The organism is Cycloclasticus sp. (genome assembly GCF_019090545.1).
Taxonomy (GTDB): domain Bacteria; phylum Pseudomonadota; class Gammaproteobacteria; order Methylococcales; family Cycloclasticaceae; genus Cycloclasticus; species Cycloclasticus pugetii.
On the sequence record NZ_JAHRVT010000001.1, the window covers coordinates 1 to 57671 of the forward strand.

The following is a 57671-nucleotide window of genomic DNA, read 5'->3' on the forward strand; positions in this document are numbered from 1 at the left end:
ATACTTGGATACTGCCAAGGCCAAACAGAACGACTCGGGGGACACGGTGCCGCTCGAGAAGTCTGTGATACTATTTTAAGCATTCAAGACAAACTCACGCCTTCTGTGCAACTGTTCTGTGACACCTAACACCCTAATGAAACCCCTTAAAATCCTTGCCTTGGCTCTATTTGCCGCTGGCACTTGGTGGATTGCCTTCACACAAGAGCCAGAAGCGCCTGTACAAACGGCAAAACCAGGCCATAAAATTGATTATTTTTTAAAGCATTTTGAAGCCCTCAGCATGACCTTATCGGGCGAACCAAAACAACGAATAAAAGCAGAATACATGCAACATTTTGTTGATGACGACAGCACCGAGCTTACTCGCCCTATCATGACCATGTATTCATCAGACAAACCTGATTTACACATTAATTCGGAGACTGGTTATTTATCTTCAGACGGTGAACTTGTTTTACTCAATGGTGCCGTAAACATCAGACGAGAGGCATTAAAAAATATTGCGCCACTTGAAATCGACACGCATAATCTACGCATTCAATTGCCCAACGATTTTGCAGAAACCGATGAGTTTGTGAAAATAAAATCTGGCACTAACGCCATTGAAGGCATGGGCTTACGTGCCCACTTTCGAGAACCCATTAATATTAAAATACTAGAACAAGTTCGAGGCCGCCATGAAATCAACTAAACAAACGCTTCTTTTTTTAACACTGACATTAATCTCAGTGACAACACCCTTGTGGGCGCTCAGTACAGATAAACAAAAACCGGTAGAGGTTGAGGCCGATAACTTTAATTTAGATGACGCGAAAAAAATTACCGTCTATTCTGGTAACGTTATTATCACCCAAGGCAGCATGGAAATTATAGCTGATAAAGTCACCATTCATGGCGTTCGCGGTACCACCGATAAAGTTATTGCCATTGGAAACCCAGTTAAATTCAAACAACAACCTGATGGTAACCAAGGACTTATTCGAGGTGAAGCTAATCGGTTTAACTACTTGGTAACCAAAGACACTTTGGTGCTATTAGACGATGCCACTTTATGGCAAAACGGTAACACCTTCGCCAGCGATCGAATTGAATACGACAGCAAGCGCTCTATCGTCAAAGCAGGTGATAAAAAAGCAGGCTCTAAACGTGTAAAAGTAACCTTAGAGCCTGCAAAAAAATAATGAGCACCTTAAAAACACATAATATCTGCAAACAATTCAATAATAGAAAAGTTGTTGATAACGTTAGTATTAACGTAAAAAGTGGTGAAGTTGTTGGTTTATTAGGCCCAAATGGTGCAGGCAAAACAACCTCTTTTTACATAACCGTTGGCCTCATTAAACCTGACAGTGGCGATGTCTTTCTTGATGACGAAAACATTACTCAAAGCCCTATGCATGTTCGCGCACGTCAGGGTCTTGGCTATTTACCACAAGAAGCCTCTATTTTTAGAAAATTAAGCGTAGAAGACAATATTCGCGCCGTTCTACAAACACGAAAAACACTCTCACCCGGCCAGCAAGAACTGGTTCTTGATGAGTTATTAAATGAGTTTGCAATCGATCAATTACGTACTCAAAATGCCTTAGCACTTTCTGGCGGTGAAAGACGCCGATTAGAAATAGCCCGTGCGTTAGCCACTGAACCTCGTTTTGTATTGTTAGATGAGCCTTTTGCCGGCGTTGACCCCATCTCTGTTATTGATATTCAAAAAATCATCCATCACTTAACCGAACGAGATATCGGTGTCCTCATTACCGACCATAATGTTAGGGAAACCCTAGGTACTTGTGATCGTGCATACATCCTAAATAATGGTCGTGTTATCACCGAAGGATCAGCTGAAGATATCTTAGAACACCGCGAGGTACGGGACGTTTATCTAGGGCATGAATTTCGCATGTAATTTCCAATTAAAAGTCATTCTTTTTGTTGAAATATGGGCTAAACTTACAACATGAGATGTCAGCAAGTTTTTAATTCTTTTGTACAACAGGCGGTATAAATGAAGCAGTCATTACAGCTTCGAATAGGTCAGCATTTAACAATGACCCCTCAATTGCAACAGGCTATTCGCTTGCTGCAATTATCGACAGTAGAGCTTCAACAAGAAATCCAAACCGTCCTAGATGGCAATATGATGTTGGAAGTTCCGGACGAAGAGCTTCCTGCTAATCAAGATGCTATAGACAAGAAAAATCTCCCCGCCGATGAAAAAACCAGCGAAGGTTCACAGGACCTTCTACCTGACGAGTTAGCCGTCGACACTTCATGGGATGACATTTACGACCTAACCCCCTCACCCGGACTTAATCAAGCTTCAGACAGTATCGCCCCTGACCCTGGTAGTATCAATTCTGCTAAGCAGACTTTACATGATCACCTGACGTGGCAGATGGAGTTAACCAATTTCTCAGATACTGACCGCGTCATAGCCACCACCATTATCGACAGTATCAACGACAACGGTTATCTAAATTCAAGCCCTGAGCTTATTCACCAATACCTGTCAGAGCAACTAGACAATTTAGATCTAGATGAAGTTATTGCTGTTTTACATAAAGTGCAGTCATTCGACCCCATAGGTGTTGGAGCACTTGATTTACAAGATTGCTTGCTCATTCAATTAAAGCAATTGCCAGAAAATACGCCGTTTTTGTCACTTGCTATCGAACTGGTCAGCAACTGTATGCCAGCACTTGGCTCTCAAGATAGTACAAAACTTAAACGCCAGATGGGCGTTGATGACGATACATTAGGGCAGATTATTGCTCTTATTCAGCAGCTCGATCCACGACCAGGGTCAGGTGTTGAAGAAACCAGTACCGAATACGTCACACCTGATGTTTATGTTAACAAAGTAAAAGGTCGCTGGCAGGTTTCTATCAATGGAGAGATCGCGACAAATATTCGTATTAATCCTTATTACCAAACGCTGATTAAACACGGCGATAAAAGCACCGACACTCAGGCCATGAAAAACCACTTGCAAGAAGCGCGTTGGTTTTTAAAAAGCCTACAAAGCAGAAATGAAACGTTGATGTTAGTCGCACAAGAAATTGTTAACCGGCAGCATGAATTCCTTGAGCATGGCGCTATCGCCATGAAGCCGATGGTATTACGTGACATCGCTGAAACCGTTGAAATGCATGAATCAACCATTTCACGCGTTACGACAAACAAATACATGCATACACCCAACGGTATTTTTGAACTCAAGCATTTCTTTTCAAGCCATGTTTCAACTGACACAGGTGGAGAGTGTTCCGCTACTGCGATTCGAGCCTTTATTAAAGAACTTGTTAGTAACGAAAACCCTAAAAAGCCTCTTAGCGACAATAAAATTGCCGTTATACTGGGAGAAAAAGGCATTAACGTTGCGAGAAGAACGATCGCCAAATACCGCGAATCCATCTCAATACCCCCTTCTAGTCAAAGGAAGCGAATTCTTTGATTTTTTACCACCAAAACAGGAGAGTTATATGCAATTAGATCTATCTGGACACCACGTTGAAATTACCGATGCAATTAGAGAATATACAAATACAAAATTTGGTAAAATTAAACGTCATTTTGATAAAGTTATCGATGTACATGTTGTTTTATCCGTTGAAAAACTTGAACAAAAAGCAGAAGCGACTATTCAGCTAAACGGCTCAAAAATTTTTGCTGAAGATACGCAAGAAAACATGTATGCAGCCATCGACAACTTGGTTGACAAGTTAGATAGACAAGTTATAAAACACAAAGAAAAGACTAACGCTCACCGCTAATTAATTAAGGCCGACTTCACCGTCGGCCTTTTTACTGACTTATTATGAAATTTATTATCGTTAGTGGTTTATCCGGATCAGGAAAAAGCGTCACTTTAGATACCTTGGAAGACGCCGGTTTTTACTGCACGGATAATTTACCTGTTGCCTTATTATCAGATTTTGCAACATTGCTGACAGATTCAAAAAAACCTCTCTTTAGCAAAGCCGCTGTTGGCATCGATGCACGTAATGACCCGTCGTCCTTGGAGCAGTTCAGCGGTTTTATTGAACAACTAAAAAGCAATAATATCGATTATGACATTATCTTTCTTAGAGCCAGTAAAGGCAGTTTAATTAAGCGTTTTAGTGAAACTCGACGAAAACACCCCTTATCTGACAGCAATACCTCGTTAGATGAGGCGCTAGACTTAGAACTTAACCGACTTAGCTTAATCTCAAGTCATGCAAGCATCCAAATTGATACAACGCACAGCAATGTGCATGAGTTACGCGGAATCATTCGTGAACGTGTAAGCTTTGATAACAGCACAGGTTTGTCGCTTCAAGTCATGTCCTTTGGGTACAAACACGGTGCACCCAATGACGTCGACTTTGTATTTGATGCTCGATGCCTCCCTAACCCATATTGGGAACCAAGTTTGCGTGAATTCACCGGGTTAGACAAACCTGTTATCGAGTTTCTAGATGATAAACAACTCGTTCAAGATTTTCTTCAAGATACCGCTAAATTCCTGACTCGCTGGGTGCCAGAGTTTATCAATACAAACCGTAATTATTTATCCATTGCTGTAGGCTGTACCGGTGGACAACACCGCTCTGTTTACCTCACAGAAAAGTTAGCAAAATACCTTACTTCTCAAGCACTTAACGTAATCACTCGACACCGCGAATTAACCTAAGTCTATTCGGCCTTGACAGTTCGCATAAATAACAAAGCAGTCAACAAATGATTACGCTAGAATATTAGGTGTTTACAGTACCTGATTTTTATTATTGATATGTCAGCTTCTCCACAACATGAGAACACCCATGAGCACCTACGTTTACTCGCCGGTAACCTCGACAGCGGTGCTTTATCAAAAATTGAAGCCCAACTAAACGAACTTCATCCTGCTGAAATAGCTAACCTTCTCGAATCACTACCACTACAAAACCGACGTATTGTCTGGGAGCTTACCAACCCTGAACTAGCCGGTGACATTTTAGTTGAAGTAAATGATGAAGTACGCCTAGGGCTTATCGAACATACCGATGAAGACGACTTAGTTGCAGCTGTCGGCTCACTAGATACTGATGATCTGGCTGATATTTTTGAAGACCTTCCGAAGGTTGTTTTGCATCAGGTTGTCCGTGCCATGTCAAACCAAGACCGACGACGACTACAGTCTGTCATGTCTTATGATGAGGATAGCGCGGGGGGGTTAATGAACCCTGACATGGTCACTATTCGCCCAAATGTGGATCTTGGTGTGGTTTTAAGGTACCTAAGACAACGCAGTGAATTACCGGCGAATACTGACAAATTATTTGTTGTCGATAGAGATGATCGTTATTTAGGTATTTTGAACATCTCAGATTTGCTGACAACCAATTCTAAAGAGTCGGTGAGCAACACCATGATCACTGACCAAAAAGCCTTACTGCCTACCTTATCTGCTAATGAGGTGGCCCTATTCTTCGAAGATTACAACCTCGTTTCAGCGCCTGTTGTTGATGAGGACAATCGATTACTTGGGCGCATTACCGTTGATGATGTTGTTGATGTTATTCGTGATGAAGCCGATCGCTCCTTGTTAAGCTTAGCCGGTCTAGATGAAGATGATGACATGTTTGCACCTGTCACAAGGAGCGCTAAACGTCGTGCAGTTTGGCTAGGAATTAATTTATTCACCGCTTTTCTAGCTGCTTGGGTTATCGGTATATTTGCAGCAACCATTGAACAGGTCGTTGCCCTTGCGGTTCTTATGCCAATTGTTGCCAGTATGGGTGGAATTGCCGGTAGCCAAACATTAATGCTGGTAATACGAGGCATTGCACTGAATCAAATTGGCACTACCAATGCTCGTTGGCTATTATGGAAAGAATTAGCCGTCGGCAGTTTAAATGGTATTCTATGGGCTTGCGTTGTCGCCGCAATAACTGGGTTTTGGTTTCAAAGCCAATCTCTGGGCCTTTTGATTGGTGTTGCTTTGGTTATTAACTTAATCGTTGCTGCACTGGCCGGCGCCACCATTCCGTTAACGTTAAAGAAAATGAATATAGACCCAGCTATTGCTGGGGGCGTTATTCTAACGACGGTCACTGACGTTATCGGCTTCTTTTCTTTCTTGGGCCTCGCAACCGTTTTTCTAATTTAAATCAGTCCAAACGCTGACTTACGAACCAGCAATGGTCATTTCACTAACTAAAATAGACCCTGTCCGCGTATTCCCTCTAAGGTCTACATCATTACCCACAGCAACAATAGATTGATAAATATCTTTTAAATTACCCGCTATCGTCACCTCTTCTACTGGGAACTGGATGACCCCATTTTCAACCCAAAAACCTGCGGCTCCTCTGGAGTAGTCACCGGTCATTGTATTCACTCCCTGACCTATCAATTCAGTCACTAGCAAGCCTGTATTCATTTCTTTAAGCATGCCATTAAAATCCAGCTCACCGGACTTAACGGTCAAATTATGTACGCCACCAGCATTAGCCGTGGTTTTCATCCCAAGCTTACGCGCTGAGTAACTACTTAAAACATAACCTTCGACTACGCCTGCTTTAACAATGTTCCTTGCCGATGTGGCCACACCTTCAGAATCATACGTTGCACTACCCATTGCTTGAGCTAACAAAGGCTGTTCATAAATATCAATAAATGAAGGAAAAACTTGCTGACCTAAACTGTCCAAAAGAAATGATGATTTGCGATATAAATTTCCACCTCTAATGGCTGATATAAAATGGCCGATCAGGCCACCGCTGACTTCAGCAGCAAACATAATAGGGCTTTTTCTAGTGCTAATGGCTTTAGCTCCAAGACGGTTTATGGTTCTTTTAGACGCCATTTCACCTACTTTTTTAGCATCATCCATTGCACTAGCCTGACGAGCAACGGTGTACCAATAATCGCGCTGCATAGTTCCATCACGTTCACCAATAACTGAGCAGCTCATGCTATGGCGACTAGCCGGATAACCATGATTAAACCCAAGGCTATTGGCTAGCACTCGGGTGCCCTCAAATGTTTGAATACTGGCACCCTCTGAGTTGCTAATGTCTTTATCATAAAAACGTGCGGCATCTTCACACCTTACCGCCATTTCAATGGCTTCATCCGCACTAATAGTCCATGGGTGATATAACGATAAGTCAGGAAAAGTTGTTGCCAAATACTGCTGTTCTGGCAGCCCAGAAAATGGATCTTCTTCAGCATACTTCGCAATTGCACACGCTGCAGACACCATTTCTTTAATTGCCGCAGAATCCAATTTTGTGGAACTAGCAGAGCCCTTCTTATGGCCCTTATAAACGGTAATACCAATACCCTGATCACGATGATGCTCTATCGTTTCAACTTCCCCCAAGCGTGCATTCACAGAAAGGCCTTGCCCAACACTAATAGCCGTTTCTACTTGGTCTGCACCCTGTTTTTTTGCTTCTAATAAAATATCGGCTGCAATATTTTTCAATTGCTCCGTTTTTTGTTCACTGTTAGTTGATGTATCCACTGACTTAGGCATGCGTCCCTCCTACTGTCAAGCCATCAATTTTTAGTGTTGGCTGGCCGACTCCAACCGGAACACTTTGACCTTCTTTACCGCAGGTTCCAACCCCTTGATCTAATTTGAGATCATTCCCCACCATGCTGACTTTGTTCAAGACATCTGGGCCATTACCAATTAACGTTGCGCCTTTGACAGGTTGGGTTATTTTTCCGTTTTCAATTAAGTAGGCTTCGCTGGCTGAAAACACAAACTTACCCGAGGTAATATCCACCTGCCCCCCTGCAAAATTGACTGCATACAAGCCATTTTTTACCGATGACACTATCTCAGCTGGCTCACTTTTACCCGGCAACATATAAGTATTTGTCATTCTAGGCATTGGTAAATGTGCATATGACTCACGTCGGCCGTTTCCAGTTGCTGCATGCCCCATCAGGCGCGCATTCATTTTATCGTGCATATAGCCCTTCAATACACCATTTTCAATTAATGTTGTACACGCCGTCTTAGTACCTTCATCATCCACCGACAGTGAACCACGCCGACCTTCCAACGTTCCATCATCCACCACAGTGCATAATGGCGAGGCCACCTTTTCACCAATGCGTCCACTAAACGCTGAGCTGCCTTTGCGGTTAAAATCGCCCTCTAATCCATGGCCTATTGCTTCGTGTAGGAGAATCCCCGGCCAACCAGGCCCTAATACGACTGTCATGGTACCTGCTGGAGCCTCAACTGCTTCTAAGTTAACCTGCGCTAAACGCACAGCCTCTCTTGCATAACTCATTGCTCGATCTTCTTCTAAGAAGTATTCATAACCTTGTCGCGCGCCACCACCCGAACCACCTTGTTCACGTCGCCCATTTTCTTCTATGATAACCGACACATTCATTCTTACTAAGGGTCGGATATCGCTGCTTAGACTGCCGTCATCCGTTGCCACCAGTACAACTTCGTAAACACCCACCAAACTAATAACGACTTGTTCAATACGTGCATCCAATTGACGTGTTTGCTGATCAATACGTTTTAATAAAGCCACTTTCTCTTCACGAGTCATGGTATTTAATGGGTCAATGGGTGCATACAAGCTAGGCATATCATTGAACATAGTAGCCTTTAAAATACCCGAACGTCCCCCACTCGCTATTGCTTTGACGCTGTTCGCGGCGGCTAACATATTCGGCAGTGTTAGTTCCTCACTGTAGGCAAAACCTGTTTTTTCCCCGCTCACCGCTCGAAGACCAACGCCTTGTTCTATATTGTAATTGCCATCCTTCACGATACCATCTTCAAGAACCCACGACTCACTGCGTGACGATTGAAAGTAAATATCTGCCTGATCAATGTTAGTCGACAGTAATGACCCCATCACATTGTCTATATCGTTAATTGATAAACCGACAGGTTTAAGAATCAAACTTTCTGCTTGTTGAATTAAATCGCTCATAATGTCTCGTTATTAAAGTCGTCTATGCTGAATCGCCGGTAGACTTGTTCTGACCTTGTTTAGTTCTGATTTTTTGAATGTCGCTAGGGCAATACCATTGTCGATGTCTAAGCTCGATAGCACATCACCCCAAGGACCGACAATCATACTATGTCCGAAGGTTGAACGGCCATTATTATGCTGACCACCTTGGTTAGCCGCAATCATATAACACGAATTCTCAACGGCCCTAGCCCTACATAATAATGACCAATGTGCTTGACCTGTGAGTTCAGTAAAAGCCGACGGTACGACCATAAACTCCGCCCCTTGGCGTAACAGTTCACGGTAAAGTTCGGGAAAGCGTAAATCATAACAAATAGACAACCCCATCTTACCAAACGGCGTATTAACTACCACTGGGGAATCACCTGCTAAAAAGTTCTCTGATTCACGATAACGCTTCTTGCCATCCGCTATGTCTACATCAAATAGGTGCATTTTATGATAATACGCCTGTCGCTCACCCTTAGCGTTATAGACCAAACACGTCGCATATACTTTGTCTTGTACCGGCGAGCTTATCGGTAAAGAACCCGCCACTATCCAACACGCCGTCTTTTTTGAGAGTTCACTTAAAAAACTCTGGATTGCCCCCTCCCCTAACGTTTCAGCAATCGATAGAAGTTGCCCCGAGTGCTTGGCCATTAGTGCAAAGTTTTCCGGCAACACAACCAGTTTTGCTCCCTCAGACACCGCTTGGTTCACCCAATATTCAACGGCTGTTAAATTATCTGCAAGTTGGTCAGATGATGTCATTTGAACAGCCGCCACCGTTAACTCTTTTTTCATCATGGCATTACGGCTCATTAGCCTTCTGCCCTGAAACAGGTAACTGGCCAAGTGTTGCATCAAAAACAGGCGTTAACACATTATCCATCATGCCAAATATTTTACCCCCAGGTTGACTAATTTGTTCTATCGTCGGGTCACGCCATGGCCCGGTAACACTATATTGATAGCCGGCCAATTTATTCACTGTTTTGCCAGCAATTTTTTGAGCGATAAATACCGCTGCGCCGACCAAAGGACCACCAGCGATAGCACCGGCTAAAGGTAAGCTTTCCGTTGTTTTTGGTGTCACCGTAATCAACTGATCTAATTGTTCGTTAACTAAACTAACATCCCCTTGAAAATCTAAGCGAGCCGACGGGCTTTCTAAATAAAAACGCTTTGTAGATGCCTCGCCTTTTAGCAAGTTAAAGCGCCCTTTTATTTTATCAAAACTCAAGCCTTTTTGTACCAAATCACTAAAGTCGAGCTGCAAGCGCCTTTGCAGTGTATTTAGACTCAACAAACCAAAAATCCGCCCAATGCCAGGCTCGACATCTAACAAACGCCCTTGACCTGATTTTATCTCTGCATACCCACTGAGCGTATCTTTTGAGAAATCTTGCGGCTCGCCTAACCAGTTCAAATCAAAATAAAACTCGACGGGCGCATCTTTCAGTTTCTTGGTGATGTGCATATCCGCTAACAAAGAACCTAATGACTGACTATTAAGCGTTCCTTTTAAACCCGTTATACTTTGCCCATCCAGAACTTCCCACGCGCCGCCCGCTTTAAAGTCATCACGATCTGATTTTAAAGATAATGTTTCAATCACGACTCCATTATCTTTTTGACGAAGCTGCAATGTCAGCGTTCCTAGTTTTGAGCGCCCAATAAAAAACTCTTTGCTACTCAAATCTAGATTTGGGATATCAGTAGGGCTCATTGGCGGTATTTTGCCGCTATATACCTGCCCCTCATTAGAGGGTAGTTTCAAGGTATCTAACTCTAGACTTATTGTGCTTCCATCAACAAATTTGTCCGGCACTTTATATCGACCTATAACAGTTGGGCTGTTGACCTCGCCCGACCAAGTTGAGTGCTGATGCGTGCCACTAACAAGCACATTATCAAAAATTCTATCTAGCCATTCTAGCGTTCGAATATTGAGGTTAAATTGGTTGATCATGGGCGGCTCTGATATACGACTTGTGTCAACACCAAGAGCTTGCTGCCACTGTGTAATATTTAACACCTCGATTTCCCCAGATAACTGAACTCCCTGCTTTACCGGTAGTTTCGACTCGTCTTTACCAAAATGAATATCTGCTTTTTCTAGGGCCAGTTTTTTATCCTGACTATTGGTTAATCGTATATAGGTTTTAAGGCTGTCTCCATACCAGGCTTTAATTGGTAATGAGGACTGACCCAGCTGCACTATCGCCTTAAAGGGCTTTACTTGATTTTTTTGCTTACCTACCGGCGCGGGTAAGTCCACCCCTACCCCTTTGAGAGAACTGCTTAATGTGATCGTCGATAACCTTCCAGTCGCTAACCCCTTATGCGGTAACTCAACCTTTACCTTGGCCAAACCAGCACCCTTAATATGCCTCCAAAAGTCTGACGGGTACTGTTTTGCAAGACGCGAAATAGTTAACGGGCCCTTACCTTCAATGACCGTACTATCTTTTTCCGTCTTGATCGCTAGACTAAGTTTTTCATCTAAGAAATGCCCAGTAATTGAGTCCCCACGTATGCCTTGGTCGTCATATTCAATTTCACCTTCAATAGCATTAATAACCAGCCCAACATCAGGAACCGTTAGGCGATTATCTTTTAATTGCGCTTTCGCTTTCACCTTTGTTTTAAGGTTTTTCCTAAGCGGTATATCAAGGTTTAAATCTAAAACCGAGGACCCAGACACAGTGCTGTAGTCTAATAAGCCACTCATCTGTTCATTAAGCGGTGACTGCTTAAAAAAGGTATATAAGCCTTGAATATCATTCTTAACCTTACCGCTTAGGTGTAAGTATTTATCTGTTTTAAAATCTGCGATATTAACAAGAACATGATCAATTTCATTACCCGCTATTAAGCCTTCATGCCCATCAATCTTCATCCCTTCATTTTTAAATTCAATATCCGCTGACACGCCTAACGCATCTGGCCACTTATCTGCATAATGTAAGCGGAGATTTTGTGCGCTAAATAGCACTTGAAAAACACCTTCATTTTGACGATATGGGAAACTTGATAATGGACCGCTAAGTAATAACCCACCTCCTTGAACCTCACCTTCTATAAAAGCTGCATCTAACCAATTAACAACCTGTTTGCCCATGATACCAACCGGTAAATAAAGCGCTGTATAGCGGCTATCCGCTGCACCAAAATTTGTTTGCAAGTCGATCGAAGGTTTTTCATCGCCATCAGGTAACGTAACGTTCACCCGTGTTTGTGTCGCAATATGCGGTGAATTCATCGTGATATGATCAGACTTTATTGACCAGCCATACGCGTCTTTATGCCACGTTAATTGACCATTTAGCTGATCAACCTTTATCGGTTCTCTAAACAGCGGCGTAAAGTGTATCGAGCCGTTATCCACATCAAGCTGTAACCAACCTTTATCTTGCGTTGCACAGCCTGTTCCAGAAAAATTATTAATACTTGGAAATGCTTCATACGCCTCGCTCGTCAAGCCTTGAAGCTCGCCGCAAGTAGCCCAGCTAAGCTGTGTGTCTCGGCGTTGAATAGAAACACTTGCATGATTTAATAAACCCGTTGGTTTAACCTCTTTAAGAATAGGTAAGACAGAATCGTCTGTCACATTAACAGACTGAAAAATACTGGTAATGGCCTTTAAATTAAGCCCATTTGCTGTTACATCAAAGGAATAATTATCCGCATTATCCGAGCGATATTGCACATTAAATTGGCTTTCCTTCTGCATGCTGTTCTGTGTTTTAAACACAACATCTTGGGCTTTTAATGTCCAACCATTCAAAATGGTTTCCCAAGCAAAATGACTACTAAAGTCAGACACATTGATTTCATTATCGCCCTGCCTAAGGCTGGCTCTTCGTACCAAGGCATTGCCTTTAACCTTTGACAATTTAGCGGCTTTCCACGTACTCCAAAGCTCAACATCACCTTCACCTTGGTCAATAGACAACGTTTCTACTTTTAACCGCGTCAGGTATTCAGCTATATCAATGCCTTCTGCCTTAAAGTAGCCTTTAGCATCCCAGTTTGTTGTTGATAAAACATCCCCTCTAACTTTAATAGCTAAAACAAAGGTTCCCCCTTTTTCTGTTGGCAATGCCGCAGTCACTTTGAGTGCATGTTCTGGCCCCTTGTTTTGAAAAATGATATTTGCCTTTTCAAGGGTAATGTCTGGCAAGTCTCGTAAATCGTCTTGCCATATGATCTGACTATCCATTACTTCATAACGTCTACCCTCTAATAACCAAGAAAAGTCACCTGATGAAGCATCCGTGTTTTTTGCAGTTGTCAAACCAACGAGAGAAAAACGCCCATCAGCAAGCCGCTGTATTTTAATATGACTATTAACGATGGTTATTTTATTTGGCTTGGTTTCCCCCGTCACCAAATCAAGTGGATTAAACGATAAGCGAATTTCACCCACCTTGAGTGCGTTTGTTTGTTTGTTCAGCCCATTTATTGTTATCCCTCTTAGGCTTAACTGTGGATTGAAACCAGACATTCTCGCCGACAAGCTGGTAATACCAACCTCAGCACCTATTTCTTCAGACAAGTACACTTCTAAATCATGTTTGTACTCGGGCACCTCTGTTAAAAAAAATCGTGCCGTCATTAGCAATACCGCAAGCACACCAAGACTTACGGTAAAAAACCATAATAAGGAATGTCCAAATAAACGTACTTTACTCACTATTAATACTCTAGTTTTATACTAGCACCACATCATATTGTTCTTGGGTATATTCATTTTCTGCTCTAAAACGAATGCGTATACCAACAAAAGATTCTAAGTCTGCCAATGTTGTTGATTCTTCATCGAGCATCATGTCGACAACTTCATTTGACGCCAACACCAATAGCTCCTTTGCTTCGTATTGCCGAGCATCTCGTATAATTTCACGAAAAATCTCATAACACGTCGTTTCTGGTGTTCGCACCATCCCCGTGCCTGAACACGTAGCACAAGGTTCACACAACACTTGCTCCAAACTTTCCCGCGTCCGCTTACGTGTCATTTCGACCAAACCTAACTCGGAAACATTACTAATTGTATATTTTGCATGATCCTTAATCATTGCTTTTTCTAAGGCATTCAACACCGCCGCTTTATGCTCTTCGTTATGCATATCAATGAAATCGATGATGATAATGCCACCCAAGTTTCTCAGCCGTAACTGGTGTGCAGTAACTTGAGCCGCTTCCATATTAGTTTTAAAAATAGTTTGCTCTTGATTACCTCGTCCTAAATAACTGCCAGTATTAACATCAACCGTTGTCATTGCTTCTGTTTGGTCAAGTATCAAATGCCCACCTGACTTTAACGGCACTTTTCTTTCCAATGCTGCCTTTATGTCACTTTCAATGCTGTACATATCGAATAAGGGCCGATGGCCTTTATACAATTCTAATAAGTGTTCTACTTCTGGCATAAACTTGATTGAAAAATCCAGCATTCGATCAAAGTTACTCTTCGAATCTATAACAATTTTAGTGACTGATGTTTGATACCAATCCCGTAATATCCTCAAAGCCAAAGGTAAATCTTCATAAATAAGCCCAATAGGCACTTCTTTTACTTGAAGACTGATCACTTCCCAAAGTTTGTTAAGAAACAGCATATCAGCGCGAATACTCTCTTCACTAACCCCTTCTGACGCAGTTCTTGCGATATAACCACCTGAGTAACCTTGCTCTTTAAAAATCTCCATACACGCTAGCAACCGTTCTCGCTCGGCTTCGTCTTCTAATTGTTGGGACAGCGCTAATTTTTCAGAATAAGGCAAAAAAACTTGGTAACGAGATGGAATTGAAATACTCATCGTTAAACGCGGGCCTTTTGTACCAATGGGGGCTTTCAAAACTTGTACGACAACTTTTTGACCTTGCTGCAAAAAATGCTCGATGCCTTTGTCTTCCGAAGGAGTTTCCCCCGCCACCAACACGTCAGATGCATGTAAAAAACCAGCCCGGCCGATACCAATTTCCACAAAAGCCGCTTGAATACCTGGCATAACACGACATATTTCACCACGATATAAATTTCCAACAACATCTCGTTTACGCTGGCGCTCAATAATCAGTTCTTGCAAGACACCATTTTCAAGCACCGCCACCCGTGTCTCAGGCGGCGTGATATTTATCAGAATTTCATCGCTCATTTTTTCTAAACCATTGGTTATTTAGTATTGATGAATATAGTTAGGGTATCGACCACTTTACTATGAAAAGCCTTTTTTACTGCGTTGATTTTACGCTTATTACACCGCCGCATTTATCAATTTGCTGATAAAAACAGATAACCAACTTGCAAATAAAAAATGTAAAAACTAGTCCCACACAAACATTAATAGTTTTACCGCTATGGGACGGAAAAGTTGCCGATAAACCTGAGGCTGACTAAGGCTTTTGTGTTATGCCTAATAACGACCCTCTATAAGCGCCTGTCATGGAGCCATTCAACAATAGCATCACGTTTTGCCCCTATCATTCCAGTTGAAAAAATTAAACAGTTTTACCTTGGCTTACATCAAGTCCATGTTGTTTAAGTAACTGAGCTGTTTCATAGATAGGAAGCCCCATAACACCTGAAAAACTGCCATTCAATTCGGTAATAAAAACTGCGCCTTTACCTTGTATTGCATAGGCGCCGGCTTTATCTTTTGGCTCCCCTGTTAACCAATACCATTCAAGCTGATGATCTGAGAGAGTTGAAAATGTCACCGTGCTTTCACTAACGACACACGCATTTTGTTGCCCCATAACGGCCACCGATGTTAACACTGTGTGTCGCTTACCTGACAGTTTCCTTAACATTACCAAGGCATGTTCTTTGCTATCTGGTTTACCTAAAATCTCCCCCTCGATAACAACGGTCGTATCAGACCCTAGCACCAACACCTCTTGTTCCGGATAAAAAACCTTTGCTGCTTTGGCTTTCTCTATTGCCAAACGCTGAACATAATCATATGGCAACTCACCCTTTAACGGAGTTTCATCTATATCGACAGGTTTTACATTAAACTCAACACCCAACTGACGCAGCAATTCAGCCCGCCTTGGTGATGCCGATGCTAATATTAATCGCTTCATTCTCTATGGTAGGGATGGTTATTCATCAGGCTCCAGCCTCTATATAATTGTTCAGCAAGAACAACACGCACAAGAGGATGAGGAAACGTCAAGGCGGATAAGCACCATTGTTCATTGGCTCTTTTTAAGCACTCGGCGGAAAGACCGTCTGCACCACCTATAATAAAAATTATTGACGGTTGAACACCTTGCCAAGCAGATAACTTATTTGCAAGCTCTTCTGTTGACCACTGCTTTCCTTTCACCTCAAGGGCCACGACATAATCAACATCTTTAATCATGGATAAAATCTTTTTCCCCTCCAGCTCCACCACTTTCGACACATTACTTTGCTTAGTCCTTTTTACAGGAGGAATTTCAATCATTTCAAGTGAGCATTCACGAGGCATTCGCTTTGCGTATTCCTGATAGCCATGACTCACCCAGCTGGGCATTTTTTGCCCTACTGCTAAAATTTTCAGCTTCATATACGACCTATGATTTATGAAAAAGGCGGCTCAACTGAGCCGCCTTTATACTTTCTTTTGAGCCCTTATCGTAACAAGCTCCTTAAAATACGCTGTAAGCTAACGCAGTGCTACCTAACATTTAATGGTGTTAATGTTATTTCCACTCGCCTGTTTTGTGCTCGCCCTTCTTTTGTAGAGTTACTTGCAATCGGACTTTGCTCACCATAGCCCATTACATTAAACCGTTGGCCAACCACACCTTGTGAGCGTAGGTAGCTCGCTACACTTTGTGCGCGCTGTTCAGATAAACCTTGGTTATACGCTTCATCACCTACACTATCTGTATGGCCAATGACCGTAATGGTCGTATCTGAATATTCTTTAAGAATAATCGCCACTGAGTCCAGCACTTGATAGAAGCCTGCATTAATACTTGAGTTACCAGTTGTAAACGTAACATTGCCGGGCATATTCAATATAAGGTTGTTTCCAACACGGCTAACGCTTACCCCTGTTCCACTTAGACGTTGACGTAATTTCGCCTCTTGCACATCCATATAGTAACCAACACCACCGCCTGCTGCCGCACCCAAGACTGCACCTTTCAATGCCGTTTTTCGGTCCCCTTTCATTGCGCCTATTATAGCGCCTGTTACAGCACCCGCTCCTGCACCCATCGCCGCTTTACTGGTTTGTTGTTCTTGTGTATATGGGTTTACTGTCGTACAACCAGCTAATGTAAACATTAAACCAGCTGCAATGCCTGTTACTAAGGTTTTATTATTCATCCAAAATCTCCCTATTAATACGTATGGTTAAAAACCATTGATTCATAAAATCGAGCATTTAAAATCATTGCCATTTCTTTGTTTTGTTCCTTATCTTAACTCACTTAAATGAACAAACAATGAACTTAAATCAATCTTTAAGTATCTGTCTCGACCGTCCAAAGCTTTTCAAGTTGGTAGAACTCACGAATATTCGGCTGCATAACATGAACAATCGTATCACCCAGGTCTATTAGCACCCATTCACCCGCATCCATTCCTTCAACACCGAGGGGGATTAATCCGTGCTTTTTAGAAACCATCGATACTTCCATTGCAAGAGACTTTACATGTCTATTTGATGAGCCTGTCACAATCACTATATGATCAGCAAAAGAGCACTTACCGCTCACATCAATCACTTCAATGTGCTGACCTTTTTTATCATCCAGCGCTTCGGTGACTTTTGTTAATAACTGCTGAGCCATATTTTCTATACCTTATTTTCTAATTATTGAGTTATCTATAAAAACTGTTTTTGTTAATCACGTCTAAACACTGACTCGTCAGCATTTCTTTTACAGTTTTTTTATCTTTAATGCGTTGTCTAATCTGTGTTGCCGAAATATCGAGAGGCTTCACTGACTGACAGTAAATTTTACCATGTGTTTGCTGCTTTAGTTGCGACTTATCCTTTGTTAAAAAAGGAGTAATATAACTTTTTACTGCTGCTTCAAACTGGTTATCAAACCCAGCACGATCGGTCACCACGATATGCGTCAATTTTATTAGCTCTTCCCAGCGATGCCACGACATCAAACCATTAAAAGCCTCCATGCCTAACACCAACACCAGCGAGTCATTTGGATACTTTCGACGAAAATCCGATAACGTATCTACCATATAACTCGGCCCACTTCGCTCCATTTCGCAACTATCCGCCACTAGCGAGGGGTACTCACTCACTGCCAACTTCAATAAAGAGAATCGTTGTTCCGCTGATAACACCGGCGCAATACGATGCGGTGGATTAGCTGATAAAACCATTCTCACCTCATCTAAGCCTATCTCTTTTTGCACTGCGCTTGCCGCTGTCAAATGCCCCAAATGAATGGGGTCAAACGTCCCGCCATATATTCCAATAAATTTGGCCATCACTCACAGCATCTCAAAACAAGCAAACAACAAGCCCATTAATGAAGCAAAACTACTGACGAATATGCCCATCACCTAACACAATATATTTTTGCGTCGTCAAACCAATCAGCCCAACAGGGCCACGCGCGTGCAGCTTGTTGGTGCTGATACCTATTTCACCACCCAAACCATACTCAAAGCCATCTGCAAACCGTGTCGAGGCATTGACCATCACAGAGCTCGAATCAACCTCACGTAAAAATTGCATTGCCTTAGAATAATCGGCCGTCACAATTGACTCGGTATGCCCAGACCCATGCTGATGAATATGATCCATAGCAGCTGTCATATCATCAACAACCCGAATTGACAAAATAGGGGCAAGGTACTCTTCGTCCCAATCAGCCTCAACAGCTTTCTCGCAACTGGGTATAATTTGACAAGTTTTTTCACAGCCACGTAACTCCACTCCCTTATCAGTGTAGAGTTTCGCTAATTCCGGCAAGATATCTTTTGCAATACCTTCGGCCAGCAATAAAGTTTCCATTGTATTACAGGTACCATAACGCTGTGTTTTTGCATTGAGCGCAATCGATTTCGCCATTTCTTTATCCGCCAAATCGTCAATATAGACATGACATACTCCATGCAAATGCTTAATCACTGGCACCCGTGCTTCTTTAGTGACCCGTTCAATCAGGCCCTTACCGCCTCGTGGGATAATAACATCCACAAAATCTTCCATACGTATTAACTCACCAACCGCATTACGGTCCGTTGTTTCAACAACTTGAACCACCTCGGTTGGTAAGCCTGCTTGATTTAAACCTTTGGTAATACAAGCTGCAATGGCTTGATTTGAGTGTTTTGCTTCCGAGCCGCCACGTAAAATACTTGCGTTACCTGACTTCAGGCATAACGCAGCCGCATCGGCAGTTACATTAGGACGTGACTCATAAATAATACCGATCACACCTAATGGGACACGCATTTGACCAACTTTTATTCCCGAAGGTCGTGAGTTAATTTGACTGATTTCCCCTGCAGGATCAGGTAAGGCGATTATCTGCTTTAAGCCTTCTGAGATGGCCTGTACACGTTCTTCATTCAACGCTAAACGATCTAATAAAGCAGCATCAAGGCCACTGTCCTGGCCAGCTTTTACATCTAGCGCATTGGCCTGTAAAATAGCACTTTGTTGATGTTCTATTTCATCAGCTATAAACGCCAGAGCTTGATTTTTAACGCCAGTATCTGCATTAGCAATAACACGGGCAGCACGTTTTGCCCGCTCACCCACGCTATACATATAGTCTTTTAGTTCACTCATTTTTTTCCTATAAAAATCATTATTTTTGACATTAATTATACTACGGTTGGTTATTGAAACGTTTCGGCTCACAAAACGCTAAACAAATTTGCTCAATCATCAGCCATTCATCCCCTGTCTCAACACCTTTTGTCACCCGTTCGGCCTTTGCGCAAGCCTGAATCATCGCTTGCCACTGACCAAGCCCTCCTCTAGATAGAGCCTTCATATAAGTGTTTTTTTTACTGTCCCAAATCCGGTGCTTTTTAAACGTTGCGTCACGTCGACCCATTGTTTTTTCTTCAAAGCTTAAGCTGGCAAGAATCCGTAATTCGCGCATTAAAGCCCATAAAACGACAGGTGCCGCCAGCTTTTCCCCTAACAAGCCTTTTAATATTTGAAGTGCTCTTGCCGCGTCACCCAACAGCAAGCTATCGGTCAGCTTGAAAACATCATACCGTGCATTATCTGCCACCGTATTTGAGATGTCTTCTATTGATAATTCTACTGGGCCAAATAATGTGTGAAGTTTTTCAATTTCTTGATCAGCAGCCAGCAAATTCCCCTCAACACTGTCTGCTAGCAATTTAACACCTTGGGCGCTTGCCTTTAAGCCTTTTCGCTTCAGACGATGGTCCAACCATCTCAACAATTTATCATCAACCAGAGGCCACACTTGCACCACTACCCCATGTTGATCTATCGATTTAAACCATTTTGACTTTTTTGCAGAACCATCTAACTTGCCGGCGACAATAATCAGTAGATTGTCGGCAGACAAATCATCTAGCATTTTTTCTATCGCTTGTGATCCTTCTCGCCCCGGTTTAGCCGTTGGTAAATTTAATTCAATTAGGTTCTTTTCGGCAAATAATGACTGGTTCAAACTAACGGCATAAAGCTGGTTCCAATCAAACTGCCCCTCAACATGCAACACCTGACGGTTCACAAACCCCGCGTTTCTGGCCTGCTGACGAATTAAGTCAACAGCCTCACCTTGCTGTAATGGCTCAGCACCGGACACTAAATACACCGGTGCTAGTTTTTTATTCAGCGAAGAAGATAATTGATTAACGTCTAACTGCATAGGCTCTGGCCCAACACAGGCCAGCTAATTGAGTTAATGAACCACCGCGTCTACTTTTACTGCTTGTATATGCCTTAAAATTTGTTGGGCCGCATCTCGTTTTAAATCACGCGCAATAACCGCTGACTCATTGGTTCGACCTATAATGTCATTTTCATCGTTGATGAAATCACGCACTAATAATAGCGCTTGGTCATCTAAAAGCACCTGACCATTCGCCATCACCAAACTATAAATGACGGAGTACTGCATTTCTGACTCACGAACTTTACCTCTTGAGTCCACACTCAAGGTTCTATTTTCTGACTCTTCTTTTTTAATCGTTAATATCGCATCGGCATCTGAACGCTGGCTTACCACTTCTGCGGAGTACCCAAGCAGCTCTTTCAAATCTCTTACTAAGTCAGTGTGCTGAGGGCCAGCCACATAAATTTTCTGAAGTTCAGCAGGTAGCTCGAAAGCTCCTCGTAATTTAAAACCGCACGCCGTTAATGAAACTGACAACAGGCAAAGTATTGTCATTAAACGCAGTATCACAAAAAAGTGTGTTCGAGTGTTCATCATATTTTAGTCCGCTAAATAACAATATTAACCAGTCTCTTCGGCACAATAATAACCTTTCGAACAGGTTTTCCGTCAATAAATTTATTAACATTGTCCTCTGATAACGCTAACTTTTCTATGCTTTCTTTAGATGCATCGGCCGCCACCAGCAGCTTAGCTCTTAATTTGCCATTTACTTGCACCACCATTTGCACTTTGTCCAACACCAACGCCGTCTCATCAAATTCTGGCCACGTTACGTCGATCAGTGGATCCTGATGACCCAAGGCTTGCCACATCTGATCACAAACATGAGGAATAATCGGCGACAACATCAATACAATGCTTTCTAACGCTTCTTGTAGCAAGGCTCGAGAAGCATCCGTTTCGGCTTTAAATTTAGACACTGAGTTTAACAATTCCATATTAGCCGCAATGGCTGTATTGAACGTTAAACGGCGACCATAATCATCATTGACCTTATTTAAGGTTTCATGGACCTGTCGACGAAGCACCTTATCTTCACTGCTTAATTGATCAACTGTATATCCGCTGATTAAGCCGCCATCGACATGCTCTTTGACTTGACGCCATAAGCGACGAATAAATCGAAATGAGCCTTCGACTGCGCTGTCAGACCATTCTAATGATTGCTCTGGAGGCGCAGCAAACATAGTGAATAGGCGCACCGTATCGGCACCGTACTTTTCAATTAAACCTTGCGGATCAACCGTATTGCCTTTCGATTTTGACATTTTCGTGCCATCTTTAAGCACCATCCCTTGCGTTAACAAGTTCTTAAACGGCTCATCGCAAGACACCAAGCCAAGGTCACGCAATAATTTTGTATAAAACCGCGAATACAGGAGATGCAAAATAGCATGTTCAATACCACCGATATATTGATCAACCGGCAGCCAATAGTTAGCTCGTTCATCTAACATCGCTTGATCATTATCTGCACAACAATAACGTGCAAAATACCATGAAGACTCCATGAACGTATCAAACGTATCGGTTTCTCTTTTAGCTTGCTGACCACACGTTGGACAGCTTGTATTAATAAATTCTTCGTGCCTTGCTAAGGGCGACCCGACCCCTTCCAAGGACACATCCTTAGGCAAAATAACCGGTAACTGCTCATCGGGCACTGGCACAGTACCGCAGTCATCACAATAAATAACCGGCACAGGTGTTCCCCAATAACGTTGACGTGAAATACCCCAATCACGCAAACGAAAGTTAACCGTTTTTTTGCCCTTACCCTTGGCACTTAATGATTCAGCAATTGCATCGAAGGCCTGCTGAAAATCTAAACCATCAAATTCCGCTGAATTAAGTAACGTTCCTTTGCCCGTATACGCTTGCTTTGTAAGATCAATCTCACCAGGGTTATCGGTAGCTATAACTTGCTTGATTGCTAAGCCATACTTGTTCGCAAACTCGAAATCACGCTGATCATGAGCAGGCACTGACATCACTGCTCCGGTTCCATAATGCATTAATACAAAATTTGCGATCCAAATAGGTACCGTCTCACCCGTTAATGGATGAATCGCCTTAAGCCCCGAATCAATGCCCTTTTTCTCCATTGTCTCCATCGCAGCTTCCGATGTTTCCATGGTTTTACATTGATCTAAAAATTCAGCAATATCGGTATTATTTTCTGCCGCTTGGAGAGCCAGAGGGTGCTCTGCCGCAACCGCAACATAGGTAACACCCATTAAAGTATCTGGTCGTGTCGTATAAACAGGTAAGGTACTATCACTGCCTTCAATATCAAACGACAGTTCAACACCTTCTGAACGACCAATCCAGTTTTGCTGCATAGTGCGAACCTGCTCAGGCCAGCCTTCCAACTCTTTCAACGAGCTCAATAATTCGTCAGCATAGTTTGTAATTCGCATAAACCATTGTGAAATTTCGCGTTTTTCAACCTCGTTATCACAACGCCAACAGCAACCATCAATCACCTGTTCATTTGCTAACACCGTATTACAATCTGGACACCAGTTAAGCGGTGCTGTTTTTTTATACACCAAGTCTTTTTCAAGTAAGCGCGTAAAGAACCACTGTTCCCAACGATAGTAATCATCATTACAAGTGGCTACTTCACGCTTCCAATCATAGCCAAAACCCAATTGTTTAAGTTGGGTGCGCATATAATCAATATTATCTGAGGTCCAGCCACCAGGGTGCACTCCATGTTTCATCGCTGCATTTTCCGCCGGTAACCCAAAGGCATCCCAACCCATCGGTTGCATCACATTTTTACCTTTCATCCGCTGGTAACGGCTAACTACATCACCAATGGTGTAATTACGAACATGTCCCATATGTAACCGCCCACTCGGATACGGAAACATAGACAAACAATAGTATTTTTCCTTTGTTGTGTCCTCGGTTACTTCAAAAGCCCCCGTTAATTGCCATTTTTCTTGAACACTCTTTTCAATAAGAGAAGGTTGATATTCTTCTTGCATTTTTTTACCGTCGGACACACTATTTAATAAGGTGGGTAGAATACCTTAGCTACCTATAAATCTAAAGTTGAATTAAATAGAAGGTTACATCTTCTGTTTGTATAAACTTTAAGCCCAATGGGTCTGAAGTTGAATTGAGAAGACTAGACCTTCATACAGGGAGATCTTATGAACAACTCAATACAAGATAAGTTACTTCAAGCCTACGATAAGATGATGCAACGCCTCCATGACACCGTTGAACGGGCTGAAAAAATTGCTATTCCAACTCTTAGTGAAAACCTAAAACATGCACAAGAAAAAGCCGTTAAACTAGGCGAACTGACAAAAGAGGAAGCAAGTAAAGTTGCCGACTATTTAAAAAGGGACTTAGAAGACGCCTCAGCCTATCTACAAACCACAAAAAAGGAGTTCTCTGACTGGCTATCTTTTGAGTCAAATTTGATAGAGGGTAAAATCGGTGACTGGACCCATTCGGTCGTCGATAAAGCAAAATTAGAGTGGGAGAACTTAAACTTAGATACCATAAAGGGAACGCTTTACCATTCAGGAGAGCTTACAGGCCCTGGCACTCTTGAGTGCACCCAATGTAAACAGACACTGAACTTTAAAAAAACCGGACATATTCCCCCATGTCCAACCTGCCATAAAACTGAATTTAAACGTCGCAAAAAGAAGGTGGTTAAAAAATGAACCGTGTTATTTTTAATAAAAAAGGTGGTGTTGGCAAATCTACTATTACCTGCAATTTAGCCGCAATTAGTGCGTCGAAAGGTAAAAAAACCTTGGTCATCGACCTTGATACACAAGGCAACTCAACTCACTATTTACTCGGCCAGCAATCAAATACGCTTGAATCCACATTGGCAGATTTTTATACCAACACCCTTAACGTAAGCCTATTTCCAAAAGATTTCAGCGATTTTATCTATGAAACTGGTATGCCAAATTTATATGTCATGCCATCACACCCAGGCATGGACAATCTACACGCAAAGCTTGAATCTCGTTACAAAATATATAAATTGAAAGAAGCGTTAGACACCATGGGAGAGTTTGATAATATTTTTATCGACACGCCACCAGCGCTCAACTTCTACACCCGTTCGGCACTAATCGCCGCAAATAGCTGCATCATTCCCTTCGATTGCGATGTTTTTTCAAAACAAGCCTTGTATTCCTTACTCGATACTGTCGCCGAAGTTAAAGCTGACCATAACCCAAACTTGGAGATTGAGGGTATTGTTGTCAACCAGTTCCAAAAACGCGCAAAACTACCGACCCAGCTACTAGAAGAACTTATTGACGACAATTTAAAGCTTTTCAAAAGCATGATCTCCCCTTCTGTAAAAATACGAGAATCCCATAGCGCAAGCCAATCCATGATCCAATATGCGCCAAACCATAAAATCACCGAGGAGTTTAAAAGCCTTTATCAGGAATTAAAGAAAAAATAATTGGATTCTCCCCTAACGTTAGGTTTACACTCTACGGCGGTTATAAATTACCTACATTTAACACTTTTTAAAATCAACACAGCAAACGTAAGGTCACAATGAAAAAACTATTTGGCTTATTTGGTGGGGCAAAAAAAACCCCTTTAAAGGCAACTATTCAGCCATCTGGCAAATCATTTGAAGTTCCAAAAAACAACACTTTGTTACAGACTGCGCTCAATGAAGGGGTTAATTTTCCGTTTCACTGCACGGTGGGCACCTGTGGAAATTGTCGCTGCAAATTACTCGATGGTGAAGTTAAAGCCATCATGGATTTTTCATACACCTTATCAGAACCAGAACTTGATGAAGGCTACATTCTTGCCTGCCAAAGCTTATTGAAGACCGATGTTATCATTGAGCTTGAAGCCGACGCTAACCAACCCAAACACTCAGTAAAAACCTATAAGGGAACCATTACTGACACCCACATGCATACACATGACATTATGGAAGTGACGGTGGAATTAGACCAAGCAATTTCATTCACCGCAGGGCAATTTGCCGATATAGGACTTGAGGGGTTTTCTCGCCACCGCAGTTACTCTTTCGCCAATGCGCCGGCTGCTAATGGCCAAAAAACGCTAAGTTTTCATGTTAGAAATGTGCCCGGTGGCGACTACACCCAATGGCTGTTTGAAAAAGACCGAAAAGGCGAAGCCTTTGAACTGCACGGCCCTAGCGGTGCGTTTTGGTTAAGAACTTCAGATGCGCCAATTCTCGCCATCGCAGGTGGTAGCGGCATGGCACCACTAAAATCTATTTTAGAAGATGCCTTAAAAAATAACATTAATAGACCCGTTACCTATTTATTTGGTGCCCGTGCTCAACGCGATCTCTATTGTCTTGATGATATGAAAAAACTAACAGAAAAGTGGTCCAACTCTTTTAAATTTGTACCCGTGCTGTCCGAGGAGCCTGAAGATTCAGACTGGACTGGAAAACGTGGTCTGGTCACCGACTTTATTGACGATGAAACTATCGGTTTTTCCGTGTCTGATAGTCACGCCTACCTATGTGGCCCGCCAGGAATGATTGATGCAACACTGGTAAAGCTTGAAGAGGCTAATATCAGTTTAGATAATATTCATTACGACAAATTTTTGGACTCTAGGCAGTTAGAGAGCTGATTTTCGAACTACCCTAGAGTTAAATCTGTTTCGCCTTCAGCAAACCAGCATAAGAGCGTCATGTTCATCTGGCCGCCTTTAGTCTGTTAAGCACTGTAGGCGGGGCGATTTTTTATACGGTCCCTTTTTAAAAAACTCACCAGTACCATCACCACAACAAAACCTAAAAAGCCCCACCAACCACCTTGGACAAAAGGGGTAGCGCCCTTTAACGGCGTTATCTCCCCAGTTAATGCAGTGCGTCTAAACATCGGCGCTTGTTTAATAACTTGCCCCGCAGGGTCAATAATTGCCGTAATACCCGTATTGGTAGACCTTAATAAAAAGCGCCCACTTTCCAACGAACGCATCCGAGCCATCTGAAAATGTTGGTACGGTGCAATCGTGTCGCCAAACCAGGTATCGTTACTCACGTTCACTAAATACGCTGCCTCAGGAAGCCCATCAATGGATGTTTGCTGAAAAGCATCTTCGTAACAAATAGACGATGCAAACGGAAAACCCGCCCCTTGTAAAAGCGTTTGCTGATCACCTCCGGCTGAAAAATCGGACATGGGTATTTTTAGAAAATTTAAAATAATGGTCGATAGAGGCTTCAATGGCATATATTCACCCAGAGGCACTAAATGACGCTTAAGGTAAAAATCATTCGAATATCGAACACTGTATAAGCCATTATAATAATCGCTGCCATTAGTAGACATGACGGGTAGCCCTAGAACAATATCTATATCACGTTCATCTACCTCCCTTTTTAGTTGTGGTATCAACGTGTTTTCCACCCGATGCAAAAAAGCAGGCACAGATGTTTCAGGCCAAACAATTAAATCAACACCATGCTGTTGCCTTGTCATTTGCAGATAAATGTCGATGTTTTTTTGCTTAAATGACGGCAGCCATTTTATTTCTTGTGGGATATTACCTTGCAATAAGGCTACTTTAATCGGCGCTCCTGCAGGCTCCGTCCATTCGATGTTTTTAAGCATAAATCCACTGAGCCAAACGGACACAATTAAAGTACTAGCAAACATCATCTGCCTTTTTCCTAACTTATGAAGGCAGTATGAAATCGCCCCAACCATTACGACTAACAACCAAGAAACCCCCAACACCCCAACGATAGGGGCCCAAGCAGACAGCCAAGTATCGACTTGGCTAAAACCCAGTGACAACCATGGAAACCCAGTAAACAAGACGCCTCGTAACGCTTCTAACCCAACCCATAAACTGGGCAACGCCAATAAATACCGAACCGCAAGGCGCCGGTAAAAAAATCGGTTCATCAAATATGCAAATAACGCCATATAAAGCGCAAGAATGGCCACCATTCCTAACATGATAATGATGGCTAACCACAATGGAGCATTTGCAAAGTGGTGAATACTAAAGTAAACCCAATAGACACCATGAGCAAAATACCCCCAACCAAAGGCATAGCCCATTAACGCTGCTGTTGATGGCCTTAATTGGCGTAAGGTCAATAGAAATAAAACGGGAGACAGCACCGCCATAAGCGGAAGGTCGTAAGGTGAAAACGCTAGTGGGAGTAAGGCACCAGAAAAAATTGCAGCAATAACATGCATGCCCTGCTTAGGATTCATCAGCATTATTCGCCCTGCATTTTCCTGACTTTATTCTTCCTCAACCGCATCTAGAATGGTCATACGAAGTAAATGAACACGACGATTATCAGCCCTTAACACCTCAAATAAAAAGCCATCAATTTGTGTTTTTTCACCATGTTCAGGCACATGACCGAAGCTTTTAACCACCATACCACCCACTGTATCAACATCGTCTGGATAATCGGTTTCAAAACGTTCATTAAAATCGGCAATTTCGGTTAAGGCTTTAATGTTGTATTCATATTCGCTACGCTGAAGAATAAACGCTTCTTCTTCAAAATCATGCTCATCTTCAATCTCACCAACAATTTGCTCAAGCACATCTTCAATCGTGATAAGACCCGCAACTGAACCATACTCGTCAATCACAATCGCCATGTGATTTCTATTCGCACGAAACTCATGCAACATCACATTTAAACGCTTACTTTCAGGCACAAAAATCGCGGGGCGCATGACATCCTTTACGTCAAACTTTTCATCCTTATGAGTAACAACATAGTTCAATAAATCTTTCGCCAACAAAATACCAGCCACTTGTGAGGTTTCTTCATCTTGAACAGGAAAACGAGAGTGTGCTGACTCCGTCACGCGAGGAAAGATATCTTTCAATTCTGCTTCTCGAGGAATAAAAACTATCTGCGAACGAGGAATCATAATATCTCGCACCTGTAACTCTGAGACTTGCAAAACACCTTCAATCATCGCTAAGGCATCCTGCCCTAATAAATCTCTTTTCTCCGCATCACGCATTAACTGCACTAGGTCTTCACGATCTTTTGGCTCGCCCATTAGCGCCTGCCCTAATCGTTCTATCCAAGATCGATTTTCAAGTGTGTCATTTTTTGTCTGGTTCATATTATTGCTCAACCCTCATAAGGGTTCTTAATCCCGATACTATTCAAAAGTTTTATTTCTAACAATTCCATGACCTGAGCATCATCGTCATTAATGTGATCATAACCTTGAAGGTGTAAACAACCATGGATCACCATATGCGCCCAGTGTGCAGCCGCTTGCTTCCCCTGCTCTTCCGCCTCACGCAACACCACAGGTACACAAATAACTAAGTCGCCTAGGGTTTCTTCCGATAAGGCACCGTCAGGCAAACCACTTGGGCTTTCGAACGGAAAGCTTAAAACATTCGTTGGCCCTTTCTTTTGACGATAGGCTTCATTTAAAGCAGCTGACTCATCTTCGTCTACCAATCTTATAACGACTTCAGCATCTTTTTGCTGTTGGAGTCCAAGTTTAACCCAATCAATCAACGATTGTTGCTCAGGCAATTCGCTACAGTCACTGGCTATTTGTAATTCAACACTCATGATTTAGCGTGCTTTTCATAGGCCGACACAATTTTTTGTACGATCGGATGCCTCACCACATCTGTATTTTTAAACTGCGTAAAACTAATGCTGTCTATGCCCTTTAAAATCTTCATGACCAATTTCAAACCCGATTCGGTATGCCCTGGTAGGTCTATCTGAGTAATATCACCCGTCACCACCACTGTAGACCCATAACCAATTCGTGTTAAAAACATTTTAATTTGTTCTGGCGTTGTATTTTGCGCCTCATCTAAAATAATAAATGCTTCGCTCAATGTTCGGCCTCGCATAAAAGCCAATGGCGCAATCTCTATTACATTTCGTTCAATAAGTTTTTCGACTCGCTCGACACCTAACATCTCATATAAAGCATCGTACAAAGGTCTTAAATATGGATTAATTTTTTCACTTAAATCGCCCGGTAAAAAACCCAGTCGTTCACCCGCCTCTACCGCTGGGCGAGCTAGAATAATTCGTGATACTTTCTCTGCTTCTAAGGCTTCTACTGCACAGGCTACAGCCAAATATGTTTTACCCGTCCCTGCCGGCCCAATGCCAAAAACAATATCATTTTTTGGAATACTTTTAACGTAAGACTGTTGGTTACCACCACGTGGCTTAATTACTTTTTTTCTAGTATGGATAACGGCGGTGTCATCTAGATCCACCGGTTGCTCTACAGACATCTTTGTTTCCTGCATTAATAAATGTACCTTTTCAGGTGTTAATTGATCGCTTTCGGTACTTTTATACAGCGCTTTTAACGCCGTAATCGCTACTCCAACCCCAATCTCCAAACCGGTCACGCTAAAATGATGCCCTCGATGTTTTACATCAACATCTAAACGCCGTTCTAACTGTGTGATATGCTCATTAAATTGGCCGCACAAACTGGCCAAACGTTTATTGTTGGCTGGCGTTAAGATCACATCAGTGGTTTTAAGTTTGCTACTCAATTTATGAAGCTGTACGCCTTTCTTGAAGAGACTGACTAGCCTCCCTATCTGCTGCTGTCACTACCCGTCCCCTTAGAGAGTATGGCAAGGCTTCTGTAATTAACACATCAACAAATTGCCCTTTTAGCCGAGTATGGCCAGCAAAGTTTACAACGCGATTATTCTCTGTACGCCCGGTCATTTGTAAAGAATTCTTCTTTGACTCACCTTCCACCAAAAGCCGTTGAACAGTGCCAACCATGCTTTTCGAAATATCTGCCGTTTGCTGGGTAATAATATTCTGTAGTCGCTCAAGACGTTGCTTTTTAACATCCATATCAATATCATCTGGCATTTCTGCCGCTGGCGTTCCTGGACGAGCACTAAAAATAAAGCTAAATGAAAAGTCGAAGCCTATTTTTTCGATTAGCTGTATGGTGTCTTCAAACTCCTCATCGGTTTCTTGTGGAAAACCAACAATGAAGTCTGATGAAAAGCTCATATTCGGACGAATCTTTTTAAGACGTTGAAGTTTTTCAATATATAAATCTATTTCATGCCCGCGTTTCATTCGTGCCAACACGCTATTGCTGCCGCTTTGCACTGGCAAATGAAGGTGATCAACTAACTCTGGAATATCCTCATACGCTTGAATTAAACTTTCTGAAAACTCCTTTGGGTGTGATGTGGTATATCGGATACGATCAATACCATCAATTGCTGCAACGTAATGCAGCAGTAACGCAAAATCAGCGATATCTCCATCGCTCATTTCTCCGCGATAGGCGTTAACATTTTGCCCCAATAAATTAACTTCTCTAACCCCTTGCGACGCTAAACTCGATACTTCTGCAATCACATCATCTAAAGGTCTACTGACTTCCTCGCCGCGTGTATAGGGAACAACGCAAAAGGTACAATATTTACTGCACCCTTCCATAACTGATACGAAAGCTTTCGGCCCTTCTGCACGAGGTTCTGGCAAATTATCAAACTTTTCAATTTCCGGAAAAGAAATGTCCATTACCAGTTTCTTTTTTGTTTGCGCCTCTTTCAACATCGCTGGTAAACGGTGCAAGGTCTGTGGACCAAACACTACATCAACATAGGGTGCTCTTCGCCGTATAATTTTGCCCTCTTGACTGGCAACACAACCACCTACGCCTATTAATAAGTCGGGGTTCTTTTCTTTCAATGGGCGCCAGCGCCCTAATTGATGAAAAACACGCTCTTGTGCTTTTTCTCTAATTGAGCAGGTATTAAGCAGCAATACATCTGCTTCTTTTTCATTATCTGTTAACCGTAGGTCATGCGATTGCGCAAGCACATCCGCCATTTTTTCAGAATCATATTCATTCATCTGACAACCATGGGTGCGTATAAAAAGTTTTTTAGTCATATTCGTTAATTTTAACACGCAACGAGAGGCCGTTGCTCAACTTGGTCCACCAGCTTTTCTTACCATCATGCCCTTTGATGGGTTATAACCCCAAACGGCCACTAACAAAAACACAATAAACGCCACTAAGGTATACACAAAAGCAGCTAGGTTAAACTGCCCATACAGCGCAAATCGAAGCAACTCAACCGCTTGTGAAAACGGATTATAACTTGCCAAGGTATGCAATAACTCGCTTGATTCTTTAATTTTCCATAACGGATAAAGCGCCGTAGACATAAAAAACATTGGGAAAATAACAAAATTCATCACCCCTGCAAAGTTTTCTAACTGTTTTATAAAAGACGACAGCAACATTCCTAACGCTCCGAGCATTAAACCCGCTAGGACCAACGCCGGAAATAAAGTCAGATAGCCCAGCCATGGTGCTTGAATGTCATAGAACCACGCAATCAGCAAAAACACATACGCTTGAAGGATCGAAACAAACGTCCCGGCCATTAATTTTCCAGTGAGTAAAAACCAACGTGGCAAAGGGCTAACTAAGAGTGTTTTCATGCTACCCATTTCGCGGTCATAGACCATCGATAAGGAACTTTGCATGCCATTGAAGAGTTGAATCATGCCAATCAAACCAGCAGTAATATACACCTCATACAATATGTACGTTTCATACGGTGGCATAATCGCAATTCCCAAGGTAGAGCGAAAACCCGCTGCAAAAACAAACAACCAAACCAAGGGCCTAACTAACGCCGCAATAAAACGTTCACGTTGAAGCAAAAATCGCCACAACTCTCGTTTTATAATACCTTTCAATGCAATAAAGGCATGCTTAAGCCTCATGATGATATCCCCTGTGTTAAGCGCTTAAACGCACGGGAGATGTCATCTGTAGAGTCCCCACCACATACTTGGCTCACCGGCCCTTGTGCTTTGATTTCCCCTTGATGCAAAACAAGCAACTTATCAGACGGATACACCTCATCGATCAAATGCGTTGCCCAAAGAACCGACAACCCATCATCTTTGCATAACGCATGCACGTGCTCAACAATCCCTTTACGGCTTGACACATCCAAACCAACAGTGGGCTCATCTAATAACAATAAAGATGGCTTATGTAACAGCGCTCTGGCTATTTCCACACGCCGACGATGCCCGCCATTGAGCTGACGAATTTTTTCATCTTTACGCGCCAACATACCCTGCCTTTCTAGTTCTTCACTTACTCGAACGGAAGCCTGTTTACGCGACATACCGTGCAACGAGGCGTGATAATAAAGATTTTGCAGAACACTTAAATCCATATCTAGTGTTGTTTGCTGAAACACCACCCCTAAATTCGCCAAAGCCTGACAAGCTTGCGTCTTAACGTTAAACCCATTAATGCTAATTTCACCGGAACGACTGTCGTACAAATGCGTTATCAACGAAAACAAGGTCGACTTGCCCGCACCATTAGGCCCTAACAAAATAGCGCACTCACCAGCTGCTATTGAAAAATTAATGTCCGATAAGGCTGCTGTATTTCCATACGCATAACTTAGCGTTTTAACAGCTAATGAAAGACTCATTATTTAACCGCAATACCCCAAGGGTAACGACCAACCCGTACAGATTTTGTTACTGTTAAGGTTTCCACATCAATAATCGAAATGTCATTACTGACACCATTAGTTGTATACAACCGCTTTAAGTCTGGCGAAAACGCAAGGTTCCATACCCGTTGGCCAACTAATAAATACTTGATGACCGTCATTGTTTCAATATCCAAAACAGCAACACGGTTCGCAGGACCCAACGCAACAAATAAAAATTTATTATTCGGGTGCGCCAACACACCGACCGGTTGAATAAGCGCCTTATCAACCCCGGCTATTTCAAACTGTACTTTACTGACAATTTGCTTCGTCGACACATTAATACGAGACAAAGAACCTGCTATTTCAGAGCTTACAAACAGCGCTTGACCGTCTACAGAAAACTCTGCTGCCCTAGGACGTGAATCGACCAAGGTATTCTCTTTTATCGTTTGCTCTGTAGGATCAATCCAATGGACCATATTAGTTGTTTCAGATGTATTAACTACCCACTTTCCATCAAGAGACACAGCAATACCTTCAGGTTCCACGCCAACCGGGATCTCAGCAATTACGTTCTTTGTTTGCAAATCAATCACTGTGACAATATTGTCATCTTCATTAGATACGTACAACCAAAGGCCATTAGGGTGAATCTTGAACAATTCCGGGTCATCACCTGATGGCAGCTCACCCACCACCTTTAAGCTTGCGGTATCTATAACCTGAATGGTGTCATCGTCACTCGCTGCGACATAGAGTTGTGTTTTATCGTTGTTGAAGGCTACACCACGTGGGCGCTGACCCAACGGCACTGTTTGCAACAACTGCCCTGTTTCACCGTTAACCACAGCCAAGGCGTTGTCTTTTTCTAATGTTATATAAAGTGTATCTGCAAAACTGACTGTCGAAAAAATTATTAAAAACGCGAAGAGGTATTTATTCATTATTATTTTTAGCGTAATTCACATGTTGATTCGAGCTTATCATACCCTAGCGTATCTAAATAAGTCCGCGGGTGTAAAAACTCTTTAAGCGGCAATACCGAGACAATTGAGCGTGGCGTTGCCAATAAAACAGGCTGACGTAACTGTTGATTCCAACGCCTAAATGTAAGCTTTACACCTTTAAAACCGGCCAAACTAAAACGATCACTGAGGATATATTTTTTTACTTCAGCTGGCTCCACTTTATTGGCTCGTGTCACCGCCTCACCTACCGTACGAACGGCTAACCATGACGAGTAATCAACATCATTCATCCAGCGGCCAGCTTGCTTATAAAACCTATTTTGCATTTGAACTGCGCCCCATCGCTCGTGGGTTCTATGCCAAGCACTTGGCACTAAACCCTGCGTGCCAATAATAGGTCGAGGTAACCAAGTATTCATCGTTAAGTATTCACCAAATAAGCCTTTTACATCCGCTACCGCTAAAACATCATACTCAGCGCCCTGAGTAAATACAGGGATTTCTGCTTGCGCTGTGCGACGAGCATCATGATCAAAATTCCACGTTTTTTCTTTTACGATTTTTATCCCAAAACGTTTTGCAGCACGCTTAATAGCATTAGCAAAGCGTTGGTCTTCTTCATCGTTCCCCTTAACCAAAAACCAATTTTGCCAGCGTTTTTTCAGCATCCATTGAGCAAGTGCATCTGCTTTCATAGCATCACTTGGAATAATATGAAAGATGTTTGCACTACAACTGTTATTCCTTAGCCTGTCATCTGTCGATGAAACATTGAAGAGCAATATATTCTTCGGCTTGGCCAAGGCAGAGATTTTTTCCAGTGTTGATGCTTGAACATCGACGAGGATATAGCGATAACCTCCTTCTACCAATAGATTGAAGGCGCTAATTACATCAGCATGAAGAGGCACCTCAATGTGCTTCAAGTCATAATGATGTCCTGTAAATTGCCCTGTGGTATTATTATCCTTGATGCCTAAGGTGGCTCCTTGAATACCTTCATCCGTTAGTATTGGGTCAAGGTTTGATAAGGCCGGCGGCACTGCTCTTTTTTCCGTAAGCAAGGCCAAACTCACCTTAACATCATTTGCTAGCACATGATTGGAGCCCATCACCATTAAGCAAGTTAAGAAAAAAACCACGCGCTTGTTTAATACCATATTATTCATTTTTTAACCGGCTCTTTAGCAATGGACACTGCCCTTTCAAGCGCTTCATGCGCTATCTGTGTGCAGCTTGACTTGTTTTTGATTTTATTTTGATTAAAACAGCACGTCTAGTGAAATTAAAGTCTAGAATGTGAGGCAAAAAAAAGCGACTCATAAAGAGTCGCCAAGAGGAGGAGAACATTATTACATTGGGCAGCGATCTGAGAGCAGAGCTGCAGTAACAATGTGATGTGAATATTATATTGCTTTGCAGCATACGTCAAGACTTATTCTAAAATTTACACATAAAAAGTTAGCCCGCTTTAAATAAAAGGAAAATAATGATTAATACATCTAAATATAATCGAGGTAGCAATGAACATTGAATCCTCGGCAGAAAACCCAGCTTTAGATGTTATTGAGCGCCACCCTAACAAAGCGACTCGCAAACCCATCTTATTTATTCATGGTGCGAACATGTCTGCATGGTGTTGGGACGAATACTTTATGCCTTTTTTTGCAGACCTGGGGCATCCAACCTATGCCATCAATCTACGCGGCCACGGGAAAAGCGGCGGAAGCGCCATGCTCGCTTCAAATAGCATTGCCGATTATGTTAATGACATTCAACGAGTTATCGATGAAATTGGCGAACCCCCAATTCTGATTGGTCACTCCTTAGGTGGGCTGATTATTCAAAAATATATAGAAAAGGAAACCGTTCCTGCCTGCATACTGATGGCTAGTGTTCCTGTTGACGGTCTTATTCCATCAATTATTGATTTGGCCTTGAACCCAACTTTTTATATGCAAATGAACCTTGGCGAACTTATCGGCACGTGGTTTTCACCGGTTGATCTTACCCGTAAATCTATATTTGCTGGCCACGTTAATGACGATGTTGTGATCCGTTATTGTGCTGAAATGCAACAAGGCTCTCCAAAAGCTTTGCTTGATACCTTATGGCTTGGTCTGCCTACGTACAAAAACCCTTTCGAGATCCCGATGTTAGCGCTCAGTGCTGATGAGGATACTTTCTTTAGGCCCGCACACATCAGAAAAACAGCAAAGGCATACAAGGCAGACTTCATTAATATGAAAAAAATGGGGCATACCATGATGATTGACGCTCACTGGCGTGAAAGTGCTGAAACCATTCAGCATTGGCTAGAAAAAAACCTTTAGCCGCTCATTAACGACATATACCTTAATAAAAAGGGCTGAATACACAGCCCTTTTTACGATCACTTAAAGCACCACAGCGATTTAAGATATCATCGCTTTGCTTTTCTCAACAATTAAGTGAAGTTTCTTCAAAATGACTGATAATTGCTCAATTTCCATTTCACTTTCAGCTTGAATTAATGACACCAAGTGCAAATAACGATCAATATCAGCGCGTTGAGTAGAGCACCACTCAGTGAGCCTTTTTTCCGTAGTATCGCCTTTATCAAATGATTTAAGTATAGCCGTTAACAAGGCACGATTTTCAGCATGCAATTCATCTCGTAAAGCCGACCGAGCCAAGGATTGCCAGTAGTTTTTCCGCGGTAAATAACTAATACATCCATGCAACCAACTGAGTTTAAGTTCGTTACTAACCACCGAATACACAGACAGAACATCCTCTATACCTCGATCAACAATACTGTTCACCGCAATAATATCTAAAGCAACAAACTCCAACTCTAGACAGGCAATCTTGTTAGCTAATACCTCATCCACGCCGCCTTCTTGGTAGTAAGCAGCTCGCTGCTCAACATGCTCTTTTTCAACGTCTGAAGCATGCGTTATCATCTTTTCCCCTATTAGGGAAACATTCTTAGCAAACTCATCAGTCACGTCGGTAACTGAAACGACTTGCGAACGGTTTCTCTGCAACCAATACATCGTACGTTCAACCAGCTTTCGTACATTCATCAACATATCGATCTGCACTTTGGGCGATACTTTATTATCTAGCGCCTCAATCTCGCTCCATATCACTTCTATATTAAAAATCTCGCAAGCAATCTTATAATTTTTAATAACCTCATCAATACAGGCACCCGCTTCATCTTTCATTCTAAAGGCAAATGATGGCCCTAGCCGGTTTACCATACTGTTAACTACCTGATTAACAATGATATCGTCTCGTAAGCGATGCTCCTCAATAGCGCTTACAAATTTATCCCGTAAGTTTGATGGGAAGTATGCCAATAACTCTTGTTTAAAATTTTCATCTTGTATAACTGAAGCGCCCTTCATTAAGTCCTTTAAAAGTAACTTGCTATAGGCAAAAATCACCGCCAACTCTGGGCGATGCAAGCCCTCGCCTTTAGCCTTCCGCTCTTCTATTTCTTCTTGGCTTGGTAAGAACTCAACTGTACGGTCTAACCGACCCTCTTGACCAAGTTGGTTGATCAAACGCCCATGCACTTCCAGCATGTCTGAGGATTGGCTTTCAACCATCGTAATGGCTTGTGTTTGCAGGTAATTATTTCTTAGTACCAACGTACTGACCTCATCGGTCATCTTGGCAAGAAGAGCATTGCGCTGCTTAATGGTCATATCGCCTTGCTCAACCAATTTATTAAGTAAGATTTTAATATTCACTTCGTGGTCTGAGCAATCCACACCTGCAGCATTATCAATAGCATCGGTATTAATGCGCCCTTTAGCCGCGTATTCAATCCGGCCTAATTGGGTAAACCCTAAATTTCCGCCTTCACCCACCACTTTGCAAGCAAGCTCTCGACCGTTAACCCTTAGTGCATCATTGGCCCGATCTCCTACATCAGCATCCGTCTCGATGCTAGATTTTACATACGTTCCTATACCACCGTTCCACAACAAATCTACCGGCGCTTTTAGCATCGCTCGAATAAGATTATTAGGCGTTAACACCTTATCGCTAACGCCTAATAACTTCTGTATTGGTGGCGTGAGGGCAATAGATTTATCTGCCCTTGAAAAAACACCTCCACCCTTCGAAATCAACGCCTTGTCATAGTCACTCCATGATGAACGTGGCAATTTAAATAACCGCTTACGCTCTTCAAATGAAGCACTGATATCGGGGTCTGGGTCTAAAAAAATGTGCATATGATTAAATGCACCGATAAGCCTAATCTTTTCAGATAACAACATTCCGTTACCAAACACATCTCCGGCCATATCGCCAATTCCGATCACGCTAAAAGGAGTTGTTTGAGTATCGACGCCTATCTCTCTAAAGTGTCGCTTTACCGACTCCCAAGCCCCTTTGGCGGTAATGCCCATTTTTTTATGGTCATACCCGACAGAACCTCCTGATGCAAATGCATCACCCAGCCAAAAGTCACGCTCAATAGCTATATTATTCGCAATATCAGAAAATGTTGCTGTCCCTTTATCTGCCGCCACCACTAGATAAGGATCATCATCGTCATACCGCACCACATCATGTGGCGGTATCACTTTTTCACCTTTCAAATTATCAGTGATATCTAACAAGGCACCAATAAAAATACTGTAACAAGCAACCACTTCTTCCATCATCTCGTCACGCGTTAAGCCGTCTAGAGAACGCTTAACGATAAAGCCACCTTTAGCGCCGGTTGGCACGATCACCGCATTTTTTGACATCTGCGCTTTCATCAAGCCTAAAATTTCTGTTCTAAAGTCCTCTTTTCGATCTGACCAACGCAAGCCACCACGCGCAACTGAGCCCCCTCTTAAATGTACCCCTTCAACACGAGGCGAATAAACAAATATTTCAAATTTTGGTCGCGGAGACGGCAACTCGGTCAGCGCTTCTGGGTTTAGCTTAAACGAGAGATACGGCACACCCGTACTATCGACAGTGCATTGGTAATAATTTGTCCGTAATGTTGACTGAATTAAATTCAAATACCGCCGTAGAATTCGATCTTCATCTAGCGACACGACCGTCTCAATTTCAGCAAGAATCTCTGCTTCCTGCTGCCCAATTTTTGTTTTTTTAGCTTTAATAGATGGGTCAAATCTAAGCTCAAATAAGCGCACTAAATGCCCCGCAATAATTGGGTTACTTTGCAAAGTTTGCTGAACATATGCCTGGCTAAAGGTTATTCCTGCTTGCCGCAAATACATATAATAGGCACGCAGTAACATAATCTGTTTCCAATCAAGGTTTGCCTTAATGACAAGCTGATTAAATCCATCGTTCTCAATATTTCCAGTCCAAACCTTTTCAAAAACCAATTGAAAGTTTTCTTTTATACTTTCTATGTCAGGCAGTTCTGTGTTGTACACCAAACCAAAATCATGCACCCAGTAACTCGACTGTGATGATAGATCAGTCACTTCAAACGGTCGCTCATCAAACACCGTAACACCCATGTTTTCTAGTACCGGTAACGTTTGCGATAAAGGAGCTGGCACCCCCTTATTAATTAACTTAAATTGTAAACCCTCGCCGTGCGACTCTAATGGTTGATACAAAGACATTTGAATTTGTTGGTCGGCACTGACTTTTAAACGTTCGGCTTTTTCAATATCGGCCACAGCAAACCTAGCTGGATAGTTATCTTTATACGCCGAAGTAAAACCATCACCATAACGATTCCAAAGCTCTGTGCCTTTCGTTTCCCCATGTCGATGAACTAAAGAAGATAATAAATCGTCCTTCCAATCTCTGAGCGCTTCAATGATTTCACTTTCCACTTCAGATACATCAAACTCACCCACCCAATCAGTATTGGTATGCACCATAAAATGAATCCGTGCAAAAATAGACTCGCTAAACTGGACATTAAAATCTACGCTATCGGTTTGCAGTTTAGCGCAAATGATCTGCTCCATTTTTTTTCTAGCCATCGTGTTGTAGCGATCTCTAGGCACGTAAACAAGCATTGATACGAAGCGCCCATACGCATCAATTCTTGCAAACACCCGAGTCCGTTGACGTTCTTTTAATTTTAGAACCCCCAGCGCTAAACTCAGTAATTGCTCATCATTTGAATGAAATAACTCATCTCGAGGCAAATCTTCTAGCACATTCATTAACGATTTGCCGCTGTGGCTATTTTCCTTGAAGTTTGATTTAGCAAAAACTTTGCTGATTTTTTTGCGTATTAAGGGGATTTCTCTCACCCTGACAAGGTAAGCCGCTGATGTGTATAGCCCTAAAAATCGATACTCGCCAATCACCTCACCGTGTTTATTGAATTTTTTTACCCCAACATAATCCATATACGCAGGACGATGAATAATAGATTTTGTGGTTGCCTTAGTCACAATTAACGGGCATGGCTCACTCATAAAGTCGCATGCCTTATCCGTTATAGGAATAACATCAGCTTGTGGGATAGCCGCTAGCTTATCTCTTAATATACCTTTACCGGAACCTTCTACAATTTTAAAACCATCCGATTCATTACCTTTAACCAACTCATATTCCCGACAGCCAAGAAATAAAAAATTATCGTCTTTAAGCCAGCTTAAAAAGGCTAACGATTCGTCAATATCTTCATTATTATCTTTTGGCGAAAACTCTTTTAGCATCTCGGCAGACTGCTGAAGTGAATTAATACTAGCTTTCCAGTCTTCATTAACCGCCGTATTGTAGGTGATCACTTTTTGAACTTGATCTGCCAACAGCTCAAGCCCGCCTCCCTTTGAAGCCTGGCGATCAACTTCTAATCGAATCATTGACTCACTGACTGTGCGCTCTTTACTTTGCCCAGGCTTAAGAAGGCCATTTTCATCACGCACGACTTCAATAATGGGGTGAACAACCAAGTGACAAGTTAAGCCGCTTTGATTTAAATTCATTGTTAACGAATTCAATAAAAACGGTCTATCCATGGTGACTATTTCTATAATGCTATAAGGGGATTGCCAGCCATGAGTTTCAAAGTCAGGGTTATAGACATTGACTTTAGACTCTTCACCTTGCCTAGACTGCGCTAAATTCCAATGCGCAATCGCCCCTCCATACAGGTCATCCAGCTCTCTTTCTGCTAAATCCTCCCAAGCCACGTCACGATAATATTCGTTAATAAAGCTCCGAATAATAGGCTCTTCTTTTTTATCAAAACGGTGATTGATAATTTTTTCTAGCTGAGAAAAAATTTGTTCTTTTTCTTTTAACTCTGTCACCATTAACAGCCTCTCTATTGATCGATAAAATTAAGTATAGGAGATTTTCTTTAAGATGTGCTTATTTTGCTGGCTACTGGGTAATAGATAAGCTTATCGCCCCCTACAACCGTTGCTGCTGTATGAAGTTTTCTAATTGTTGCTGCCCCTGTTGTTCAAGCCGTATGAACTTAAGGTTAAAACAAAATAAATCCTGTGCTAAGCGGTAACTATTTTGTATGCTGCACGTGGCTTTAAGCGAGTTATCTTCCATCTCAAATTCAACACCCAAGTGCAGTGGTTTTGCTGGATTTAGTTGATAGCCTTTCGGCATAATCATTTGCGCGGTCATTTGGTCACAGCAGATGCCTAACCCACCTACAGAAATATTTTCCCCTCTCACTATCAACGTTATACGCTCGGCTGTTTCCAACTTCACCTCTTGTTGATAGTCAACTCTTACATATTGTCGTTCATAAACTCTCACTGTAGATCCACCTTACTCTAAGTAAGTCGCAATTAAATAGTTTCTAAGGTTTTCGTGTACAACAGTTTTAGCTCTGTACCTGCCCAACCAACAAGAATACAGATCACCTTACCGCTAATGTTAATAACCTTATTGTGTTTTTCTTCATACCCTCAGCCATCTATTGTACAGGCCTGCAAATAAAGACAAAACACCTTAACAACACGGCTAATTGCTGCGACTAAGCGATAAAATAATGCTTTCCCTTGCTCCGTTAGCATCCCAACGTTAACATTGAATTTTTAAACTAAAGACTCTCTATATAAAGTGAAAAAAAGCTGTCTACTTATCACTCTTCTATCGCTGATTTTTAGCGCCATAAGTTATGCTCAAGACCCCTTACGCCTAGCAACGACAACAAGCACTGAGAATTCAGGTCTTTTGGCACAATTACTACCCGCCTTTACTCAGCAAACGGGCATCCAAGTTGATGTAATTGCCGTAGGAACCGGCAAAGCACTTCAAATGGCCCGCAAAGGCGATGCCGACGTTGTGATGGTTCATGCAAGACAAGCCGAAAATATTTTTATTGCCGAAGGTTTTGGCGTTAATCGACGTGATGTGATGGAAAATGACTTCGTCATCGTCGGCCCTGTTACCGACCCTGCTCATATTAAAAACCAGAAAAACACACTGAATGCACTCAAGCAAATTGCCGCTAAGCAAGTGTCTTTTATTTCTCGTGGAGATAATTCTGGAACGCATAATAAAGAACGCTCCATATGGGGCCAAGCTAATTTGAAGCCCCGTGGCCCTTGGTATAAGGAAGCAGGACAAGGCATGGGAAAAGTATTGTTAATGGCTGATGAATTGGGCGCTTATACCTTAACTGACCGAGGCACTTGGCTGGCCTATAAAGACAAACTGTCACTCACTATTTTAAATCAAGGCAGTGTTTTACTAAAAAACCCTTATGGCATTATTGCGGTAAATCCTGCTTTGCATAAAGACATTCAATACTTAAAAGCCATGTCACTTATCGCTTGGGTAACCTCGCCAGCAGGACAACGCCTTATCGATACCTTTCAAAAAAACGAGCAACGTCTTTTTTACCCAACCGCCATTAAAGACGTCATGACCAGTGAATGATTTAAGCCAAGCTTGCATAAATGCCTTTCAGTTGTTACTGAGCGGTCATGATGATATTTGGGAAATTATCTCGCTCTCATTTGGCGTATCTATGTCGGCTATTTTGATTGCCACGCCCTTTGCGATGCTGATTGCCTTTATATTGGCTTTTTTCGAATTTCCCTTGCGTAGAGTGCTCATTTCTTTATTTAATACCTTTATGTCTGTCCCCGCCGTCATTGTTGGCTTAACACTTTATTTAATTTTATCGCGTAGCGGCCCATTAGGAGATTTGAGGCTTTTATTCACCAGCCAAGCAATGGTTATCGGCCAAGTTATGCTGAGCTTTCCATTATTAGTCGCAATGGCTCATGCCTCTTTTCAAGCTGCAGACCGGCGCGCTTGGGAAACGGCTATCACCTTAGGCGCAAAGCCTTGGAGGGCTTTTTTCACACTAATATACGAAGTACGTTTTGGCTTAATTGCTGCTGTTGTTGCCGGCTTTGGTCGCGTGGTTGCTGAAATTGGTTGTTCTATGATGGTTGGCGGTAATATTCTTCACTCCACACGTAACATTCCTACCGCTATCGCCTTAGAAACCAGCAAAGGCGAGTTCGCTCAAGGCATTGCACTTGGCATGGTTTTACTGTTACTGTCCTTAAGCTTGAATGCAGGCATTTCGATCTTTCAAGGTAAAGGGGAATTAAAAGCATGAGCACATTAGTTAGTTATAAAAACCTCGCTATTACCTTGTCTGGAAAACTGGTTTTAAATATCAAGCATCTCGATATACCCGCCCACCAATGCACACTCTTAACTGGTCAAAATGGATCGGGAAAAACCACGTTATTAAAAATAATGAGTGGTTTATTAAAGCCTGATTCAGCCAGCATTAACTACCAAGGTTTAACGCTCAACTGGAAGCAAGCCAAAGCTTACATCCAAAAAGACATCATCTATTTACATCAACAACCGTATTTATTTGATGCCAGCGTTACTGACAATATTGCTTATGGACTGTATCGATCAGGCGAACGCAAAAGCAATGTGCATAAAAAAGTCACGCAAGCATTAGATTGGGCAGATTTATCGCATCTTGCCCACCGCCCAGCCAAACAATTATCTGGCGGTGAAAAACAACGTGTTGCGTTGACTCGCGCACGTATTTTATCGCCGCGCTTATTGCTGCTAGACGAACCAACCGCAAGTATGGACAGTACTGCAAAACAACAAACAGCCAAGCTATTACAGCGACTCAAAGATGAAGGGGTTACCATTATGATCAGCAGCCACGAAGCACATACTGTTGAACATATTGCCGATCACCATATTCATATTGAGCATGGTAATGCCCTAATACGCCCACCTAATTCAAATAACGTGACAATGATAAACACCGCAAAAAAAACTTCATCATATGAATAGAGTAGACGTACAAAGTAGTTGTAGCGACGACAATGAAGCAGACACCTTAAGCGTCGATGCCGCCTTGCTGAAAATGTTAAACGCTGTTGCAGAAAAAAGCGGCAGTGAACATATTCCATTAACTTCGGCTGTTGACCGAATACTCGCAGCCCCCATTCTTTCGCCAATCAACGTTCCTTCACACCGCAATGCAGCCGTTGATGGCTATGCAATAATACATACTGATTTACCCAGCAGCGGGGAAATCAAAACATTAAACATTGTTGGTCGTATTGTTGCTGGGCACCCTTATAAAGGTCGCTTAAAGCAAGGCGAGTGCCTACAAATAATGACTGGCGCACAAATGCCTGACGCTGCCGATACCGTTATTATGCAAGAACATGTAGAAATACATGACAACACCATTCATATTGATGCACGGCATAAAAACGGACAAAATGTTCGCCAAGCAGGCGAAGATATCCAACAAAATCATACTGTTTTGGAAGCAGGCATTAAATTAACACCGCCACAAATTGGTCTCATTGCCTCTTTAGGTATTTCAGAAGTTCATGTTAAAACGCCACTAACCATTGCTGTTTTTTCAACCGGCGATGAACTTCTTAGCCTTGGAGAGCCTCCACGTGAGGGCTGTATTTATGACAGTAACCGCTACAGTATGATTTCTGCATTAAAGAAAATAGGCTGCAAGGTATTAGACATGGGCATCATTGCAGACGACCCCGAACAATTACGCAGCGCTTTTAAACTAGCATCAAACAGTGCCGATGTTATTTTCACCTCTGGCGGCGTGTCTGTTGGAGCCGCCGATTACACCAAACAAATACTCGCAGAAACTGGCTCTATCAATTTTTGGAAAGTCGCTATAAAACCCGGTAGGCCCATTGCCTTTGGCCATATAGACAATACAACGTTTTTTGGCTTACCCGGTAACCCTGTCGCAGTCATGGTCACCTTTTATCAATTTGCCTTACCCTGCCTACAAAAAATGATGGGGCTAACAACACCATTAATTTGCCCAACTATTCAAGCCAAGAGCACACACTCTATTCGAAAAATTGCAGGACGTACTGAGTTCCAGCGTGGATTTTTATCAAAGAACAATAACGGCGAATGGGAAGTCAGCACCACAGGAAAACAAGGCTCTGGTATCTTACGATCAATGAGTGATGCAAATGCCTTTATCATTCTTGAACACGAGCGCCCCTCCATCAATAAAGGCGACTGGGTAATAACGCAGCCATTTTCGGCCCTTTTTTAAGGCTTTATAAGCCCATAAAACATGCTAAGTCTCAATTAAAATCTGGCTTGAGTGAATCACGTTAATTGACCACAACTGGCCTCTCTTTCTAGGCCAACCACGAACCTCAAGTTGTTTACCTTTATAGCTGTCTAACGTTAAAAAATAACGTTTGTTTTCAACGCTAATCCAAATATACACTTCATCAGATAGCCACAACTTTGCACCTTTTTTACCCCTCGTTATTTTTTGGACTTGCCCACTAAAACGACCCCAGCCCTGAGCTCTATTTTTTGCAATATCCTCAACCGCCTTTTTCTGATAAGCCTGCAGGGACCATAAACCAATTTTCTTTTTCTCGGCCTGTCGTTGCATCGCTTTAAAACGATGGGCATATCGAAGATTAGGTGGATGAATACTCAGGGTCGCTTGACCACTACGAAGCATTTCTAAATTAATGTGTTGGCCATCGTCTAAAAATAGATGCGCCAATATACGACCATAGCGATCTTTTTGTTCGACATCGTATTCAACTAAAACCATTTTGTTTAATACCCATTTTTTCAACGCCTTTTTTGCCGCAACGGCTCCTGCTTCACTAGCCCGTCCCTTGTAACCCATTTCAGGCGTATTAATGCCTAATAAACGAACCGTCAAACCATTTTTAAGCACAACAGTATCACCATCAATAACATTGATTACTTTTAATAATGACCCAGCCTGAACGGTAGAACACGCGACTAGATACAGCAGCAAAAAAGTAACGAATGTAAATTGCCTGATAGAAACAACGCTAAAAGCCCGACTGATAATGTCTTTTTTAATATGATCAATTAACATATTCCACCGCCCATTAGCCTATAATTAGCTCAGCCATAATACCTATGGCTATTAACTTTTTAACAATAAATAATAACAGGTAGGTGTAGGTTGTATTTACGCATACAAAAAAGACTCAAAAAATTTCTTGATCACCAGCAAGGTGACGCGCTTTGTGACGGATTAAAAGGTATTGAAAAAGAAAGTTTGCGCGTAACCCCTGAAGGGAACATAGCTCAAAGCCCACATCCTACTGGCCTTGGATCTGCCTTAACAAACCCTTACATCACCACTGATTATTCAGAGGCATTGCTCGAATTTATCACCCCACCTTTTAGCAAGACGGCCGATACCTTAAACTTTATGGAGGCCGTACATTCCTATACTTACCAACACCTTGGTAATGAAATGTTATGGGGTACCAGCATGCCGTGTATTGTTGATGGAGACATGAGTATTCCTATTGCCAATTATGGCTCATCCAATATTGGCCAAATGAAACATATTTATCGAATTGGCTTATGGCACCGTTATGGCCGAAGCATGCAAGCCATCGCAGGCATACACTTTAACTACTCTCTACCAGAGAAGTTTTGGCCCATTTACCAATCTTTAGAGCAAGACACGCGGCCTAGGCAAGATTTCATTTCACAGTCATATATGGATATGGCACGAAACCTACACCGATACGGCTGGTTAATTTTATACCTATTCGGCGCCTCACCTGCTATTTGTAAATCGTTCGTTAAAGGTCAAGAACACGACGATTTCGAAGAGTTTGATGCCGGCACACTGTACAAACCTTATTGCACCTCTCTTAGAATGAGCGATATTGGCTATAAAAATGACAGTCAATCGAACATCAACATTTCATACAACAGCCTTGACAAGTATGTCGCTCGACTAATAGCTGCTACGCAAACGCCTTTTGCTGAATACGAGGCCTTTGGCGTTAAAGATGCTAATGGACAATACCAGCAACTTAATACCAATATTTTGCAAATTGAGAATGAGTACTACAGCAACGTTCGCCCTAAACAAATTACTCGCTCAGGGGAAAGCCCTAGTCAAGCGTTAAAAAAGCGCGGTATACGTTATGTTGAACTTCGTTCAGTGGACTTAAACCCATTTGACCCTGCCGGTATTAATGAACAACAGTTACACTTTTTAGAAGCCTTTATGATCTTTTGCTTATTGGCTGACAGCCCTTCCCTTTCATCGGAGGATAAAGCTTGCGTAGATAAAAACTTAACCTTAGTCGCCTCTGCTGGTCGACAGCCAGGATTAAAGTTACGCCGTAATGGTGACAGCATCAGCTTAAAAGATTGGGGATTAGAAATTTGCCAAGAAATGACTCTGCTTTGTGAGACGCTTGATGCCGATGATAAAACCAAACCATACAGCAATTCACTCGCCGCACAGATCGCTAAATTGAATGATGTGGAACTTACCCCTTCAGCAAAAATACTCAACGCCATGAAAGAGCAAAAACTTCCATTTTTCAAATTTGCAATGAAACAGGTCAAGAAACATCATACCTTCTTCAATCAGCACAGCATCAACAATGAGCAACAGCAGTGTTTTGAAAAAGCAAGGCAACAGTCTATCGACGAACAACGAGAGATAGAAAGCAGTGATACAGTCGAATTTGATGAGTTTTTAGAACGCTATTTAGCGCAAACTAAAAATGTTTAGTTATTTTATCTAATATCAACACACCATTACTTCTATTCATATCTCATTTTAGAATTTTTGAAATAGATGATTCTTGCTACACTGACAGCTAGCCATTTACTAGAGCCTTAATATGAACATCCAAACACTCCAAAGCCAACTGGACAATAAGCAACCACGAGACATTCTTAAAACCATTTACTCGCAGCTAGATGACCTCGCTATTTCATTCAGTGGTGCCGAAGATGTAATATTGATTGATATGGCATGCAAACTTGGATTAAAACCAAATGTCTTCACCTTAGATACCGGACGACTTCACCCTGAGACATACCAGTTCATCCAAACAGTGATGGACCATTATAAAATTAAAATTACCGTTTTATCCCCCAACCAAGATGCTTTACAAGCTTTAACCCACGAAAAAGGCTTATACAGCTTTTACCAAGATGGCCATAAAGAATGTTGCGGCATTAGGAAAGTTCAGCCATTAAAGCAGCATTTAACGGCTTATTCTGGCTGGATAACAGGCCAACGACGTGACCAAAGTAAAGCCACTCGTGATAGCCTTAATATTGCTGAAATTGACACTGCTTTTAGCGGCAAAAACACGGAACTGCTAAAGTTTAACCCCTTGTGTCATTGGACTTCAGAACAGGTCTGGTCGTATATACGTGCTCTGGAAGTCCCGTTTAACCCGTTACATAACCAAGGGTTTATTAGTATTGGTTGTGAACCTTGTACAAGGGCCACCTTACCGCACCAAGATCCTAGAGAGGGGCGATGGTGGTGGGAAGCTGCAGAGAGTAAAGAATGCGGATTACACTCAAGTTTAAGCAAACCTCGCTAGAAAGTTATTGCCCCTTAGAAATGAGGTAAACTTACTCCCTCAAATAGCTTATCAATAGCCGATTGCTCCTTAAGTTCCATCGCTTGATTAATGACTGCTTGTGTTAGATGCGGCGCAAATAAATGTATAAACTCATACATATAGCCACGTAAGAAGGTATCTTTACGGATACCTATTTTAGTGATACTGGTGCCAAAAAGATGTCCAGCATCTAATGCCACCAGATCATTATCTACTTGTTCGTCATAGGCCATCCGCGCAACAATCCCTACCCCAAGTCCAAGCCTGACATATGTCTTAATGACATCCGCATCTACCGCTGTTAAAGCAATATCTGGACTTAAACCTTGTGCTTTAAATGCATCATCTAATTTAGATCGCCCAGTAAAGCCAAACACATAAGTTATCAGCGGGTGTAGCGCAACATCAATAAGGCTTAGCCGATCAATTTTAGTTAACGCATGGCCCTTCGGAACCAATATGCACCGTTCCCAAGAATAACAAGGCATCATGACTAAGTTATCAAATAACTCTAAAGCCTCCGTTGCAATGGCAAGATCCACTTTCCCTTGCGATACCATTTCAGAAATTTGTACCGGCGTACCTTGTTGAATATCTAAGCTAACATCTGGCATTTCTTGCATAAATGTTTTGATGATAGACGGTAAAGCATAACGTGCTTGAGTATGTGTTGTTGCAATCGATAGCAAGCCCTTAGTTTGATCTTTATATTCTTTAGCAATATTTTTAATATTCTCTGCCTTCATTAACATTTCGCCCGCTATGCTAATAATTTTTTTGCCGGCTGGCGTCATGTCAGTTAAATGCTTGCCATTACGTGTAAAAATGGGAATACCTAACTCATCTTCTAAAATACGAATTTGTTTACTTATACCCGGTTGCGAGGTATAAATTGTTTCAGCTGTCGCTGACACATTAAGATTGTTTTTTGAAACTTCCCAGATATAACGGAGTTGTTGTAACTTCATAGATTAATATTCTTTTGTTATAAATATAGAAATATATATTCCTTTTTATTATAAGAGAATTGATTTATATTACAAGGTCATATTAATAGCTCGGTTTCTCCCATTGGATTACTTATATATATTAGCAGGCGCAGCTGTAGGCTTCGTAATTGGCCTAACGGGTGTAGGTGGTGGTTCTTTGATGACCCCTCTACTTGTTCTTGGCTTCAACGTTCAACCAGCGATTGCTGTTGGCACAGACCTTTTATACGCAGCCATTACAAAAGCAAGCGGCATTTGGTCACATCAAAAACTTAAAAATATTGACTGGATGATTGTAAAAAATCTATGCCTAGGTAGCATCCCAGGCTCAATATCTTGCATATACATCATCCAATACTTTAATTTATCAGCAGAAGCATTTGAAAGCATTATATCGATTAGTCTAGGCATTATGCTAATCTTGACCTCAGCAGTTATAGTTTTTAAAGACAATATAGCAAGGCACTTCAAAAAACCTGCTGACTACACGCCAAGCCCATTTATTATTATCTGCTTAGGCCTTGTGCTAGGCATACTGGTCACCTTATCGTCAGTTGGGGCAGGTGCTATTGGTGGTGCGCTTTTATTACTCCTCTACCCTCGTTTAAGAACCAGAACCATAGTAGGCACCGACATAGCACATGCCGTACCGCTAACTGCAGTAGCAGGCCTAGGACATTTTCAATTAGGGCATATAGATTTCCAATTATTAATCAGTTTGATCATTGGCTCATTGCCAGCAATCTATCTAGGCACTATGGTCGGTGAAAAACTGCCTGAGAAAACATTAAAATATATCGTCGCAACCATTTTATTACTAATTGGCATTAAGTTTGCGATTTAACACGGCAATTAAATCACAGTACATTCAATTTTATGTGAGCTAGATTCTCAAATTGAATATAATAACAACAGAAACAAACCAACAAGGATTATAAAATGACATTCGTAGTAACCGAATCATGTATCAAATGTAAATACACCGATTGTGTAGATGTATGCCCAGTAGATTGCTTTCATGAAGGGCCAAACTTCCTAGTCATCGACCCAGATGAGTGTATTGATTGCACACTATGCGAACCTGAGTGCCCTGTAGAAGCCATTTATTCAGAAGATGAATTACCCGAAGGGCAAGAAGAATTTATTCAAATTAACGCCGACCTATCCCAAACTTGGCCTGTTATCACTGATGTAAAAGATGCACCTGAAGATGCTGATGAATGGGCAAACAAAGAAAACAAATTAGACTATTTAGAAAGATAAATAAAATAGTTAAGCATAAAAAAACCGGGCTAAGCCCGGTTTTTTTATGCTTATCAAGCAGATCAAGATTCGATAATTTCTTCCGAACCAGATTCCACATCACGATCGACTAATTCAACATACGCCATAGGCGCAGCATCACCAGGTCTGAATCCACATTTAAGAATTCGTAGATAACCACCAGGGCGATCTTTATAACGAGGAGCTAGATCATTAAACAGTTTCGTAACACTGTCTCTATCTCTTAACCGTGCAAAAACTAAACGTCTTTTAGCAACGGTATCTTCCTTAGATGATGTAATAAGAGGTTCAATGAAACGACGAAGCTCTTTGGCTTTAGGTAATGTTGTACGAATAACCTCATGACCGATGAGAGAGTTAGCCATATTTTTAAACATTGCTTTACGGTGGCTGCTATTACGATTAAGTTGCCTACCTGATTTACGATGACGCATAGTTAAATCCTTAAATTAAATTGAACCTACAGCTCTATCACTAGTAATTAAACTAGATGGTGGCCAGTTTTCAAGACGAATACCTAAAGACATGCCCTTTGAAGCAAGAACATCCTTAATTTCTGTTAATGATTTTTTACCAAGATTTGGTGCTTTTAATAATTCAACTTCAGTACGTTGAATTAAGTCACCAATGTAGAAAATTTGTTCAGCTTTCAAACAATTTGCTGATCGAACCGTCAGTTCTAGATCGTCAACAGGACGTAATAGAATAGGATCGAACTCAGGTTCTTTAGGTTCCTCAGGAACTTCTACAATGTCTTTAAGGTCAACAAAAACAGCAATATGATGATGTAGAATCGTTGCAGCCGCTCTAATCGTTTCTTCAGGATCAGTCGTACCGTTTGTTTCAAGCTCAATAATTAGCTTATCAAGGTTAGTACGTTGCTCAACACGAGCTGTATCTACATTATAAGAGATGCGCTTAATAGGGCTAAAAGAAGCATCTAATAAAAGTGTACCAATCGGTAAATCTTCATCATCTTGTTTACGTGAAGCGGCTGTCTGATAACCTGAACCCCGTTCAACTTTAATTGACATGGAAAGCTTACCATTGGCAGTTAAATTGGCGATAACAAGTTCTGGATTCGCTATTTCAACATCATGATCAATTTGAATGTCAGCAGCAGTAACTTGACCTTCTCCAGATTTTTCGATTGTCAAATAGGCTTCATCTTTTGCATTTAGATTAACCGCAAGATTTTTAAGATTCAACATGATATCAATAACATCTTCTTGGACGCCATCGATTGTTGTGTACTCGTGTAAAACACCTTCAATTTTAATTTCGGTCACTGCGCAACCTGAAATTGAAGATAAAAGAACACGTCTTAAGGCATTACCTAAAGTGTGACCATATCCACGTTCCATTGGTTCTATGGTTACTTTAGAACATGTAGGAGATATAGATTGAACTCCTGTAACCTTAGGCTGTAAAAAACCTGAAAGTAAATTTTGCATTATATTTCCTCTTTAAAGATTACTTAGAGTACAGCTCAACAACAAGATGTTCATTGATTTCTGCAGGTAAGTCAGAACGCTCAGGTTTGACTTTGAAAATACCTTGCATTTTTTTAATATCAAGCTCTATCCACTCAGGCACACCACGTTGCTCAACAAATTCAAGAGCAGATTTGATACGGTTTTGGTTCTTTGAGCTTTCCATTACTTCGATAACATCTTCAGATTTAACCTGAAACGAAGGAATATTCACACGAACACCATTAACAACAATTCCGTTATGTCTAACAAGCTGCCTTGCTTCAGAGCGTGAAGCAGCAAAGCCCATTCTGTAAACGACATTATCAAGACGGCATTCTAACAATTGCAATAAGTTTTCACCGGTAGAGCCTTTAATACGGGCTGCTTCAGCATAATAACCACGGAATTGTTTTTCAAGTACGCCATAAATACGACGTAGTTTTTGTTTTTCGCGAAGCTGTAATGCATAGTCTGATAAACGAGTACGACGTTGCCCGTGTTGACCAGGAGGGTATGCTCTTTTTTCCATTGCACATTTAGCTGTGTAGCATTTTTCGCCTTTCAAGAAAAGCTTTTCGCCTTCACGACGACATAAACGACATTTTGAATCAGTATATTTAGCCATAATAATTTCCTAGTTATACACGTCGTTTCTTTGGCGGACGACAGCCATTATGTGGAATAGGTGTTACATCTTCAATAAAAGTAATATTAAAACCAATATTGTTTAATGCACGTACTGCAGATTCACGACCAGGACCTGGGCCTTTAATCTTAACTTCAAGATTTTTCATTCCAAAATCTTTCGCAACTTCACCGGCACGTTCAGCGGCAACTTGAGCTGCAAAAGGTGTACTTTTACGTGAACCTCTAAATCCAGACCCACCAGCAGTTGCCCAAGATAGTGCATTGCCTTTACGGTCTGTTATGGTAACGATCGTGTTATTAAATGTAGCATGTACATGGACAATTCCATCAACTACATTTTTTTTAACTTTCTTCTTACTACGACTTGGTTTAGCCATACTTCAAATATCCTTTAATTGAATCTTACTTTCTAATTGGTTTCCGAGGGCCCTTGCGGGTTCTAGCGTTTGTTTTAGTACGCTGGCCTCGAACAGGTAAACTTCTACGATGACGGATTCCACGGAAGCAACCCAAATCTAGTAAGCGTTTAATATTCATAGAAACTTCACGACGTAAATCGCCTTCTATTAAATATTTTCCGACTTCTTCACGTATCAGTTCTAATTGATCTTCAGATAGTTCGCGAACTTTAGTTGTTGTATCAATTCCAGCTGCAGCACAAATAGCTTTTGATCTAGTAAGACCAACGCCATATATAGATGTCAGTGAAATAACAATGTGCTTATTATCAGGTATATTAATACCAGCGATACGTGCCATTAATTCTCTCCGTTATTTTGGCCAGTAGAAAACCGGCAATTTTAATCTTTATTTCGAATAACTACAAGCTTAAATATTAGCCTTGACGTTGCTTATGTCGCCCATCTTTGCAGATAATGCGTATTACTCTATTACGACGAACAACTTTACAATTGCGACAAATTTTCTTTACTGATGCTCTTACTTTCATAATTTACTCCTACTAACCTTAACTTATTTGTTTTTAAGGTTCGCTTTTTTCATTAAACCTTCATATTGCTGTGACATAAGGTGACTTTGCATTTGCGCAATGAAATCCATGACAACAACAACGATAATTAACAATGATGTTCCACCAAAATAAAACGGCACATTCCAATAAACAATCAAAAACTCAGGTAACAAACAAACAGCCGTAATATACATAGCACCAAGCAACGTTAATTTTGTAATAACCGCATCTATATATTTAGTTGTTTGCTCACCAGGTCGGATACCAGGAATAAAAGCACCTGATTTTTTAAGGTTATCCGACGTATCTCTTGAATTAAATACTAATGCAGTATAGAAAAAACAAAAGAATATAATCGCTGCTGCATAAAGCAACACATAAATTGGCTGGCCCGGAGATAACATACTAGATACATCTTGCAACCAACCCATTCCTTCACTGTTACCAAACCAACCTGCAATAGTTGAAGGAAATAAAATAATACTTGAAGCGAAAATGGGTGGGATCACACCTGCCATATTAAGCTTCAACGGTAAAAAACTAGACTGACCCGCCATCATTTTATTACCTTGCTGACGTTTAGCGTAATTTATAGTGATTCTTCGCTGAGCACGCTCAACAAAAATCACAAATGCCGTCACAGCAATAGCTATAAAGAACAGCATAATAACCATAAATGCGTTCATTTCGCCTGTTCTAACTAATTCGAGTGTACCACCAATAGCACTCGGTAATCCTGCAACAATACCACCAAAAATAATAATTGATATACCGTTACCAATTCCACGTTCAGTAACTTGTTCCCCTAACCACATAAGAAACATCGTCCCACTGACAAGTGTAACTACTGCAGTAAACATAAAAGCAAAACCTGGATTAAATACCACCGGTAAGCCGCCAGCAGATTGCCCTTGAATTGCTGTAGCAACACCAAACGCTTGAAACGTTGCAAGTACTACCGTGAAATAACGTGTATATTGAGTTATTTTACGTTTTCCAGATTCACCTTCTTTTTTAAGTTGCTCAAATTTTGGAACAACAGACGTCATTAACTGGATAATAATAGACGCAGAAATATACGGCATTATTCCAAGCGCAAAAATACTCAGTCTTTTGAGCGCACCACCTGAGAACATGTTAAACATATCAAGAATAGTTCCAGCTTGTTGCTCGAACATTAATGATAGTGCCTTAGGGTCAATTCCAGGAACTGGCACATGCGCGCCAATACGAAACACGAACAAAGCACCAAGAACGAAAAACAATCGTTTTCGTAGTTCAGGTAATTTGCTTAACCCGCCAGTTGCGCCTGAGGCTGATGAACCAAGTACAGACATTGATTAAGCTAAACTGCCGCCAGCTGCTTCGATTGCCTTAACGGCACCAGCAGTTGCAGAAATTCCTTGTAATTTTACCGCTGAAGTCAATTCACCAGATGAAATAATTTTAACTTTTTTAGTAAAAACAGGAACAATATTAGCGGCGATCAATGATTCAATTGTAACAATCTCATCATTTAAGTTATTTAACTCATGCAACCTAACTTCTGCTGTTAATTTCTTTTTAGCAGAGGTAAATCCAATTTTAGGAAGCCTACGCTGTATTGGCATTTGACCACCTTCAAAACCGATTTTAGGCATTCCACCCGATCGTGATTTTTGACCTTTATGACCACGACCACAAGTTTTACCTGATCCAGAGCCGATACCACGGCCAACGCGTTTTGCAGGTTTTGTACTACCAGCAGCTGGTTTAATTGTATTTAGTAACATTTTAAATCTCTTCTACGTTAAGCATGTAATGAATTTTATTGATCATGCCTCGATTTTCAGGTGTATCAATAACTTCAACTGATTGATTGATTTTGCGTAAGCCTAAACCAGCAACACATGCTTTATGTGATGCTAATCGACCATTCTTACTACGAATCATTGTTACTTTGATTTTCTTTTCACTCATTATTATTACCCGATGATATCAGCGACTGATTTTCCACGTTTCATAGCAACTTGTTCAGCATTCGTCATATCAGACAAACCTTTAATAGTTGCTCTAACAACGTTAGCAGGATTGTTACTTCCAACACATTTTGCAAGCACATCATGCACACCAACAACTTCAAATACAGCACGCATTGCGCCACCAGCAATAATACCAGTACCATCAGAAGCAGGTTTCATAAAGACTTCTGCAGCGCCATATTTAGCAGTAATTGGATATTGCAATGTATGCTCACTTAAATTAACTGTAACCATATTTTTGCGTGCTTGTTCCATCGCCTTTTGTATAGCTACAGGAACCTCACGTGCTTTGCTAATACCAAAACCAACACGACCGTTACCGTCACCTACAACAGCAAGTGCAGAGAACCTAAATTGACGTCCACCTTTAACTACTTTAGAAATTCTTCTAACGGTAATTAATTTTTCTTGTAAATCGTCTTGTTGATTATTTTGTCCAGGTTGTGATGCCATAATTGCCTCTAAAATTCCAATCCATTTTCACGTGCAGCGTCAGCTAGTGCTTTAACGCGGCCATGATATTTATATCCAGAACGATCAAAAGCAACTTCTTTTATACCTGCTTCTACGGCACGTTCAGCAATAGTTTTACCAACTACGCTGGCTGCTTCAATATTTCCACAATTTTTTACTGATGATTTAATATCACTTAATAGTGTAGATGCGGAAACAAGCACCTTAGATCCATCAGCAGTCATTACTTGTGCGTATATATGACGTGGTGAACGGTGCACGCTTAAACGTGCTTTTCCACTTTCTTTAATACGTGACCTTGTTTTGGTTGCTCTACGCAAACGTGAAGTTTTCTTATTCATTATTCCGCCTATTTCTTCTTAGCTTCTTTCATAACAACGTGCTCACCAACATACCTAATACCTTTACCTTTGTATGGTTCTGGTGAACGATATGCACGAATATTAGCAGCAACTTGACCAACTAATTGTTTATCACAACCCTTGATAACAATTTCAGTTTGAGAAGGTGTTTCAATCGTAATACCTTCTGGAATATCATATTCAACAGGGTGAGAAAAACCTAAGGTTAAGTTAAGAGTTTTTCCTTTAACCTGTGTTCTGTAACCAACACCACGTAATTCTAATTTCTTTTCAAACCCATCAGT

General features: G+C 41.6%; 58 protein-coding genes (1 of these 58 running past the window's edge). 19 read left to right on the plus strand and 39 right to left on the minus strand.

Going from position 1 to position 57671, the window contains the following annotated elements; all coding sequences use genetic code 11:
• Positions 1–136 precede the first annotated feature (136 nt).
• The 7 genes from lptC (at position 137) to mgtE (ending at position 6136) form a co-directional block, all read left to right on the plus strand.
• Entirely contained in the window at positions 137–694 is a 558-nt protein-coding gene (lptC, locus tag KUG63_RS00005; RefSeq protein WP_015006447.1) for an LPS export ABC transporter periplasmic protein LptC, read from the plus strand.
• Positions 681–1184, plus strand: a complete 504-nt coding sequence (gene lptA / locus KUG63_RS00010; RefSeq protein WP_020932198.1) for a lipopolysaccharide transport periplasmic protein LptA — start codon at positions 681–683, stop codon at positions 1182–1184. Before lptC ends, lptA begins: the two co-directional genes overlap by 14 nt.
• The gene (gene lptB / locus KUG63_RS00015) at positions 1184–1909 is read left to right on the plus strand and encodes an LPS export ABC transporter ATP-binding protein (protein ID WP_015006449.1); all 726 of its coding nucleotides are present in this window, start codon (positions 1184–1186) and stop codon (positions 1907–1909) included. Before lptA ends, lptB begins: the two co-directional genes overlap by 1 nt.
• Before the next feature lie 99 nt (positions 1910–2008).
• Positions 2009–3457: an RNA polymerase factor sigma-54 gene (locus tag KUG63_RS00020; protein ID WP_015006450.1), complete on the plus strand. Its 1449-nt coding sequence runs from the start codon at positions 2009–2011 to the stop codon at positions 3455–3457.
• 28 nt (positions 3458–3485) lie between these two features.
• A complete protein-coding gene (gene hpf / locus KUG63_RS00025; protein WP_015006451.1) occupies positions 3486–3776 on the plus strand; it encodes a ribosome hibernation-promoting factor, HPF/YfiA family in 291 nt (96 codons plus the stop codon).
• 44 nt (positions 3777–3820) lie between these two features.
• Positions 3821–4678, plus strand: a complete 858-nt coding sequence (gene rapZ, locus KUG63_RS00030; protein ID WP_016389951.1) for an RNase adapter RapZ — start codon at positions 3821–3823, stop codon at positions 4676–4678.
• 99 nt (positions 4679–4777) lie between these two features.
• Positions 4778–6136: a magnesium transporter gene (mgtE, locus tag KUG63_RS00035; protein ID WP_015006453.1), complete on the plus strand. Its 1359-nt coding sequence runs from the start codon at positions 4778–4780 to the stop codon at positions 6134–6136.
• 18 nt (positions 6137–6154) lie between these two features.
• Here the strand turns inward: mgtE and pmbA are convergent, their stop codons facing one another.
• From pmbA to leuS, 14 genes are all read right to left on the minus strand, one after another.
• Positions 6155–7510 carry a metalloprotease PmbA gene (gene pmbA, locus KUG63_RS00040; protein ID WP_020162501.1) on the minus strand — a complete coding sequence of 452 codons (1356 nt, stop codon included), beginning with the start codon at positions 7508–7510 and terminating at the stop codon, positions 6155–6157.
• Complete coding sequence (tldD, locus tag KUG63_RS00045; protein WP_015006455.1) at positions 7503–8945, minus strand: metalloprotease TldD; 1443 nt, start codon at positions 8943–8945, stop codon at positions 7503–7505. The genes pmbA and tldD overlap by 8 nt, the downstream gene beginning before the upstream one ends.
• 12 nt (positions 8946–8957) lie before the next feature.
• Positions 8958–9794, minus strand: coding sequence for a carbon-nitrogen hydrolase family protein (locus KUG63_RS00050; RefSeq protein ID WP_287553575.1), 837 nt, complete (start codon positions 9792–9794; stop codon positions 8958–8960).
• Complete coding sequence (locus tag KUG63_RS00055; RefSeq protein ID WP_287553577.1) at positions 9784–13671, minus strand: YhdP family protein; 3888 nt, start codon at positions 13669–13671, stop codon at positions 9784–9786. The genes KUG63_RS00050 and KUG63_RS00055 overlap by 11 nt, the downstream gene beginning before the upstream one ends.
• 16 nt (positions 13672–13687) lie before the next feature.
• On the minus strand, positions 13688–15139 hold the full coding sequence (gene rng, locus KUG63_RS00060) for a ribonuclease G (protein ID WP_015006458.1): 1452 nt from the start codon (positions 15137–15139) through the stop codon (positions 13688–13690).
• A gap of 343 nt (positions 15140–15482) precedes the next feature.
• Entirely contained in the window at positions 15483–16070 is a 588-nt protein-coding gene (locus KUG63_RS00065) for a Maf family protein (protein ID WP_277642080.1), read from the minus strand.
• Positions 16067–16537 (minus strand): 23S rRNA (pseudouridine(1915)-N(3))-methyltransferase RlmH, encoded by a 471-nt coding sequence (rlmH, locus tag KUG63_RS00070; RefSeq protein WP_015006460.1) that lies wholly within the window; start codon positions 16535–16537, stop codon positions 16067–16069. Before rlmH ends, KUG63_RS00065 begins: the two co-directional genes overlap by 4 nt.
• Positions 16538–16647: 110 nt before the next feature.
• The gene (locus KUG63_RS00075; RefSeq protein WP_015006462.1) at positions 16648–17307 is read right to left on the minus strand and encodes an OmpA family protein; all 660 of its coding nucleotides are present in this window, start codon (positions 17305–17307) and stop codon (positions 16648–16650) included.
• A gap of 137 nt (positions 17308–17444) precedes the next feature.
• A complete protein-coding gene (rsfS, locus tag KUG63_RS00080; protein ID WP_015006463.1) occupies positions 17445–17774 on the minus strand; it encodes a ribosome silencing factor in 330 nt (109 codons plus the stop codon).
• 31 nt (positions 17775–17805) lie between these two features.
• A complete protein-coding gene (nadD, locus tag KUG63_RS00085) occupies positions 17806–18441 on the minus strand; it encodes a nicotinate-nucleotide adenylyltransferase (protein ID WP_016389944.1) in 636 nt (211 codons plus the stop codon).
• 52 nt (positions 18442–18493) lie between these two features.
• Positions 18494–19753 (minus strand): glutamate-5-semialdehyde dehydrogenase, encoded by a 1260-nt coding sequence (locus KUG63_RS00090; protein WP_287553582.1) that lies wholly within the window; start codon positions 19751–19753, stop codon positions 18494–18496.
• Between the two features lie 40 nt (positions 19754–19793).
• Complete coding sequence (holA, locus tag KUG63_RS00095) at positions 19794–20819, minus strand: DNA polymerase III subunit delta (RefSeq protein WP_277642083.1); 1026 nt, start codon at positions 20817–20819, stop codon at positions 19794–19796.
• 33 nt (positions 20820–20852) lie between these two features.
• Positions 20853–21383, minus strand: a complete 531-nt coding sequence (gene lptE / locus KUG63_RS00100) for an LPS assembly lipoprotein LptE (RefSeq protein ID WP_015006467.1) — start codon at positions 21381–21383, stop codon at positions 20853–20855.
• Positions 21384–21394: 11 nt separating this feature from the next.
• Positions 21395–23845, minus strand: a complete 2451-nt coding sequence (gene leuS / locus KUG63_RS00105) for a leucine--tRNA ligase (protein WP_287553585.1) — start codon at positions 23843–23845, stop codon at positions 21395–21397.
• A gap of 168 nt (positions 23846–24013) precedes the next feature.
• Between leuS and KUG63_RS00110 the strand changes: the two genes are divergently transcribed.
• From KUG63_RS00110 to KUG63_RS00120, 3 genes are all read left to right on the plus strand, one after another.
• Positions 24014–24538 (plus strand): zinc ribbon-containing protein, encoded by a 525-nt coding sequence (locus KUG63_RS00110; protein ID WP_277642085.1) that lies wholly within the window; start codon positions 24014–24016, stop codon positions 24536–24538.
• Positions 24535–25302, plus strand: coding sequence for a ParA family protein (locus KUG63_RS00115; protein WP_020932190.1), 768 nt, complete (start codon positions 24535–24537; stop codon positions 25300–25302). Before KUG63_RS00110 ends, KUG63_RS00115 begins: the two co-directional genes overlap by 4 nt.
• 98 nt (positions 25303–25400) lie before the next feature.
• Positions 25401–26471 carry an NADH:ubiquinone reductase (Na(+)-transporting) subunit F gene (locus KUG63_RS00120; protein WP_015006471.1) on the plus strand — a complete coding sequence of 357 codons (1071 nt, stop codon included), beginning with the start codon at positions 25401–25403 and terminating at the stop codon, positions 26469–26471.
• An 86-nt stretch (positions 26472–26557) separates the two neighbouring features.
• Here KUG63_RS00120 and lnt read toward each other — a convergent pair whose 3' ends face one another.
• Genes lnt through KUG63_RS00165 form a run of 9 tightly spaced genes read right to left on the minus strand, consistent with a single transcriptional unit; the run spans position 26558 to position 35481 of the window.
• Entirely contained in the window at positions 26558–28078 is a 1521-nt protein-coding gene (gene lnt / locus KUG63_RS00125) for an apolipoprotein N-acyltransferase (protein WP_287553589.1), read from the minus strand.
• Between the two features lie 24 nt (positions 28079–28102).
• Complete coding sequence (locus KUG63_RS00130; RefSeq protein ID WP_287553590.1) at positions 28103–28954, minus strand: HlyC/CorC family transporter; 852 nt, start codon at positions 28952–28954, stop codon at positions 28103–28105.
• 8 nt (positions 28955–28962) lie between these two features.
• Positions 28963–29421 carry an rRNA maturation RNase YbeY gene (gene ybeY / locus KUG63_RS00135; RefSeq protein WP_020932188.1) on the minus strand — a complete coding sequence of 153 codons (459 nt, stop codon included), beginning with the start codon at positions 29419–29421 and terminating at the stop codon, positions 28963–28965.
• Complete coding sequence (locus KUG63_RS00140; protein ID WP_015006475.1) at positions 29418–30380, minus strand: PhoH family protein; 963 nt, start codon at positions 30378–30380, stop codon at positions 29418–29420. Before KUG63_RS00140 ends, ybeY begins: the two co-directional genes overlap by 4 nt.
• Position 30381: 1 nt before the next feature.
• On the minus strand, positions 30382–31758 hold the full coding sequence (gene miaB / locus KUG63_RS00145; protein ID WP_050999777.1) for a tRNA (N6-isopentenyl adenosine(37)-C2)-methylthiotransferase MiaB: 1377 nt from the start codon (positions 31756–31758) through the stop codon (positions 30382–30384).
• A 36-nt stretch (positions 31759–31794) separates the two neighbouring features.
• Complete coding sequence (locus KUG63_RS00150; protein WP_015006477.1) at positions 31795–32604, minus strand: ABC transporter permease; 810 nt, start codon at positions 32602–32604, stop codon at positions 31795–31797.
• On the minus strand, positions 32601–33335 hold the full coding sequence (locus KUG63_RS00155; protein WP_015006478.1) for an ABC transporter ATP-binding protein: 735 nt from the start codon (positions 33333–33335) through the stop codon (positions 32601–32603). The genes KUG63_RS00150 and KUG63_RS00155 overlap by 4 nt, the downstream gene beginning before the upstream one ends.
• Positions 33335–34288 carry a PQQ-dependent catabolism-associated beta-propeller protein gene (locus tag KUG63_RS00160; RefSeq protein ID WP_020932186.1) on the minus strand — a complete coding sequence of 318 codons (954 nt, stop codon included), beginning with the start codon at positions 34286–34288 and terminating at the stop codon, positions 33335–33337. The genes KUG63_RS00155 and KUG63_RS00160 overlap by 1 nt, the downstream gene beginning before the upstream one ends.
• An 8-nt stretch (positions 34289–34296) precedes the next feature.
• Positions 34297–35481: an ABC transporter substrate-binding protein gene (locus KUG63_RS00165; protein ID WP_016389931.1), complete on the minus strand. Its 1185-nt coding sequence runs from the start codon at positions 35479–35481 to the stop codon at positions 34297–34299.
• Between the two features lie 354 nt (positions 35482–35835).
• Here KUG63_RS00165 and KUG63_RS00170 point away from each other — a divergent pair, with 354 nt between their 5' ends.
• Complete coding sequence (locus tag KUG63_RS00170; RefSeq protein ID WP_015006481.1) at positions 35836–36645, plus strand: alpha/beta hydrolase; 810 nt, start codon at positions 35836–35838, stop codon at positions 36643–36645.
• An 81-nt stretch (positions 36646–36726) separates the two neighbouring features.
• Here the strand turns inward: KUG63_RS00170 and KUG63_RS00175 are convergent, their stop codons facing one another.
• On the minus strand, positions 36727–41565 hold the full coding sequence (locus KUG63_RS00175) for an NAD-glutamate dehydrogenase (protein WP_287553594.1): 4839 nt from the start codon (positions 41563–41565) through the stop codon (positions 36727–36729).
• Positions 41566–41665: 100 nt separating this feature from the next.
• Positions 41666–42028: a PilZ domain-containing protein gene (locus tag KUG63_RS00180; protein ID WP_015006483.1), complete on the minus strand. Its 363-nt coding sequence runs from the start codon at positions 42026–42028 to the stop codon at positions 41666–41668.
• A gap of 306 nt (positions 42029–42334) precedes the next feature.
• Here KUG63_RS00180 and KUG63_RS00185 point away from each other — a divergent pair, with 306 nt between their 5' ends.
• Genes KUG63_RS00185 through glp form a run of 4 tightly spaced genes read left to right on the plus strand, consistent with a single transcriptional unit; the run spans position 42335 to position 45821 of the window.
• Positions 42335–43156: a substrate-binding domain-containing protein gene (locus KUG63_RS00185; RefSeq protein ID WP_015006484.1), complete on the plus strand. Its 822-nt coding sequence runs from the start codon at positions 42335–42337 to the stop codon at positions 43154–43156.
• Complete coding sequence (locus tag KUG63_RS00190) at positions 43149–43850, plus strand: ABC transporter permease (protein ID WP_015006485.1); 702 nt, start codon at positions 43149–43151, stop codon at positions 43848–43850. The genes KUG63_RS00185 and KUG63_RS00190 overlap by 8 nt, the downstream gene beginning before the upstream one ends.
• Positions 43847–44560 (plus strand): energy-coupling factor ABC transporter ATP-binding protein, encoded by a 714-nt coding sequence (locus KUG63_RS00195; RefSeq protein WP_277642091.1) that lies wholly within the window; start codon positions 43847–43849, stop codon positions 44558–44560. Before KUG63_RS00190 ends, KUG63_RS00195 begins: the two co-directional genes overlap by 4 nt.
• Complete coding sequence (glp, locus tag KUG63_RS00200; RefSeq protein WP_020162516.1) at positions 44553–45821, plus strand: gephyrin-like molybdotransferase Glp; 1269 nt, start codon at positions 44553–44555, stop codon at positions 45819–45821. The genes KUG63_RS00195 and glp overlap by 8 nt, the downstream gene beginning before the upstream one ends.
• Positions 45822–45845: 24 nt before the next feature.
• On the opposite strand, the gene KUG63_RS00205 is transcribed toward glp, so the two are convergent.
• A complete protein-coding gene (locus KUG63_RS00205) occupies positions 45846–46640 on the minus strand; it encodes a thermonuclease family protein (RefSeq protein ID WP_287018293.1) in 795 nt (264 codons plus the stop codon).
• A 90-nt stretch (positions 46641–46730) separates the two neighbouring features.
• On the opposite strand from KUG63_RS00205, the gene gshA reads away from it, so the two are divergent.
• Complete coding sequence (gshA, locus tag KUG63_RS00210) at positions 46731–48314, plus strand: glutamate--cysteine ligase (protein ID WP_287018294.1); 1584 nt, start codon at positions 46731–46733, stop codon at positions 48312–48314.
• Between the two features lie 112 nt (positions 48315–48426).
• Positions 48427–49143 (plus strand): phosphoadenylyl-sulfate reductase, encoded by a 717-nt coding sequence (locus tag KUG63_RS00215; RefSeq protein ID WP_016389926.1) that lies wholly within the window; start codon positions 48427–48429, stop codon positions 49141–49143.
• A gap of 14 nt (positions 49144–49157) precedes the next feature.
• Here the strand turns inward: KUG63_RS00215 and cysB are convergent, their stop codons facing one another.
• Positions 49158–50132 carry an HTH-type transcriptional regulator CysB gene (gene cysB, locus KUG63_RS00220; protein ID WP_020932181.1) on the minus strand — a complete coding sequence of 325 codons (975 nt, stop codon included), beginning with the start codon at positions 50130–50132 and terminating at the stop codon, positions 49158–49160.
• 103 nt (positions 50133–50235) lie between these two features.
• On the opposite strand from cysB, the gene KUG63_RS00225 reads away from it, so the two are divergent.
• Together KUG63_RS00225 and fdxA are read left to right on the plus strand one after the other, a co-directional pair.
• Complete coding sequence (locus tag KUG63_RS00225; RefSeq protein WP_020932180.1) at positions 50236–50997, plus strand: sulfite exporter TauE/SafE family protein; 762 nt, start codon at positions 50236–50238, stop codon at positions 50995–50997.
• 95 nt (positions 50998–51092) lie between these two features.
• Positions 51093–51416 carry a ferredoxin FdxA gene (gene fdxA, locus KUG63_RS00230; RefSeq protein ID WP_015006493.1) on the plus strand — a complete coding sequence of 108 codons (324 nt, stop codon included), beginning with the start codon at positions 51093–51095 and terminating at the stop codon, positions 51414–51416.
• A 62-nt stretch (positions 51417–51478) separates the two neighbouring features.
• Here the strand turns inward: fdxA and rplQ are convergent, their stop codons facing one another.
• The 12 genes from rplQ to rplF all read right to left on the minus strand — a co-directional run.
• Complete coding sequence (rplQ, locus tag KUG63_RS00235) at positions 51479–51871, minus strand: 50S ribosomal protein L17 (RefSeq protein ID WP_016389923.1); 393 nt, start codon at positions 51869–51871, stop codon at positions 51479–51481.
• A gap of 15 nt (positions 51872–51886) precedes the next feature.
• The gene (locus KUG63_RS00240; protein ID WP_016389922.1) at positions 51887–52891 is read right to left on the minus strand and encodes a DNA-directed RNA polymerase subunit alpha; all 1005 of its coding nucleotides are present in this window, start codon (positions 52889–52891) and stop codon (positions 51887–51889) included.
• Between the two features lie 19 nt (positions 52892–52910).
• The gene (gene rpsD / locus KUG63_RS00245) at positions 52911–53537 is read right to left on the minus strand and encodes a 30S ribosomal protein S4 (RefSeq protein WP_015006496.1); all 627 of its coding nucleotides are present in this window, start codon (positions 53535–53537) and stop codon (positions 52911–52913) included.
• A 13-nt stretch (positions 53538–53550) separates the two neighbouring features.
• A complete protein-coding gene (gene rpsK, locus KUG63_RS00250) occupies positions 53551–53937 on the minus strand; it encodes a 30S ribosomal protein S11 (protein WP_015006497.1) in 387 nt (128 codons plus the stop codon).
• A 25-nt stretch (positions 53938–53962) separates the two neighbouring features.
• The gene (rpsM, locus tag KUG63_RS00255) at positions 53963–54319 is read right to left on the minus strand and encodes a 30S ribosomal protein S13 (protein ID WP_015006498.1); all 357 of its coding nucleotides are present in this window, start codon (positions 54317–54319) and stop codon (positions 53963–53965) included.
• A gap of 76 nt (positions 54320–54395) precedes the next feature.
• Positions 54396–54509: a 50S ribosomal protein L36 gene (gene rpmJ / locus KUG63_RS00260; RefSeq protein WP_016389921.1), complete on the minus strand. Its 114-nt coding sequence runs from the start codon at positions 54507–54509 to the stop codon at positions 54396–54398.
• 23 nt (positions 54510–54532) lie between these two features.
• A complete protein-coding gene (secY, locus tag KUG63_RS00265; RefSeq protein ID WP_287553600.1) occupies positions 54533–55867 on the minus strand; it encodes a preprotein translocase subunit SecY in 1335 nt (444 codons plus the stop codon).
• A 3-nt stretch (positions 55868–55870) separates the two neighbouring features.
• On the minus strand, positions 55871–56302 hold the full coding sequence (gene rplO / locus KUG63_RS00270; protein WP_015006500.1) for a 50S ribosomal protein L15: 432 nt from the start codon (positions 56300–56302) through the stop codon (positions 55871–55873).
• A gap of 1 nt (position 56303) precedes the next feature.
• Positions 56304–56489 (minus strand): 50S ribosomal protein L30, encoded by a 186-nt coding sequence (gene rpmD / locus KUG63_RS00275; protein WP_015006501.1) that lies wholly within the window; start codon positions 56487–56489, stop codon positions 56304–56306.
• 5 nt (positions 56490–56494) lie between these two features.
• Positions 56495–57004 carry a 30S ribosomal protein S5 gene (gene rpsE / locus KUG63_RS00280; protein WP_015006502.1) on the minus strand — a complete coding sequence of 170 codons (510 nt, stop codon included), beginning with the start codon at positions 57002–57004 and terminating at the stop codon, positions 56495–56497.
• Between the two features lie 8 nt (positions 57005–57012).
• Positions 57013–57366: a 50S ribosomal protein L18 gene (gene rplR / locus KUG63_RS00285; protein WP_015006503.1), complete on the minus strand. Its 354-nt coding sequence runs from the start codon at positions 57364–57366 to the stop codon at positions 57013–57015.
• A gap of 8 nt (positions 57367–57374) precedes the next feature.
• Positions 57375–57671 carry the 3' portion of a 50S ribosomal protein L6 gene (gene rplF, locus KUG63_RS00290; RefSeq protein ID WP_015006504.1) on the minus strand. The gene runs 237 nt beyond the window's last position, so the window shows 297 of its 534 coding nt (coding positions 238–534); its start codon lies off the right edge, out of view; the stop codon is at positions 57375–57377.

Coding starts and splice junctions, on each gene's coding strand:
- ybeY (WP_020932188.1), bottom strand. CDS start 29,421: ATGAGTGTTGAATTACAAATAGCCAGTGACTGTAGCGAATTGCCTGAG.
- rpsE (WP_015006502.1), bottom strand. CDS start 57,004: ATGGCATCACAACCTGGACAAAATAATCAACAAGACGATTTACAAGAA.
- rlmH (WP_015006460.1), bottom strand. CDS start 16,537: ATGAAGCTGAAAATTTTAGCAGTAGGGCAAAAAATGCCCAGCTGGGTG.
- pmbA (WP_020162501.1), bottom strand. CDS start 7,510: ATGCCTAAGTCAGTGGATACATCAACTAACAGTGAACAAAAAACGGAG.
- cysB (WP_020932181.1), bottom strand. CDS start 50,132: ATGAAGTTACAACAACTCCGTTATATCTGGGAAGTTTCAAAAAACAAT.
- rplQ (WP_016389923.1), bottom strand. CDS start 51,871: ATGCGTCATCGTAAATCAGGTAGGCAACTTAATCGTAATAGCAGCCAC.
- secY (WP_287553600.1), bottom strand. CDS start 55,867: ATGTCTGTACTTGGTTCATCAGCCTCAGGCGCAACTGGCGGGTTAAGC.
- lptA (WP_020932198.1), top strand. CDS start 681: ATGAAATCAACTAAACAAACGCTTCTTTTTTTAACACTGACATTAATC.
- fdxA (WP_015006493.1), top strand. CDS start 51,093: ATGACATTCGTAGTAACCGAATCATGTATCAAATGTAAATACACCGAT.
- KUG63_RS00195 (WP_277642091.1), top strand. CDS start 43,847: ATGAGCACATTAGTTAGTTATAAAAACCTCGCTATTACCTTGTCTGGA.
- KUG63_RS00165 (WP_016389931.1), bottom strand. CDS start 35,481: ATGAATAATATGGTATTAAACAAGCGCGTGGTTTTTTTCTTAACTTGC.
- rapZ (WP_016389951.1), top strand. CDS start 3,821: ATGAAATTTATTATCGTTAGTGGTTTATCCGGATCAGGAAAAAGCGTC.
- rsfS (WP_015006463.1), bottom strand. CDS start 17,774: ATGGCTCAGCAGTTATTAACAAAAGTCACCGAAGCGCTGGATGATAAA.
- rplR (WP_015006503.1), bottom strand. CDS start 57,366: ATGAATAAGAAAACTTCACGTTTGCGTAGAGCAACCAAAACAAGGTCA.
- KUG63_RS00150 (WP_015006477.1), bottom strand. CDS start 32,604: ATGAGGCTTAAGCATGCCTTTATTGCATTGAAAGGTATTATAAAACGA.
- nadD (WP_016389944.1), bottom strand. CDS start 18,441: ATGGCCAAATTTATTGGAATATATGGCGGGACGTTTGACCCCATTCAT.
- glp (WP_020162516.1), top strand. CDS start 44,553: ATGAATAGAGTAGACGTACAAAGTAGTTGTAGCGACGACAATGAAGCA.
- KUG63_RS00160 (WP_020932186.1), bottom strand. CDS start 34,288: ATGAATAAATACCTCTTCGCGTTTTTAATAATTTTTTCGACAGTCAGT.
- holA (WP_277642083.1), bottom strand. CDS start 20,819: ATGCAGTTAGACGTTAATCAATTATCTTCTTCGCTGAATAAAAAACTA.
- lptE (WP_015006467.1), bottom strand. CDS start 21,383: ATGATGAACACTCGAACACACTTTTTTGTGATACTGCGTTTAATGACA.
- hpf (WP_015006451.1), top strand. CDS start 3,486: ATGCAATTAGATCTATCTGGACACCACGTTGAAATTACCGATGCAATT.
- lptB (WP_015006449.1), top strand. CDS start 1,184: ATGAGCACCTTAAAAACACATAATATCTGCAAACAATTCAATAATAGA.
- KUG63_RS00090 (WP_287553582.1), bottom strand. CDS start 19,753: ATGAGTGAACTAAAAGACTATATGTATAGCGTGGGTGAGCGGGCAAAA.
- rpmD (WP_015006501.1), bottom strand. CDS start 56,489: ATGAGTGAAAAGAAAATCAAAGTAACAATGATTCGTAGTAAGAATGGT.
- lnt (WP_287553589.1), bottom strand. CDS start 28,078: ATGCTGATGAATCCTAAGCAGGGCATGCATGTTATTGCTGCAATTTTT.
- KUG63_RS00020 (WP_015006450.1), top strand. CDS start 2,009: ATGAAGCAGTCATTACAGCTTCGAATAGGTCAGCATTTAACAATGACC.
- miaB (WP_050999777.1), bottom strand. CDS start 31,758: ATGACTAAAAAACTTTTTATACGCACCCATGGTTGTCAGATGAATGAA.
- rpmJ (WP_016389921.1), bottom strand. CDS start 54,509: ATGAAAGTAAGAGCATCAGTAAAGAAAATTTGTCGCAATTGTAAAGTT.
- rng (WP_015006458.1), bottom strand. CDS start 15,139: ATGAGCGATGAAATTCTGATAAATATCACGCCGCCTGAGACACGGGTG.
- KUG63_RS00065 (WP_277642080.1), bottom strand. CDS start 16,070: ATGAAGCGATTAATATTAGCATCGGCATCACCAAGGCGGGCTGAATTG.
- leuS (WP_287553585.1), bottom strand. CDS start 23,845: ATGCAAGAAGAATATCAACCTTCTCTTATTGAAAAGAGTGTTCAAGAA.
- KUG63_RS00240 (WP_016389922.1), bottom strand. CDS start 52,891: ATGCAAAATTTACTTTCAGGTTTTTTACAGCCTAAGGTTACAGGAGTT.
- KUG63_RS00155 (WP_015006478.1), bottom strand. CDS start 33,335: ATGAGTCTTTCATTAGCTGTTAAAACGCTAAGTTATGCGTATGGAAAT.
- rpsD (WP_015006496.1), bottom strand. CDS start 53,537: ATGGCTAAATATACTGATTCAAAATGTCGTTTATGTCGTCGTGAAGGC.
- KUG63_RS00110 (WP_277642085.1), top strand. CDS start 24,014: ATGAACAACTCAATACAAGATAAGTTACTTCAAGCCTACGATAAGATG.
- KUG63_RS00170 (WP_015006481.1), top strand. CDS start 35,836: ATGAACATTGAATCCTCGGCAGAAAACCCAGCTTTAGATGTTATTGAG.
- rpsM (WP_015006498.1), bottom strand. CDS start 54,319: ATGGCACGTATCGCTGGTATTAATATACCTGATAATAAGCACATTGTT.
- rpsK (WP_015006497.1), bottom strand. CDS start 53,937: ATGGCTAAACCAAGTCGTAGTAAGAAGAAAGTTAAAAAAAATGTAGTT.
- tldD (WP_015006455.1), bottom strand. CDS start 8,945: ATGAGCGATTTAATTCAACAAGCAGAAAGTTTGATTCTTAAACCTGTC.
- KUG63_RS00120 (WP_015006471.1), top strand. CDS start 25,401: ATGAAAAAACTATTTGGCTTATTTGGTGGGGCAAAAAAAACCCCTTTA.
- KUG63_RS00130 (WP_287553590.1), bottom strand. CDS start 28,954: ATGAACCAGACAAAAAATGACACACTTGAAAATCGATCTTGGATAGAA.
- KUG63_RS00115 (WP_020932190.1), top strand. CDS start 24,535: ATGAACCGTGTTATTTTTAATAAAAAAGGTGGTGTTGGCAAATCTACT.
- KUG63_RS00175 (WP_287553594.1), bottom strand. CDS start 41,565: ATGGTGACAGAGTTAAAAGAAAAAGAACAAATTTTTTCTCAGCTAGAA.
- mgtE (WP_015006453.1), top strand. CDS start 4,778: ATGTCAGCTTCTCCACAACATGAGAACACCCATGAGCACCTACGTTTA.
- KUG63_RS00205 (WP_287018293.1), bottom strand. CDS start 46,640: ATGTTAATTGATCATATTAAAAAAGACATTATCAGTCGGGCTTTTAGC.
- rplO (WP_015006500.1), bottom strand. CDS start 56,302: ATGTTACTAAATACAATTAAACCAGCTGCTGGTAGTACAAAACCTGCA.
- lptC (WP_015006447.1), top strand. CDS start 137: ATGAAACCCCTTAAAATCCTTGCCTTGGCTCTATTTGCCGCTGGCACT.
- KUG63_RS00050 (WP_287553575.1), bottom strand. CDS start 9,794: ATGAGCCGTAATGCCATGATGAAAAAAGAGTTAACGGTGGCGGCTGTT.
- KUG63_RS00075 (WP_015006462.1), bottom strand. CDS start 17,307: ATGAATAATAAAACCTTAGTAACAGGCATTGCAGCTGGTTTAATGTTT.
- KUG63_RS00215 (WP_016389926.1), top strand. CDS start 48,427: ATGAACATCCAAACACTCCAAAGCCAACTGGACAATAAGCAACCACGA.